Consider the following 57096-nt stretch of genomic DNA (forward strand, 5'->3'; position numbering starts at 1 on the left):
AGGACGAAGCGTTGGTTCCGAGCCTCTAAAGAACCCGGCACGAAACAAACCTCCTCCACGACTGGTGGACCATGGCCAGCGAGAACCGGCGGGTATCGCTGAAGGACGCCGACACGGCCATCCGCCAAGCCCGCAAGGACATCGGCTGGTTGTCCGACCTTCCCGCCCAAGCTGCCCAAGCGGTGCTGAAGACGTACTTCCGGGCATGGGTGAACTGCTGGGAAGGACGCGCCGGGGAACCGACGTTCAAGGCGCGATTCCGCTCCCGGATGGGCATCGACGTCCCCCAGGGGCGCGACCTCGGCATCAGGAGGATCAGCCGCCGATGGGGCGTGGTGAAGGTTCCCAAGGTCGGTGTGATCCGGTTCCGGTGGACCAAAGATCTCCCGGTCGGCAAGTACGCCGACGTGCAGAACAGGGTGACCGGTGCCCGACTGGTGAAAGAGGCCGGCGGGTGGCATGTGGTGTTCCGCGTGCGCACCGAGGTGAAGGAACCGGCCCCGCATGTCGGCCCAGGGGTCGGTATCGACCGGGGAATCGCCAAACCGCTGGCGCTCTCAGACGGCAGCTTCCGCGAACACGATCCCTGGCTGAGCCGAGGTGAGACAGAGCGCCTGCGCCGGTTGGAGAAGAAGAAGGAACGCCAGCGGCGTTCCCGCGAGCCGGGCGAGACGACCTCGCACCGGCTCAAGCGGACCTATGACCAGATCGCAGGTGTGCGCGCGAGAGCCAAGCGACGCGCCCTGGATTGGCAGCACAAGACCACCACCGTACTCGCCGAGACCTTCGGCGTGATCGGGGCGGAAAACCTGAACATCACCAACTTGACCAGGTCAGCCAAGGGGACCGTGGATGGCCCGGGTACCAACGTCCGTCAGAAAGCCGGATTGAACCGGTCGATCAGCAAAGAGGCGTGGGGGCGAACGGTCGCCCTGCTGGAGTACAAGCTGTTCGACCGGGGCGGCCACCTGGTCAAGGTGCCCGCCCCCGATACCTCGCGCCGCTGCTCGGTATGCGGGTTCACCACCCCGGGCAACCGGGAGTCACAAGACCGGTTCGTGTGCAAGGCCCCCGGATGCGGGCACGCCGAGAACGCAGACACCAATGCCGCGCGCAACATCGGACACGCGGCAAAGCAGGAAGCGCCCCAGGATATTGCGGGTGTCAGGACGTGGAGCCTTCGGGGGTACCCGGGCGACGAAGCGTCAACCACCAGCGGCGGACATGGCCCGTTGGCTGGATTCTCCCGCCTTTAGGCGGGAGAGGATGTCAAAGGAACCGCAGCACCAGCATCGCCGTGTCGTCGGTGTGGCCGCCCGGGGCGAACTCCTCCAGTTCGCGGTCGATGCGGACGATGACCGCCTGGGCGGTCAGCCCGTTGCAGGCCGAGAAGATCTCGGTCAGCCCCTCGTCGCCCAGCATGCTGGTCTCGCTGCGGCGCTCGGTCACCCCGTCGGTGACCGCCAGCAGCACGTCCCCCGGGGTCACCTCCACCGTCTCGGTGAAGAAGTCCACGTCCTCGAACGCCCCCAGCAGCGGCTGGGAGGTGCCCACCGGCGTCACCTCGCCCTTGCGGTCCAGCTTGAGGGGCAGCGGGTGGCCCGCCGACACCAGGCGCAGGCGCATGCCCTCGCCCGGGCCGCCCGCCGGGGTCATCTCCCCGTAGAGCATCGTCAGGAACCGCGTCGAGGTGTTCTCGTCCAGGATCGCCAGGTTGAGCCGGTGCATGATGTGCGCCGGGGAATACCCCTCCCGGGCCAGCGCGCGCAGGGTGTGCCGGGCCAGGCCGGTCACCGCGGCCGCTTCCGGGCCGGTTCCGCACACGTCGCCGATGGCGAAGCACCACCGCCCGTCGGTGGCGAACACGTCGTAGAAGTCGCCGCCGACCACGGTCCGCTCGTCGGCCGGGCGGTAGAACACCGCGTGGTCGACGCCGGGGATCTCCGGCTCCTTCTCCTTGGCCGGCAGCAGGCTGCGCTGCAGCGCCTCGCTCATCTCGGTCTGCCCGGCGTACAGCCGCGCGTTCTCCATCGCCGAGGCGACCCGGCGCGCCAAGTCGTTGGCGACGTCCACGTCTTCGCGGGTGAAGTCGGCGTCGGCCGGCCGGCCCAGCGTCATCCGGCCGAGCTCGCGCCCGTGCGCCATCAGCGGGATGCTGATGGCCGGGCTCTCGGCCAGCTCCAGGCTCAGCTCGTCCTCCATCCCGGCGGCCGCGACCATCTCGCGGTTCCACAGCGGGCGCGGGCTGTGCTGCTCGGACGGGGGCAGCGTGGACAGCAGGGTGCGCAGCACGTCGTTGTAGTTCTCGTTGGTGTGCACCGCGTGCGCCAGGCGGGTCACCCCGAGGTCGTTGATGATGTGCACCGCGCACCAGTCGCCCAGCCGGGAGGTGGTGAGCTGGGCGGCGAGCGCGGCGGTCAGCGGCTCGTCCAGGGTGCCGGTGAGCAGGTCGCTGGCCTCGGCCAGGAAGCTCAGCGAGGCCCGGCGCTGCAGCTCCACCTCGGCCAGGCGGGCGCGCTCGACCGGCAGCGCCATCTTGTCGGCGCCCTCCTGCAGTCTCCGGGCGGCGGTGTCGCCGAAGTGCCGGATGCGCCGCGAGGCCACCCCGATCAGCCCGGTGATCCGCCCCTCCACGATCAGCGGGGCGGTCACCAGCGAGCGCATGCCCGCCTTGGCCAGCCGCCCGCGGTGCGCGCGGGCGATCATGAGGTCGTCGTTGATCACCGCTCCGGGCGCCGGGGCGGCCGAGGGGAAGGTCTCCTCGGTGCGGCTGCGGAACGGCCGCCACGGCGCGTCGGTCAGCCCGACCCCGGCGCGTACCTCCCACTCGGTCTCGTCGGTGGTGGCCAGGGAGATGTAGGCGGCGTCGCCGCCCAGCGCGGAGCGGGCGTACTCCACGGTGCGGTCGAGCAGGTCGGGCAGGGACAGGCGGGCGGAGAGCGCGGCGTCCAGCGCCGCCCACGGGCCGGGGCGCGGGGCCCGGCGGCGCGGCGGGTGCACCGGGTCGGGCGGGGCCAGCGGCGGTTCGGGGGCGTCCTCGGCGTCGAGCACCCGGAACCAGACGGCCTTGTCCTGCTTGCTGTAGGCCACGCCCCAGGAGGAGGCGATGGCCGCGGCCAGGGCCAGGCCGAGCCCGCCGTTGCGCGTATTGTCGGTGGAGGGGGTGGTGTCCACGCTCAGCGGGCCCGCCTGGGGGACCGCGCGCTCGGGGACCCGGTCGGCCACGACCACCTCGACGGCGCCCTGGAGCCGGCGGACGGTGACCTCCAGCGGGCTCTCGGCATGGATCACCGCGTTGGTGACCAGCTCGCTGGCGAGCAGCACCGCGTCGTCGGCGGACTGTCCGACCGCCCACTGGTCCAGCGTCTCCCGCACGAACACGCGGGCGTCTCCCGCCGCCTCCGGCACAGGGGGGAACTCCCTGTGGGCGACCCTCATCGTGTCATGTGGCATTGTGAAGCCGTACGGTTTCCTTCAGTGTCGGTTCAGGGCGGACGAGCCCCGTCGCCGCATCCGCATGATTCACCCATACCCCCATCTCGCCCGCTACCGGCCCCCGGCGGTGTCGAAAACGCGTCCGCGTGGGCACAGTAGGAGACAACGCAAGTCATCATGGCAGAACGGCCCTGTGCCGAGCAGCCCGGCCGCGCGGTGTGACCACCGAGGCCCCCGTGTGCCCGCACCCCCCGTGTTCCGCGGCGGTGCGGGCGGCGGCCGGAGGCCCCGCACGCAGCGCTTAGGAGGGGATCGATGCCCGAGGCGACCCGGGCGCCGGCGACGGAAGAGCACTTCGACGAGCTTCTCGGCGCCCTCTACAGTATGCGCGACGGCGATTTCAGCGTCCGGCTGAACCCCCGCGCCGACGGCAAGGCGGGCGAGATCGCCGCCGTCTTCAACGAGGTCCTCGACCACTGCGAGCAGCTCAGCAGCGAGCTGCAGCGGGTGGGCGACGTGGTGCGCGAGGAGGGGCGGCTGACCGAGCGGGTCTCAGTGAGCCCCGCCCGCGGGGCCTGGGGCAAGAGCGTGCGCGCCCTCAACCACATGCTGGACGAGGTCAGCGAGCCGGTCACCGAGGTGGCGCGGATCCTGGACTCGGTCGCCGGCGGCGACCTGTCCCAGCGCGCCGAACTCACCAGCCGCCGCGGCGACCTGCACGGGGACCTGCGCCGCCTGGCGGTCTCGGTGAACCGCATGGCCGACCAGATGAGCAAGTTCACCACCGAGGTCACCCGGGTGGCCCGGGAGGTGGGCACCGAGGGCAAGCTCGGCGGCAGCGCGGAGGTGGAGGGCGTCTCCGGCGCCTGGCTGGACGTCACCGAGGCGGTCAACCAGATGGCCTCCCGGCTCACCGCGCAGGTGCGCGACATCTCCACGGTCACCACCGCGGTCGCCCGCGGCGACCTGAGCCGCCAGGTGACCGTGGACGTGCAGGGCGAGATGCTGCTGCTCAAGGAGACCGTGAACACCATGGTCGACCAGCTGTCCACGTTCGCCGACGAGGTGACGCGGGTGGCCCGGGAGGTGGGCACCGAGGGCAAGCTGGGCGGGCGCGCCAACGTCAAGGGCGTCTCCGGCACGTGGAAGGACCTGACGAACAACGTCAACTCCATGGCCGACAACCTCACCAACCAGGTGCGGGACATCTCCCAGGTGACGACCGCGGTCGCGCGGGGCGACCTCACCAAGAAGGTGACGGTGGACGTCCAGGGCGAGATGCTGCAGCTGAAGGACACCGTGAACACGATGGTGGACCAGCTGGACTCCTTCGCCGACGAGGTCACCCGCGTGGCCCGCGAGGTCGGCTCGGAGGGCAAGCTGGGCGGGCGCGCCAACGTCAAGGGCGTGTCGGGGGTCTGGAAGGACCTGACCGACAACGTGAACTCGATGGCGAACTCGCTGACCTACCAGGTCCGCAACATCTCGCAGGTGACCACGGCGGTGGCGCGCGGCGACCTGTCCAAGAAGATCACCGTGGACGCGCAGGGCGAGATGCTCGAGCTGAAGGACACCGTGAACACGATGGTGGACCAGCTGGACTCCTTCGCCGACGAGGTCACCCGCGTCGCGCGCGAGGTCGGCACCGAGGGCACGCTCGGCGGCCAGGCGCACGTCCGAGGGGTGTCGGGGGTCTGGAAGGACCTCACGGACAACGTGAACTCGATGGCGAACTCGCTCACCTACCAGGTGCGCAACATCTCCGAGGTCACCCGCGCCGTCGCCGGCGGCGACCTGACCAAGAAGGTCACGGTGAACGCCAAGGGCGAGATGCTGGAGCTGAAGGGCACCATCAACACCATGGTGGACCAGCTCTCGGCGTTCGCCGCCGAGGTCACCCGGGTGGCCCGCGAGGTGGGCACCGAGGGCCAGCTGGGCGGGCGCGCCGAGGTGCGCGGCGTGTCGGGCATCTGGAAGGACCTGACCGACAACGTCAACTCGATGACGCAGAGCCTGACCAACCAGGTGCGCGACATCTCCCAGGTGACCACGGCGGTGGCGCGCGGTGACCTCACCAAGAAGATCACCGTCGACGTCCAGGGCGAGATGCTGCAGCTGAAGGACACCGTGAACACCATGGTGGACCAGCTCTCGGCGTTCGCCATCGAGGTCACCCGGGTGGCGCACGAGGTGGGCTCGGAGGGCCAGCTGGGCGGCCAGGCCAAGGTCGACGGGGTCTCGGGCACCTGGAAGCAGCTCACCGACAGCGTGAACGAGCTGGCCTCCAACCTGACCACGCAGGTGCGGGCGATCGGCGAGGTGGCCGCGGCGGTCACCGCGGGCGACCTGACCCAGAACATCCACCTGGACGTGCGCGGGGAGATGCTGGAGCTGCGCGACAACATCAACCTGATGGTCGCCAACCTGCGCGAGACCACCGCCGCCCAGCGCGACGACGACTGGCTCAAGTCCAACCTGGCCCGCGTCTCCGCGCGCATCCAGGGCCACCGCGACCTCAACGAGCTGGCGCGGCTCATCATGACCGAGGTGACGCCGCTGGTCGACGCCCAGCACGGCGCCTGCTACCTGCCCGAGGACGAGGACGACGAGGGCGTGTACCGGCTCTACGCCGGCTTCGGCTTCCAGCCCGAGGAGGCCCGGCGCCGGGTGCGCGCCGGGGTGGGCCTGGCCGGCGAGGCGGTCGCCCAGAAGCGCGAGCAGATCGTCATCAACGTCCCGGCGGACTACGTGCGCGTGGAGTCGGGCCTGGGCGAGGCGCCGCCGCTGAGCCTGGCGATCCTGCCGATCGTCTCGGAGGACCGGGTCCTGGGCGTGGTGGAGTTCGGCTCCTTCGGCGAGTTCCGCGAGGTCCACCTCAACTTCCTGCGCGAGCTGGTCAACCTGCTGGGCACCACGATCAACACGGTGCTGGCCAACTCCAAGACCGAGTACCTGCTGGCCCAGTCCCGCCAGCTGACGATCGCCCTGCAGGAGCGCTCCAACGAGCTGCAGCGCCAGCAGGAGGAGCTGCGCCGCAAGAACGCCGAGCTGCACAGCAAGGCCGGGCAGCTGGCCAGCCAGAACCGCGCCATCGAGCTGCAGAACCGGCAGATCGAGCGGGCGCGGCGCTCCCTGGAGGACCGGGCGCACCAGCTGCAGGTCTCCTCCAAGTACAAGTCCGAGTTCCTGGCGAACATGTCGCACGAGCTGCGCACGCCGCTGAACAGCCTGCTCATCCTGGCCCGGCTGCTGGCCGACAACACCGAGCAGAACCTGACCTCCAAGCAGGTGGAGTTCGCCCAGACCATCCACAAGGCCGGCAGCGACCTGCTGGAGCTCATCGACGAGATCCTGGACCTGGCCAAGGTGGAGTCGGGCCGGGTGGAGGTGCAGCCGGCCGACGTGGCCATCGGCCAGCTGGTGGACTACGTCGAGGCCACCTTCCGGCCGCTGACCAGCGACCGGGGCCTGGCGTTCGGCGTGGAGGTGTCCCCGGACATCCCCAACTACCTGTGGACCGACGAGCAGCGGCTCCAGCAGATCCTGCGCAACCTGCTCTCCAACGCGGTCAAGTTCACCTCCTCGGGCGAGGTGCGGCTGCTGATCCGCCCGGCCTGGGCGCTCGACGACGCCGACCTGGACCTGTTCGGGGAGAACGAGGAGGTCATCGCCTTCTCGGTGGCCGACACCGGAATCGGTATCCCCGAGGACAAGCTGCAGGTCATCTTCGAGGCGTTCCACCAGGGCGACGGCGGGACCTCGCGCCGCTTCGGCGGCACCGGCCTGGGGCTGTCCATCAGCCGCAACTTCGCCCGGCTGCTGGGCGGGGAGATTCGGGTGGAGAGCACCGTCGGCCAGGGCAGCAGCTTCACGCTGCTGCTCCCGGTGCGCCTGCCCGAGGGCGTGGAGGAGCGGATGGCCGACGGGCTGGAGGCGGTCCCGCCGCTGGAGGCGACGGACTCGGCCGAGATCGAGCCGCTGACCACCGGGGTGGCCATGCCCGAGGCGCCCGACAGCCCGGCCGACCTGACCGTCCTGCCCGACCTGGAGCCCGACCCCGAGCCGGACCAGCAGCCCGAGGCGGTCCCGGTGCTGCGCGGGACCGAGGCCGAGGACGCCGAGGACGGCGAGGAGGCGCCGGACGTGGAGCACCGCGAGGTCCTGCAGGGCCGCACGGTGCTCATCGTCGACGACGACATCCGCAACGTGTTCGCCCTGGCGAGCGCGCTGGAGGCGCAGGGGCTCACCGTGCTCTTCGCCGACAACGGCCGCACCGGCATCGAGAAGCTGGAGGCCAACGAGGACGTCGAGGTCGTCCTGATGGACATCATGATGCCCGAGCTGGACGGCAATGCGACGACGCGCGCCATCCGGGAGATGCCCCAGTTCGCCGACCTGCCGATCATCTCGCTGACCGCGAAGGCGATGCAGGGCGACCGGGACCGCAGCCTGGAGGCGGGCGCGTCGGACTACGTCACCAAGCCGGTGGACCTGGACCACCTGCTCGACGTGATTCAGAAGTGGCTGGAGCCCGGCTCCGGCGAGGACGGCCCCGAAGAGCAGGAGTAGTGGACGTGGCGCAGAAGGCCAACATCCTCCTCGTGGACGACCGCGATGAGAACCTCACGGCCCTGGAGGCCATCCTGGCCTCACTGGACCAGAACCTGGTGCGCGCCAGTTCCGGCGAGGGTGCGCTCAAGGCGCTGCTGGAGGAGGACTTCGCGGTCATCCTGCTGGACGTGATGATGCCGGGGATGGACGGGTTCGAGACCGCCACCCACATCAAGCAGCGGGAGAAGACCCGCGACGTGCCGATCATCTTCCTGACCGGGGTGGGCGTCGACCGGCACCAGGTCTTCCGCGGGTACGCCTCGCGCTCCATCGACTACCTGACCAAGCCCTTCGACCCGTGGGTGCTGCGGTCGAAGGTGGAGGTCTTCGTGGAGCTGTTCCAGACCAAGCGGCGGCTGCAGGACCAGGCCCGGCTGCTGCGGCGGCAGCTGGGCGACGAGACCGGGGCCGAGACCGAGTCGCTGACCGGGCGGCTGTCGCGGCGCATGGCCGAGGTCAACACCAGCCTGGAGCAGCTGCGGGAGCTGATCGTCACCGCGGAGCGGGACCCGGACCCGCGCACGGTGGAGGCGGTGCGCGCGCTGGACCGCTCGATGGCGCAGCTGTCCACGATGGTGGAGTCGCTGCACGGCGCGGAGTAGGGGCCGGGCGGGCAGCGGCCGCGCTCGGTGCAGCCCGCCCATCACCCTGAGTAGGAATGACCTGGGTGGCCGGATCCGGCCACCCAGGTCATTCGCATATGGGGTCCACGATCCGTCGGCCGTGTCATGACGGAACGTGTTCGAACGGCCGATCGGGCGGGGGCGGTCGGCGCAGGTGGGCGGTGTCGGCCCGATCCGGTTCCCCCGATCACCCGGCCGCCCGGTGTGACGTGTGGCACATGAAGGGGGGTCGGGGGGCGGCGGTGCCCTCATGTTCCGCCGCTGTCCAGGCGGGCTCCCCGTTGCTAGCGTTCAGCCCATCGCAGGGAGCGCCGCCGAAGGCCGCGCGGCCGGTGCCGCCGCCCCGGTGCTCCCCGATGCGGGCCCGATCCTGTCCCTGCCGGCGCCCCGCCGCGATCGGTGCACCGCCCCCTCCCACATCCCCGGTGCGCGAAGCATTCCCCTATCCCGATCCGAATCGGAGCAAGAACGTGTCGCGTACTCCACAGCGCCTGGCCGCGGGTTTCGCGGTCTTCGGTTTCGCCGCCCTGGGCAGCGCCCTGTCCGCGCATGCGGAGCCCGAGCCGATCACCAAGGCCTTCGACTACGACTGCACCTCCCAGCAGGGCTGGGAGGAGAGCGGGCAGATCGAATGGACGTTCGGCGTCACCAACGGTGACTCCTTCGACCCGGGCGAACAGGTCCGGTCCCTCGGCAACTCGCAGTGGCGCTACGCCTACCCCGAGGGCGCCGGCAACGTCGAGCGCGTGACCGTCCGCCACGAGGTCGACCTGTCCGGCGGCGCCGCCACCGACGAGAAGGTCACCTTCAAGAGCCGCTGGACCGGGAGCGCGCCGGCGGAGGCCTTCCAGGAGGGCACCGAGGAAGGCGACTGGCAGTACCCGAGCCAGGAGGCGGGCACCCGGGCCGGAGACGGCAGCAACCTGGTGTTCAGCGGCGGGGACGTCGTCGCCAGCGTGCTCTTCGAGAGCGGCGAGCACTGGGTCACCTCGTGCACGCCGGCCGGCGACTCCGAGATCACCCGCGTGGCGGTGTCCGGCAAGCCGGACCCCGAGGAGCCGGAGGACCCGGACGACGGTGACGACGGCGACGGTGAGGACCCCGGTGGTGACGACGGAGACGGCGGGGACGGCGGCGACGGCCAGAACCCGGGCGGCGACGACGGTGACGACGGTGACGGCGAGGACCCCGGTGGTGACGACGGGGACGGGGACGGTGGCGACGGCCAGAACCCCGGTGGTGACCAGGGTGACGGCGATGAGGGCGACAAGGGCGGTGACAAGGGTGATGACAAGCCTGCGCCCGGTGACGGCTCGGCCGGCGGTGACGACGGCGGGAGCCTGCCGGTGACCGGTGCGGCGCTGGGAGGCATGGTGGCCGCGGCTGTGGCCGCGGTCGGCGGTGGAGGTGCGGCGATGTACTTCTCCCGCAAGAAGAAGGCCGCGGCGTCCGGTGACGCGGAGGTCTGACCCGGTCTGTGAGTGGCCGGTGACCGTTCGATGACCCGGGTCCACGCAGGGCCCGGCTGAACGGCCGACCGACGAGAGGGCGGCGGGGCGACCCCGCCGCCCTTGTTTTCGGTCGGTGGTGCCTTCGACGAGCGGCTGGCCGAATCCGGCCAACGGTGAGGGGCCATGTGAACCTTGTGCCGAAAGCGAGGGATTCGTCGCCGCACGTGGCGTCGCGGGGCGTAGTGGGACTTCATTCACCTGCGGAGACGTCGGCCGAGGGGAGTGGGAGGCCGTTCGGGGGCCTGGAGCGGGGGCGTATCGATCCGGTCTCGTGCAGCAGAGCGCGACGGTGCTTGAAGTCCTAAAACGCGCGCATCGCTACGCTTGTCATGTTTTCAGTCGCCCTCGTGGCGGCGCGCCCGCTCACGCGCCATGAGGCCGGCCTCCGCAAGCGGAGGGCGTCCTGTTCCCTCGCCTTTCCCAGAGCCCTCGCCCCAGGGGTGCTCCGGAGGCCGCAGCGGTGAGCGATCCCCCGATGATTTGGAGCGATCGACGTTGTCCCGTACGACCAGACGCATGACCGCCGGTTTCGCCGTCTTCGCCTTCGCCGCCCTGGGCGCGGCCCCCGCCCTGGCGGATGAGGCTCCCGAGGCGAAGCAGGACGCCGGCCTTGAGACCCCTCAGACGATGGACGCCCCCTCTGAGCAGTCCTTCGCCGAGGTCGCCTACACCTGCACCAGCGAGTGGGGTGACGAGGAGGCCGTCACGGTGGGGTGGTTCTTCGAGACCAGTGCCGTCGACGGTGAGGCCGAGGTCGGCAGCACCCTGATGCACGGCGGGTACTTCGGCGGGTTCACCTACTGGACCGTCGAAGAGGGCGGTCCGGTCACCTCCCTGTCCCTCCGGGGGCGGGTCCGCTCCGAGGGCGATGGCGCGGCGGGCCCCGAGGAGCACCTCACGGCGAACTGGTCGGGCAGCGCCGAGGACCCGTTCGAGGAGACGGAGGGCTGGGACGACGAGGGCATGTTGGGCGAGCGCGAGCTCACCCGCCCCGGTTCCATCACCTACCGGCCCTCCGGTATCACCGTCATCGCGGAGCAGGAGGACGGCACCAGCACGACCACCACCTGCGCCCCCGACGCGACCCCCACCCCGGTCCTGACGGAGGTCACCGTCACCGGCGGGGACGACGGCGGCGACGACGGCGAAGACCAGAACCCCGGCGGTGACGACGGGGACGGCGGGGATGACGGCGACGGCCAGAACCCGGGTGGCGACGACGGTGACGACGGCGACGGCCAGGGCCCCGGCGGTGACGACGGGGACGGGGACGGTGGCGACGGCCAGAACCCCGGTGGTGACCAGGGTGACGGCGATGAGGGTGACAAGGGTGATGACAAGCCTGCGCCCGGTGACGGCTCGGCCGGCGGTGACGACGGCGGGAGCCTGCCGGTGACCGGTGCGGCGCTGGGCGGCATGGTGGCCGCGGCTGTGGCCGCGGTCGGCGGTGGCGGTGCGGCGATGTACTTCTCCCGCAGGAAGAAGGCCGCCGCGTCCGAGACCGATGCCTGAGGTGTCCGACGACGTGAGCTGAAGTCCCGCGCGGGCGCCCGGCGATGACCCGGGCCCCGCGCGGACCGGACGGGCGACGGGGAACCGTCGCCCGTCGTGCTTCCCGCTCGGACGGCCCGCCTCCCACCGAACAGAGGAGGGAAGTCGTTCACGCCTCCGAACCGTCACCATCCGGCAGGGCGGCCGCTGCGACGGCCGCGGTGCTCGCGGGGGCGACCGTGGCGCGGTGATGTACACCACCCGTGGGAAGAAGGGCGCCCTCTCCACCGGCTCCGGTGCCTCGGACGAGGGGAGCGCCCTGGCCGGGGAAGCCGCCGCTCCCCGGGGCAGTGCATCGTACGGGTCCCTCGCACCCGTCCTGCGGGCGGCATAGGATCGGATGCGGAGCGAAGGAACACGCCTCTCAACCGCCCCTACACCCCCTACATCCCCCATCATGACTGGAGCGTGGGCCCGTGTCCCCCCGTATCGCAACCGGTCTCGCCGCACTAGCGGCGTTCGTCGCTGCCGGATCCGCCCCTGCCTGGGCCGACGCGCCGGAAGCGGAACCGTCCGCGTCCGCATCCGCCTCTCCCACGGCCGAACGGTCCCCCGTCGGCCCGTCGGCATCCCCCTCGCCCTCGCCTTCCCCCTCGCCCGACGCCTCCCCCTCCACGGAGCGGCCCGGGGACGACGACGGCGCGGACGCCCAGGAGCCCTCGCCGGACATGGAGGCGTCTCAGGACGGGGACGAAGCCTCGCCCGACGGAGATGAGGGGGACGACGGGACGGACGATAGGGACGGCGACCCCGATGACGACGGTGCCGATCCCCTTGAGCTGGAAGGACCGGACCCCGAGGAGTTCGGGGACCACGTCGCCGAACTCGACTACGTCTGTACCCTGCCGAACGACCGCGGGACCACGGAGCAGAAGTTCCTGTGGAGCGCCTGGGCGGTGCCCGAGGACCCGACGGAAGGCCAGAGGGTCCAGGTCGGCGCCGTCTTCGCCGGCGACTACTCCTGGCTGGTCGATGAGGACGGCGGGATCATCGAGGCGGACGCCGTGACCGAGACGGGGACGGTGGAGCTCGGCGGCAGGGCCGCGCCCCAGGAGACGATGGACTTCACGGTGCGCGCGACGCGCGGCGACGGGCCGTTCGGGCTCGAGTGGGACTTCGACGGCTCGTCCGCGGAGACCACCCCGGAGCGTGCCGGGTCCCTCACGTTCACGCCCGGTGCGGTGCAGATGGTCGTGGAGGCCGAGGGGGACAAGTCCGTCACCGAGTGCGCCCCGGCGAAGTCGGTCGACCCGCTGCTCGAACTCACGGTCGCCGAGGACGGCGCGAGCGGCGGTGACGGCGGCGGTTCCGGTGGCGGCGACGACCGGGCGGCCGGGGGGAACGGCCGCTCGATCTCCACGCCGCTGGGCGACCTGCCGGTGACGGGCCCGGCGCTCCTGGGCCTGGCGGGTGCCGGTGCGGTGTCCTTGGGGGCGGGGAGCACGGCCATGTACCTGGCCAGAAAGCGGCCGGGCGCGGACGACTGACCGGGTCGTGACCGACCGGATTCCAAGGAGGCGGGCGCGGTGAGGCGCCCGCCTTCCTCGTGGGCCCGGATCCGTCGCCGCGATCCCCTGCCGGCGGCTCAGGACAGGATCTCGACGTGGCCGTCCGTTCCGTTCACCCGGATCCGCTGCCCGTCCCGGATCAGCGCGGTGGCGTTCTCCACCCCCACGACGGCCGGCAGGCCGTACTCCCGGGCGACCACCGCGCCGTGCGTCATCATGCCCCCGACCTCCGTCACCAGCCCTTCGAGCGTGACGAACAGGGGCGACCAGCTGGGGTCGGTGAAAGCTGTGACCAGGATGTCTCCCGCCTCCAGGTCGGCCTCCTCCATGTCCAGGACGACCCGGGCGTGCCCCTCGACGGTCCCGGAGGACACCGGCAGGCCCGCCAGCGCCCCGTCCGGCACGTCCCGGCGCCGGTAGGACCCGGTGACGGCCTCGCCCTCGGAGGTGAGCACCCGGGGCGGCGTGAGCGCCTCGAAGCCCGTGAACTCCTCCCGGCGGCGGCGGATGAGCCCGTCGTCCGCCCACCCGGTGCGCACGGCGTCGCGGAACTCCTCGAAGGTGAGGAAGAAGGCGTCCTCCCGGTCGCGGAGCACCCCGGCCCGCACCAGCCCGTCCGCCTCCGCCAGCAGAGCCCGCTTGTAGACGAGGTAGCGGCTGATCATGAAGTACTTCGGGTACTCGCGGTAGCCGATGAAGGTGCGGACGAGACCGATCCTGCGCTCGACCTCCTCGGCCCTGCCCTCGCCGTCCGGGAGCGCCCGCAGGCGCTCCAGCACCTCGCGCTCCTTTTTCCGCGCCTCCTGAAGCCCCTGCTCGAAGCGGCGTGCCCCGGCCCCCGGCTCGAAGTTGTCGATGTGGCTCAGGAGTACGGGCACGAGCGTGGCGGGGCGCTCGCTCCAGCGCGGGCGCGTGATGTCGATCTCCCCGACGCAGCGCATGCCGTAGTCGTCCAGGTAGGCCTGGATCGCGTCGCGCGCCTGCCGGCCGCCGGGCAGGCCGGTCAGCCCCTCCAGGAGGTCCTCGGCTCCGGCGTCTCCGACGGTGCGCAGGTGGGCGACGACCTCCGGGTGCGGGCGGACCGCGTCGGCCACGTCCAGCAGCGCGAGCCCCATCTGCGAGGTCACGTTGCCGGGGGCGGACTGCGTGAGCGCTTCGGCGGCGTTCTGCTCGCCCAGCCACGCGGACAGCTTGTCGTTGAGCCACGCCGACGCCTCCATCGCCGCCATGATCACCCGTGTGGAGTGCGGGTCGAACATGAGCCGCTTCAGTTCGGCGAGGTCCTCGACGATGACGTCGAACAGCTCCGGGCCGGACGCGGCCCCGACGGCGCGTTCGGCGGCGGCGGTCGACTCCCGGCCGCGCGCGACCAGCTCGGCGACGACGGCCGGGTCGGCGTCGACCTCGCCCGGTGCGCCGCCGGAGGGAGGCGCCGCGGGTGCCGCCCCGTCCTCGGCCGGCGGGATGAGGCCGCCGCGGTCGAGGACGGTCCGGAGCGCGTCCCCGATCAGCGGATCGGACCGGTCGAAGACCTCCAGGTACGCTGCGCGGCTCGCCGGCGCCGCCAGGGCCGCGGTGACGTCGACGAACAGCCTCCCGCCGGCCTCGGCCATCGGGCGCGGCGTCGTCATCTGCCAGAACGACAGGCCCAAGGGCTTCAACGGGTCGGTCATCATCTGCTGGTGGCCGACGGAGATGTAGACGCGGTTCCCCCGGGCCCCGTCCCCGTCCCCGCCCCGGGCCTCGGGGACGGGGAACAGCGTGGTGACCGGTCGGCTCTGCACGATCCGGAAGCCGCCGTCGGCCAGGCACCACTCGATGTCCTGCGGGCGGCCGAAGTACGCCTCGATCCGCCGGCCGAGCTCTGCGAGCCGCACCGCCTGCTCATCGGTGAGCACCTGCCGCTCCTGCTCATCGCCCCCGATCGGCCGCTCCCGCGTCCCGCCGCCCGGGACGGGGTCCAGGGCCGACCGCTTGGCCGCGACCTCCTTCCCGACGACCGCGCCGTCGCGGACCCTGTGGACGTCGGCGTTGACCCGGCCGGAGACCAGGGCCTCGCCCAGGCCGAACACGGACTCCACGGCGGACACCCTCCGGTTCCCGGTGACGGGGTCGGCCGTGAACAGGGTGCCGGAGGCCTCCGAGGCGACCATGCGCTGCACGAGCACGGCCATGGCGGCCTTGCGGTGGTCGAAGCCGTTCTGCAGGCGGTAGGCGGTCGCCCGCTCGGTGAAGAGCGACGCCCAGCACAGGCGGACGTGTTCGAGGACCGAGGCGGGCCCCACGACGTTCAGGTAGGTGTCCTGCTGTCCGGCGAAGGAGGCCGCCGGCAGGTCCTCGGCGGTCGCGCTGGAGCGGACGGCGTAGGCCGCGTCCTCGCCGAGCCGGGCGAGCGGCCGCGTGACGGCCGCCGCCAGGTCGTCGGGGACCGGGCACTCCTCGATGGCGCGGCGGACCTGCGCGCTGAGGGTGCGGATCTCGTCCCGGTCGCCGGGCGCCGCGGCCGCGAGCCGGTCGAGCAGGCCGCCGATCTCCGGTACGCCGGCGACGACCCGCCGGAAGGCGGCGGTCGTCACGCAGTAGCCGTCGGGGACGCTGACGCCGTCGATCCGCGAGAGCTCACCGAGGTGCGCGCCCTTCCCGCCGACGTCCGCGATCCGGTCCCGGCCGGCCTCCCGCAGGTCCAGCACATAGGAATCGTGCCGGACGGATTCCTCCGTACCGCCATTGGTCTCGAGCATGCGCCACTTCCCCCGTACGTCGGTTCTGACCTGCAGGATTCTGCACGACGCCCGGGGTCTTGCCGCAAGCCCCGGGGGCTGCTATACATTGAAAGTGGCAGGGAGGAACTTTTCTCCCCGCCTTTTTTGTTTCCGGGGCCGATTCGCGGCCGAACGGGGGCCGACGGGCGTATCGGGCGGGATTCCCCAGGGGGAGCACCCCTCGCGCCGCCGGACCGGGACGAGATCGCCGCCCGCCGGGAACGCCCGTCCGCGGCCTCCGTCCGCGACCCCGGCAGGTCCCGGCAGGTCCCGGCAGGCCACGGCCGCGTCGGTCGGAGCGGCGCAGCGTGCCCCTGTCCAGGTCGTCACGGCTGCTGCGCGAACCGACGCACATCGACCGCCGGGCGCGGCGACCAGAGCGCGTGCCACCGTCGGGGCCGACGCCCGCCCGGCGTAAGGCGGCCACGATCACACGGCGAAACATGACGACACAGCGAGACCGGACGCGATCGGCGGGCGAGCGAGGCGGCATCGAAGAGAGGCGGTCGGCCCCGGTCCGGTCAGCTCGTCGGACGGGGCGGCAGAGCGAGGCCGATGTGCTCGCCGATCTCCTCGATCAGACCCAGGTCGGCCAGGCGGAACGCCCCCCGGTTGCTGCGCCGGATCAGGGTCAGCGCGCCGCGCACGCCGCGGCTGCTCACCAGGGGAACGCTCAGCAGGGACCCCGCGCCCAGCACGCTCAGCAGCGGCGCCCCGTCGGCGGCGGCTCCCAGCGCGGTCTCGTCCTCGATCTGCTGGTCCAGCACCGACGTCCCGGTCGCCAGCACCTGCCCCGGCACCTCGGTGGCACCCGGGTCGCGGCCCTCCAGCAGCTCCCGGTGGCCGTGGGCCTCCGGGGCGGCCACCACGGCGCGCCGCGCCCGCGAAGGGTCTCCCGGCAGGTCGCACACGTCCACCAGCACCCAGTCGGCGTAGGAGTCGGCGAGCAGCGCCGCCGCCTCGTCCAGGGCCAGCGGCCGCCCGGCGCCGCCGGGGCCGGCCGAGGCCAGCAGCAGCCGCGTCATCCGGGTCAGCACGTCCAGGCGGCGCGCGGCCAGCACCACCACCTGGTCCTCCACCTCCGGCTCCAGCGGCGCGGGACCCTCGTCGCCGCCCCCGTCGGCCGCCGGCGAGACCACCGCCAGTACCAGGGGGTTGGCCTCGGTGGTCACGTCGAGCCGGGTGAGGGTCAGGTGCACGTCCTCGGCCCAGCCGCGCTGGGCCAGGCGGGACTCGAAGGAGGCGGTCTCCCCGCCGCGCAGCACGGCGGCCAGCCACGACCGCATCGGGGCGCGCCGCCGCAGGTCCACGAAGTTGGAGAACGGCTTGCCGGTCAGGTAGCCGGGGGCGCTGCCCAGCCGCTCGGCGGCCAGGGTGTTGATGCGCCGGATGTAGCCCTCGTGGTCCAGGAGCAGCACCGGCACGGTGAGTTCGTTGAAGGCCGCGCGCAGCACCGCCTTCTCGTCGTCGCCGGAGGGCGCCCGGCGCGGTCCGGTGTCGGCGGCGTCCGCGGCGAGCCGCTCGCCGCAGTCCCGCAGCAGCGTTCCGGCGTAGGACAGCTCGGCCAGCGCGGCCTCGGCGGTGCCCGCGGCGTCGTCCGGATACATGCCCAGGGTGGTGCGCAGCGCGTCCGCCCGCTCGTTCAGCTCCGCGATCTCCCGCTGTAGATCGGCGAGGTTCTCCGGCACGCTCTCGGACTCCAGCCCCTGTTCTGTGAAAATGCATGATCATGCGGGTCGGCGGCGGGTGCGCGCCGCCGGGCCCCTACCGACGCTAACGCATGCGCGGCCCCCCGGGTTCTGCGGTTACCGTGGAGTCGGCGAACGGCCGGAAGGGGGCGGCAGGTGAGCGACGCGGCGACACCCGCGTGGGTGGAGCGGCTCGCGCGCGAGATCGGCGCCCTGGGGCAGGCCGAGGGCAGTGGGCCCGAGCGTGCGATGGACCGGATGAGCGCGGCCGCCGCGCGCGGCGTGCCCGGCTGCTCGGCGGCGCTCGTGGTGATCTGGCGGGGGGTCCGCCCCGGCGACGAGGACGGGGCCGGCGGGGAGCGCTGCGCGGCCGGCAGCCACGTCGTGGTCGACTACGGCGCCTCCCACTCGGACCTGGCGACCGCGCTGGAGCGCCAGTACGCCGTCGACCAGGGGCCCGCGGTGGAGGCGGTGCGGGAGATGCGCGCGGTCACCGTCGGCGACGTCCTGCGCGAGGACCGCTGGCCGGACTACCTGAGCGCGGCGGTGCAGTGCGGGGACCGGTCCTCGGTGACCTTCCCGTGCCAGATGGAGGAGGAGGTCGTCACCTTCGGGGTGCACTCCGGGCGCGGCGACGCCTTCGACGTGGAGGCGGTGGCGCCGCTGGTGGCGCTGCTGGCCGAGCACGCGGCGATGGCGCTGCACAGCGCGGGCAGGTACGTGGACGCCGCACGCGAGGCGGCCCACATGCGCAGGGCGATGTCCGCCCGCGCCGTCATCGACCAGGCCAAGGGGATTCTGATGCACGCCCGCGGGTGCGGCGCCGCCGAGGCGTTCGAGGAGCTGCGCCGGGTGGCGCAGCGCAACCGGATCAAGGTCGCCGACGTGGCGCGGCGCCTGGTGGAGGAGAACGCCGAGGCGACCGTGCGGGCGCGGTGAGGGGTTGCGGAGGGCGACGCGGTGTATCGGTGTGGTGACGGTGGACGGCCGTACCTGTCTCGCCGTTCGGGCGGGCGCTAGTGTGGGCGGGTGGAGTCCACGACAGGCGCGAGCGAGGAGTGTGGGCGTGCCGTCTCAGATCCCGGTCAGCAGGGACGGTGACGCGGTGGTCGTCGCCCCCGAGGGGGACATGGACGCCGTCACCTCTCCGGCCCTGGCGGAGGTCCTCGACGGCCTCCTGACCGCCGAGGTGCCGCCGCGGGGGATCGTCATCGACTTCGCCAAGGTGAGCTTCTGCGACTCCCGCTGCATCGGCGTGCTGGTCCAGTCCTACCGGCAGGCGCGCGACCGGGGCATCGGCCTCGCGGTGGCGGCCCCGCAGCGGGCGGTGCACCGCCTGTTCGTGATCGCCGGCATCGACCAGGTGATCACCATCGAGGACGACCCGGGGGACGCCCGAGAGGCGGTCCTGGCCGGCACCTGAGCCGGTCGGCAAAGGTCCGCGGCCTGATCCGCCGACCGTCGTCGGGCCGGGCGGGGGGCTAAATCCGGAAGTGGGCCCGCATCCGCGTGCCGTCCGGGCCGGGCAGGACTTCCAGGAAGTCGCAGACCTGCCGGGTGATCCACAGGCCGTAGCCCCGGCCGCCGAGGCCGTCGGCGGGGCGGAAGCCCACCAGCGGGTCGTCCAGCGCGGCCGAGCCGTCCAGGACCTCGCACACCAGGCGGCCCCCTTCGCGCCACAAGGTCACCGTTCCCTTGCCCGCGCCGTGCTCCAGCACGTTCGCCGCCAGCTCGTTGACCGCCACGAGCAGGTCGGACCGGCGCCCCTGCGGCAGGCCCGCGGCCTCGGCCAGGCCCACCGCCTCCTCGCGCACCGACGGCAGGTCCGGGCGGATGTCCATGGTCAGCACCGGGTCGGCGGGCGGCGGGACCGGCGGTGCGGCGGCGCCCGCGGCCTCCTCGGCGGTCCGGTGGGACGGGTTGGGGCGCACGCCCCCCTGCGCCAGCAGCAGCGGGTGCGCCTCCAGCGCGCCCCGCAGCGCCGCGGGGTCCAGCGCGGAGGTGTCGTGCAGGCACAGCACCGCCAGCCGGTCCCCGGCCAGCGCCCGGTGCACGGCCGCCTCCATGCGCCGCCACTGGTCGCGCTCCAGCCGCGTCCCCGACGGCGGCGCCGGTTCACCGACGAACAGCGCCCCCGCGCCGCCCGCCTCCACGGCCAGCCGGTGCAGCGCCCCGACCGTGCGTCCCGGGGCGTCGTAGTACTCCGCGCGGTCGGCGAAGCGCACCCGGCGCAGCAGGGGCTCGGGCAGGCGGGCGCGCAGGGCCTCCCGCAGGGCCTCCCGCAGCCGGTCGCCGACCGCGACGGTCACGCGCCGCCCGCCCTCGGCGCCCGCCGCGATGCGGGGCAGCACGGGGGCGCACAGCCCGGCGCCGGACCCGCCGAACACCGCGGCGTGCTCCACGGCTGCGGCCCCGCCGTCCGGGGGCGCGGCGTGCGACGTCATGGCATCACCCCGGACGGTCCTCCCGGTCGCGTCGGGAACGTGGCGGCGCAGGCGCAGGCCCCCCATCACGGGGCCGTCTCCGGACTAGTGTGCATCATCGCCCGCGGCCAGCGGGAGGCCGTCCGCGCCCGGAAGGGCGGTGCGGTAGACCCGCTCGGTCTCGGCGGCGACCCGCTGCCAAGTGAACCGCGAGCGCGCCCGGTCGGCGCCGGCGATGCCGTGCGCGGAGCGGGTGGTGGCCTCGTTCATCATCCCGCGCACCGCGCGGGCCAGGGTGTCGGGGCGGGCCGAGCGCAGCAGCATCCCGGTGGTGCGGTCCAGCACCGCGCCGGTGGGACCGCCGGCCGCCCGGGCGATCACCGGGAGCCCGCAGGCCATCGCCTCCAGCACGGCGCCGCCGTAGGGGTCGTAGCGGTCGGCCGAGGCGAAGATGTCGGCCGACCGGAGCAGCCGGGGCAGCTCCTTGCGCTCCACCGGGCCCATCAGGTGCACCCGGTCGTCCACCCCCGCCTCCTTGGCGCGCAGCTCCAGGCGGCGGGCGTCCTCGTCCAGCGCCACCTCCAGCGGCGCGGCGGCCACCACCAGCAGCTCGGCGTCGGGCAGCCGCACCATCGTGTCGATGAGCCGGTCCGGGCCGCCCGAGGCCGGTCCGGAGACGGTGATCACCCGGGTGCGGTCCTGGCGGCGCTGGCTCCACGGCTCGGCGGCGGCCCCGCCCTCGACGCTGAAGTGGTCGGTGTCCACGCCGAACGGCACCACGGCCACCCGGTGCCGCGGCAGCCCCATGCGGGCGAGCTCGAACCGCAGGTCGGCGGAGCTGACCGCGACCGCGTCGGCCCGGCCGGCGATGGCGGCCTCCAGGCGCACCCGCTCGGGGCGCTCGGGCAGGCCGGCCCGCTGCTCGGTCGCGTTGAGGGAGTGGAACGTCTGCACCACCGGCACGTCGCCCAGGCCCCCGGCGCCGTGCACGGCGGACAGTGCGGCCAGGCCGCTTGTCCAGCCGAGCGCGTGGACCACGTCGGGGGCGTCGTCCTTCAGGGAGGCGGTCAGCGCCGTGGCGAACGCGCCGGTGTGGTCGGCCTCCTCGTGCTCCTGCAGGGGGCGCTCGGGGCCGGCGCCGAGGATCTCGGCGTGCACGCCGCGCCCCATCCGGGAGCGGCCCACCGGGTCGGAGGTGCTCTTGCGGGCGTAGACGGTCACCCGGTGGCCGAGTTTGGCCAGGTGGCGGGAGAGCGAGGCGACGTGGACGCTGTCACCGCAGGTGGGCTCGCCCCTGTGTGCTGCGAGGGGGGCGGTGTGCTCGGCGATCAGGGCGATCTTCACGGAGTGCTCCTCGTGGCGATGGAGTCGGAAGGGCGTGCTCCGCGAGCGGGGGGCGGAGCACAGGGGGGCAGGGGCCCGGGAGCGTGTGGGGGCACGGAGGCCGGGCCGCATGGTGACGGAGACGGAGAACGGACGGGTGTCCGGAGAACGGTGAGAGAGAAATGGGGACGCATGGAATCACACCTAACGGGTTCCTGAGGAAACACGTGTAGCGCCCGCCTCAGCACCGGGAGTGAACCCCGGGAGGGAGCGCTCAGAGGAGGTGTGTCTGCGTCTTAGACACCCAGCGGACCCCATTCTGCCAGAGCGGTTCGAGGGCCGACAACGCGCCTCCGGCGTGCGGGAACGCGGTCGCGGGGCGGGTCGCGGGCGGTGCCGGGCGTTTGCAGTGCAAGGACTCGGGCACGGTGGCGGCGACGGAGCCCCGGCAGGACGGAGGACAGGGGTATGGGGTTCACGGATCCCCTCCCCGACTATCGGGGGGCGGGGCGACTGGCCGGACGGCGCGCACTGGTCGCCGGAGACTTCGAGGAGGACGGGCCCGGTGCGGTGGCGGCCGCGCTGGCCAAGGAGGGCGCGGCGGTGGCGGCCGCCGGGGACGCGGGACGGCCGGGGGTCGTCGCCGGCCCCCTCCCCGTCGTCCCCGGACCGGAGTCCGGCGGCCGGGCGGGCGGTGCGCCGAGCGGAGTGGAACGGGCGGCGCGGGACGCCGCCCGGCTGGGGGCGTGGGCGCTGGCGCTGCACTGCCCCATGGGGAGCGAGACGGCCTGCCGTGCGGCGGTGGCGCACGCCGCGCTGGAGTTCGGGGCCCTGGACGTGCTGGTGGCGGCGGCGCCCGTGGGGCCCGGGGCCCCACGGGAGGCGGTGGCGTGGCTGGTCCGCGCCGCCCGCGACTTCATGCCGGCGGGGTCGTCGGTGGTGCTGGTGGGCGGCGCGTGGGCGGTCGACCCGGTGGGGTGGGCGCGGTCGCTGGGCGGGCCGCTGCGGAGCCGGGGCATCCGGGTGGAGACGGCGGGGGCGGGGCCCGCCGCGGGCCCGGAGGAGCGGGCCCGGTCGTGCGTGGCGGCGGCCGCCCGGAACGGGGTGCCCTCGCCCATGGCGCGCGGCTGATCCCGGAACTGCGGCGCCGGGCGATTTCCGCCATGATGGACGCGGACTTTGGCCACGGACAACGGTCCCCCGATACGGTTACAAGATCAACGCGCCCCGGCCCACCGTCCGGCGGGGCGCCGCGCAGACGCGTACGGCAGTCGCTGCCGTTGTGAACGGGAGGTAGGGCGCATGGGTGTCGCTGGTGGGGAAGTCACGGTCACTGCCCTGACGCACCGGGGCGCTGTCCGGCCGGCGAACGAAGACGCCGTGGTCATGGGGGCCCTCACCGTCGCCAGCGCGAACATGAACGTTCCCGTGCGCTGCGTCCTGTCGCTGACCGAGCCGGTGGTCCTGGCGGTCGCCGACGGCCTGGGCGGCCACGCGGCCGGGGAGATCGCCTCCGAGCACGCGGTCCACCGGATGGCGGAGATGAGCCCGCTCATGACCGGCCCGGACGACGTGGCGATGCTGCTGAAGAACATCGACGAGGAGATCAAGGACCACGCCACCCAGCACGCCGAGTTCTCCGGCATGGGGACCACGGTGGCGGGGATGCTCCTCAACACCGACGGCAACTTCTGGTTCAACGTGGGCGACTCGCGCACCTACCGGCTGGAGGGCAACCGGCTGCGCCAGCTCTCCCAGGACGACTCCCCGCCGCTGCCGCCGTCGGAGGACGGCAAGCCGGTCACGACGAACTTCATCACCCAGTCGCTGGGGGGCAGCGGCAGCACGGCGATGGTGCCGCATGTGGACCGCGACGCCGAGCCCGACCCGAGCGCGTGGCTGATGTGCAGCGACGGCCTGAGCGACCTGGTCGCCCAGGACGAGATGGAGCGCATCATCGCCGAGGCGTCCGACGACGAGGGCGCCGTCCACGCCCTGTGGCGCGCCGCGATGCACGCCTCGGGGCGCGACAACATCAGCATCCTTCTCGCCCGCCGCATGTAGGTCGTCCGAGGGCCGCCCTCCCGCGTTCGAGCTCCGGGACCGGGGCGAGGCGGGGGCGAGGCAGGGCAGGGCGGGTCATGAAGGCGGGCCCGCCGGCGCCGGTATCCGAAGGAGCGGTCGGCGCCCGCGGAGGCGGGATGGAGCACCGAAGCCGGAAGATCCGATGTTCGGCTCTGTGCGCAGGGACGATCATCGCTCTTCGGCGTGGACGGTACTCCCGGTCAGGGGCGCGAAGCACCTGCTGATCGTTGGTTCGTCGGCGTTTCCTGTCCGTAGAGGCAAAGGCAGCGGCAGAAGCGGGGGCGTCGGGCGGGGCAAGAGAGCCGCCCCCCAGGGGCGGGGCCTCCCGGCCCGGTCACCGGCGGATTCGACCCGCTGCGCGTCCGGATCGACCGGGCCCCCGCCTCCTTCGTCGCCGCTCTTCACCCGGCACTCTGCCGCCCCGCCGCCCGGGTGGAGCCCACGAGCGGGGTACCTGCCGTTCCGTCGCCGCATGGTCTTCGGACCATGGTGGAACCGACAGCCCTTCGACGGCAGGGAGCGGCGGGACCGGCTTCGTTCGGGACGACGAGAGCCCCGGGCCCACCACGAGGTGGGTCCGGGGCTCATCGGCGGTTCGGCGCGGACCGGTCAGTCGCCGCCGCCGCGCCTGCGCAGGCGGATGATCGCGATCACGACCAGCGCCAGCAGCGCGATGCCGATGATCGCTCCGCCCACCGGCCCGAAGAGGGACACCGGGTCGCTGGACGGCGGGGCGTCCTCCTGGGTCCGGGCCTCGTCGGTCGCACCGTCGTCCTCCGGGGTGGGGGACGACTCCTCGCCGCCCTCCTCGGACGCGGCCTCCTGCTCGTCGGCGACGGCCTCGTCGGAGACGGTGAACTCGACGGTGTCCTCGATGACGTGCCCGTCGGAGGAGACCATCCGGTAAGCGATCGTGTAGTCGCCCGCCTCGGTCAGCGGCTCCATCCCGATCTCGGCGTCGGGCCCGTCGATGGTGATGCCGCCCGTGGCGTGGTCGTCCCCGTCGGGCCCGTTGACGGCGATCGCGTTGCCGCCGTCGCCGATGTCGGCGCTGAACGTCAGCTCGACCGTCTCCGGCGCGGTGTCCAGCGTGTCCCCCTCCTCCGGGGTGGAGGACAGCAGGACGTCGTGCGCGCTCGCCGCCGGGGCGGTGGCCAGCCCCAGCGCGGTCGCGGCGGCCAGCGCTCCGGCGAGCGCGGCGGCGCGGCGGGTGCCGCACCCGCCCCCTGCTCCCGGCACGGCGGGGGAGGCGGGGGCGGTGTTCGTGATGGACGCAATGGTCATGGTGGTCGGCCCTTTCGGCCCGTTCGCGGTCAGGGACTCCTCGGTCACGATCGCAGGGGCGGGCCGCGCGGGCGGATTCCGGAGCGCGGCGCGTACCGGACCCCGCGCTCCGGCGCCCCCGGCGCGGTGCGGGCCGCCGGGGGAGCGGGCACGGCCGCCGGCGCGATCAGCGGGGGCAGCGCCCAGGTGAGCATCCCCAGCAGCCCCCACAGCGCGTCCTCCCCCCGGGAGAGCAGGGCGGCGCCGGCCAGCGCGGCCCACAGGTGTCCGGCGAGCATGCCCGGGGTGTACCCGAAGAGGGAAGGGCCTCCGTGCGCGGCGTGCGCCCCGTGCACCGCGGGGGCGCCGAGCGCCGCCTCCGGCGCGGGGTGCGCGGAGCCCGCCGCCAGGAACAGCAGGTGCACCGGCAGCTGGGCCGCGGCCAGCACCGCGAAGATCTCGCCGAACCCGCGCCGCCCGCGCGTGAACCGGGCCAGCGGCCCCGCCAGCAGCGCCGCCGCGCTGAGGGGCGCCCATGCCGGTACGGGGGCACCGCCCCACACCGCGTGTCCGGCCCACGCCACGGCGGTGCACGATGCCGCGAGCAGGGCCGTGCGCAGGGCCTGGAGCGGCCCGTGGCCGACGGTCTCCACGGTCATCGAACCTAACCCAGGCGTCGGGCACGGGAAAGCGGCGGGCGCCCGGCCTCCACACCGGGCGCCCGCCGACGGGGCGCGCCTCAGCTCGCCGCCGGTACCAGTTCGCGGCGCATGTAGCGGCGTTCCTCGGGCGTGGTGCCGCCCCATACGCCGTCGGCCTCCCCGGCCCTCAGCGCCCACCGCAGGCATTCTCGGCGAACAGGGCAGCTGCGGCAGACGGCCTTGGCGAGTTCGACGGTCTGGTGACCGGGGCCGGAGGAGCTGACGGGGAAGAAGAGCTCAGGGTCGTACTGCCGGCAGGCTCCGTGCCGGACCCAGTCTTCGCTCTCGTGGTACAGGCGATTCACCGGGTGCCTCCGTTCCCGTTCTCGATCCGCGACGCCGGTCGGCGACGGAGCTGGGGCGCGCGGAGGCGGATGTCGCCACCGCACGTAGTACTACATTGAGTCGTACTACGCGCAGTCTGCTAAAGATCGGCGCCGGGTTCAAGCCCCCGGGGGTGAGCGGCGATGTGCTGCGCGTCATGCCGCCGCAATGGGGTCGCAACCCTCGCTTAACCACTCTGACCTGCACAGATGAAGATCTTTGGGCGTCGGGTGCGCCGATCGGGAACACTGGGCCTGGTCTGTCGCGGGCTTTCACCCGAATTCGTGTGACTTAGCCCACCCTTAAGATTCGCTGCGGTTGGCGTATGTTTACCCGGTGAGGGCGGGGAGCGGCCGCCGCGTCCCTCCGCCCCGGCGCCCCGGGCCGCCCCCCGTGAGCGGCCCGAAACCCCAGGTGAGTCGGGAGCGATCCGCACCTCGGGGGCCCAGGCGCACCCCCCGTGCGATGTCGACGCACGGTGACGGCGGGCGCTAAATAGACAAGCCCTACCCGGTGCAACGGCACCGAAACATTTCCGGCGAATCGGCCGGAAACGCTGCTCAGGAACGTTCGCTAAGTTTCTTCGACGTGCCACATCAACGCAGCGACGACGCAGAGACCGCCCGGACCGCGACGGGGGATCACCCCTCCGTGACCGGACAGGCGACCGGCCGGACCGCCGAGGGCGGGCCGGACGACGGACTGCGCATGTCCGCACCGGAGCCCGCCGACGGCCCGGAGCTGTGGCGCCTTGCCCGCGACTGCGGACTGGACCTCAACTCGCCCTACGCCTACACGCTCTGGTGCCGCGACTTCGCCCGGACCACGGTCATCGCCCGCGAGGCCGACGGACGCGCCGTCGGATTCGTCACAGGATTCATGCGACCCGACGATCGGGGTACGTACTTCCTGTGGCAGGTGGGCGTGCACCCCCGGATGCAGGGCCGCCGCCTCGCCCGCCGGATGCTCGACCACCTCGCGGAGCGGTTCGGCTCCCTGGAGGCGAGCTACCTGGAGGCGACGGTCACCCCGGACAACGCGGCCTCACGAGCGCTGTTCGGATCCTTCGCCCGAGCGTGGGGGGTGGAGGCCGTGTGGACCCCGCTGTTCGCCGCGGCGCACTTCCCCGAGCCGGGGGAGGCCGGCGACGAGCACGAGCCCGAGGACCTGGTCCGGATCGGTCCGCTGGTCCGGCCGCCCGCCGGCCGCTGACCGCGGCCCGCCCGGCGCCGCCGGGAGGAGGCGAGAACGAACGATGCGACCCCCGATGACGTCCTGAAAAACCCCGATCAGTCGAGCCGAGAGCCCACGAACCTGGGGAAAGGAACCAAGGAACTCACGATGGAGATCTTCGACCGCCTCGAGTCCGAAGTCCGCAGCTACTGCCGTGGCTGGCCGGTCGTCTTCAACGAGGCGCGGGGCAGCTACGTCTACGACGAATCGGGGCGCCCCTACCTCGACTTCTTCGCCGGGGCGGGCTCGCTCAACTACGGGCACAACCACCCCGAACTCAAATCCGTGCTGCTCGATTACCTGATCGGCGACTCGATCGTCCACAGCCTCGACGCCTACAGCACGGCCAAACGGGACTTCCTGCAGGCCGTGGGCGACGTGCTGCTGGAGCCGCGCGGGCTGGACTACAAGGTCCAGTTCCCCGGCCCCGCGGGCAACAACGCCGTCGAGGCGGCCCTCAAACTCGCCCGCAAGTACACCGGGCGCGAGACGATCATCAGCTTCACCAACGGGTTCCACGGCATGACGCTGGGCGCCCTGGCGGTGACCGGCAACTCGATGAAGCGCGGCGGCGCCGGCGTCCCGCTGGGCCACGCCGCCACCATGCCCTTCGACAACTACATGGACGGCCAGACCCCGGACTTCCTGTGGCTGCGCAGCCTGCTGGAGGACAGCGGCAGCGGCCTGGACAAGCCCGCGGCCGTCATCGTGGAGACCGTGCAGGGCGAGGGCGGCATCAATGCCGCCAGCGCCGAGTGGCTCCGCGGCCTGGAGGCGCTGTGCCGCGAGTACGGCATGCTCCTCATCGTCGACGACATCCAGATGGGGTGCGGCCGCACCGGCGCCTTCTTCAGCTTCGAAGAGGCCGGGATCACCCCGGACATCGTCACCCTGTCCAAGTCGATCAGCGGCTACGGGATCCCGCTGGCGCTGACCATGTTCAAGCGCGAGCTGGACGTGTGGGACCCGGGCGAGCACAACGGCACCTTCCGCGGCCCCAACCCCGCCTTCGCCACCGGCACGGCGGCACTGCGCACCTTCTGGGCCGACAAGGACCTGGAGCGCTCGACCCTGGACAAGGGCGCGCTGATCGAGCGGCGGCTGGGCGAGATCGCCGCGGAGTACACCGACGCCGGGGCGCACGTGCGCGGCCGGGGCATGGCCCGCGGCCTGGCCTTCGAGCAGGAGGGCGCGGCCAAGGCGATCTCCGCCGAGGCCTTCAAGCGCGGCCTGCTGCTGGAGACCTCCGGTCCCGAGGACGAGGTCGCCAAGCTGCTGCCGCCGCTCACCACCACCGTGGAGGACCTGGAGCGCGGGCTGGACATCATCGCCGAATCGGCCCGTGTGGCCGTGAAGGCTCCCCAGCCGGCCTAGTCCCCTGATAGACCGGGTTGCATCATCCGGAACGGTCCGCGGGTCCTCTAACGGGACCCGCGGGCCCTGCAGCGAAGAACGTGTAGTGAGGGAGCAGCCACAGTGAAGGTGCGCAGCCTGAAGGACGTCGACGGCACCGACGCGGACATCCAGACCGAGACGTGGCGGAGCCGCCGGATCGTCCTCGCCAAGGACGGCGTGGGCTTCTCGTTCCACGAGACCGTGCTGTACGCGGGCACGGAGACCAGCATGTGGTACGCCAACCACATCGAGCTGGTGCACTGCATCGAGGGTGAGGCCGAGGTCACCAACGACGAGACCGGCGAGACCCACCTCATCACGCCCGGCACGCTGTACCTGCTCGACGGCCACGAGAAGCACACCGTGCGCCCGAAGACCGACTTCCGCGTGCTGTGCGTCTTCAACCCCCCGGTCACCGGCCGCGAGGTGCACGACGAGAACGGCGTGTACCCGCTCATCACCGAGGCCTGAGCCGGGCGGCTGCCCCCCGGGGCGGGGCCGCCCGCGCGGCCCCGCCCCACCGCCCGAACCGAACCACCGCCCCGGCTCCCTGGGCCGGGGCCCCGCAACCGCTTGGGAAGAAAGCGACGCCGATTGAGGAGTTAGGAGCGAGACCCCTCGGGGCAACGCCATGACTGCGTTGATGGACATCCAGCAGAAGACCATGGACGAGTACCCGACCCGCAAGGACAGCACCCCAGCGCTGCTGTACCGGACGTGCCCCGTCGTGTGGGAGTCCGGTGACGGCGGCCCTCACGACGGCCCTTACACGGCCGACGAGCTCGCCTCCTACGAGGCCAAGGGCTACGCACAGACCGAGGCGCTGCTCACCCCCGACGAGGTGGAGTCCTACAGCGCCGAGCTGCGGCGGCTCAGCCAGGACCAGGAGCTCAAGAAGGACGAGCGCGTGATCGTCGAGCGCTCCTCCGACGAGGTCCGGTCCGTCTTCGAGGTCCACAAGATCAGCAAGCTCTTCGCGGACCTGGTCAGCGACCCGCGCGTGGTCGGCCGCGCCCGCCAGATCCTGGGCGGCGACGTCTACGTGCACCAGAGCCGCGTCAACTACAAGCCGGGCTTCGGCGGAGGCGACTTCTGGTGGCACTCCGACTTCGAGACCTGGCACGCCGAGGACGGCATGCCCGCCCCGCGCGCCGCGAGCATCTCCATCGCGCTGACCGACAACTACGCGCACAACGGCGCCCTGATGATCATGCCGGGCTCGCACAAGACCTTCGTGTCCTGCGTCGGCGAGACCCCTGAGGACCACCACCGCTCCTCTCTCAAGAGCCAGGAGATCGGCGTCCCCGACAAGCACAGCCTGGCGGTGCTGGCCGACATGCACGGCATCGACGTGCTCACCGGCCCCGCCGGCGGGGCCACGGTGTTCGACTCCAACTGCATGCACGGCTCGGGCGGGAACATCACGCCCTTCCCGCGGTCGAACATCTTCATCGTGTTCAACAGCGTGGAGAACACCTGCACGGAGCCCTTCGCCGCGCCGAAGCCGCGGCCGGAATTCCTGGGTGCCCGCGACTTCACACCGGTGAAATGACGACGCCCCCCTGTGAACAATGCGTTTCACAGGGTCACCGAATTGCGCGACCCGATCGTTACGGGGCCGGAGTCGGCCACCCCGGCCGATAACCAGTGCATAACGCCGCATTCCCGACCCGTTAGGGCGCGCCGAACAATGGGGACGTGAGTCCGCAGCGCACGGCATGGGCCCCCCGGGGCCCTGCCGCGTCGTGCGAGATCGGACTCCGGTGCTCGACGGGCACGCATCCGCCCTTCGGGCGCCCATTCCCCGAACACCGCACGGCGCCCCGTCCCGCGTCTCCCCTCGACGCGGGGCGGGGCGCCGTTCGCATCCCTCACAGCCCCCGAAAAAGGAGATGGCAATGACCGACCACGAATCCCGCAGAAGCGCCGCCCGCGGCGCGTCCGGGCGTCGCGACGTCCTCCGTGCGGGCGCGATCGGGGCGGCGGCCGTCGTCGCCGCCGCGTCGCTCTCCGCGTGCTCCCGCGCGGACGAGGGCCCGGTGACGCTGGAGGAGATGCAGGAGCGCGGGTACATCACCGCCGCCATCAACAACGAGCCGCCCTTCGGGTACATCGACGACGACGGCTCGGTCACCGGCGCAGCGCCCGAGCTGCTCGAGGCGATGGCCGCGGAGCTGGGCGTGGACGAGGTCCGCGCCGAGTCGGTGGACTGGGACGCCCTCATCCCCGGCCTGAAGTCCGGGCGCTTCGACGTGGTCGCGGCCGGCATGTACATCACCCCGGAGCGCTGCGAGGAAGTGTCCTTCATGGAGCCCGACTACCGGGTCCAGGAGGCGTTCATGGTGCCCAAGGGCAACCCGGAGGAGCTGGACTCCTACGAGAGCGTCGCCGAGAACGAGGACGTCACCATCGCGGTCCTCAACGCCTCGGTCGAGCAGGGCTACGCCGAGACGGCCGGGGTCCCGGAGGGCCAGATGGAGACCGTCGGCGGCGCCGCCGACGCCATCGAGCTGCTGCAGAACGACCGGGTGGACGCGGTCGCGCTGAGCACCTTCTCGCTCAACTACCAGCTCGAGGAGCGCGAGCTGGGCGAGGACTTCGAGGTCACCGAGGGCTTCATCCCGGTCGACGAGAACGGCGAGGAGGTCAGCCCCGCCGGCGGGTTCGCGTTCCCCAAGGAGAACACCGAGGTGCGCGACGAGTTCAACGGGGTGCTGAGCACGTTCAAGGAGGACGGCACGCTCCGGGAGACGGTCGAGCCCTTCGGGTTCGACGAGTCCTCGGACCCGGGCGACCTCACCACCGAGCAGCTCTGCGCGGAATAGCGTCGAGGTGACACCACCACAGTGGATTTCGTAATCAACGCGCTCCCCCAGTACTGGGAGGGAGCGCTGCTCACCATTCGGCTGACGGTCCTCGGTGCCGTGCTCGCGTTCGTCCTCGCGGTCGTCGTGGGCACCATGGGGACCCTGCGGAACCCGATCGCGCGGGCCGTCGCCACCGTCTATACCGAGGTCTTCCGCGGAGTCGCGGCGATCGTGCTGCTGTTCTGGTTCGGGTACTCCTTCGTGGAGATCACCGGGTTCCGCCTGACCACCGATTTCGCCGCGATCCTGGCGCTGGGCCTCAACGTCGGCGCCTACGGCGCCGAGGTGGTCCGGTCCTCCATCAACGCGGTCCCCCGGGCGCAGACCGAGGCCGCCGTCGCGCTGAACATGTCGTGGTGGCGGCGGACCTCGCGGGTCATCTTCCCGCAGGCCTGGGCGCAGATGCTGCCCACCTTCGGCAACCTCGTCATCGAGCTGATGAAGGCGACCGCCATCGTCTCGATCCTCGGATTGACCGACCTGACCAAGGTCGCCGACGACTTCCGGGCCTCTGCGGTCGCGGACACCTTCACCGTCTACACGGTGGCCCTGGTGGCGTACTTCCTGTTCGCGCAGGTGCTCATCGTGCTCGTGCGGCTGCTCGAGCGGCGTGCCAACCGGCGGCTGGGGCGGCCGACCGACGACAGCCTGCTCGGACTGCTGCGGCCGCCGTCCATCGGAACGACGACGGGGGGTGCCCGCTGATGGTGTGGGACGTGGAGTTCACACGCCTGCTCATCCCGGCCCTGCTCGAGGGGCTGTGGGTGACCGTGCAGGCCACGGTGCTCGGGTACGCGCTCGCGCTGGTTCTGGGCCTGGTCGTGGCGCTCGTGCGCCGCATACGGGTCGTCGGCGGAATCGTCTTCGTGCTCACCGAGTTCATCCGCACCACACCGGTGCTGGTGCAACTCGTGTTCATCTTCTCGCTCAGCGCCCTGTCCGATGTCCCGGCGCTGACCATCGGCATCGTCGTGTTGGGCGTGCACTACGCGACTTACACCGCCGAGGTGTACCGCTCCGGCATCGAGGGGGTGGCCAAAGGGCAGTGGGAGGCCTGCCGCGCGCTGAGCCTTCCCCCGCACCGGGTGTGGGGCGGGGTGGTTCTGCCGCAGGCGATCCGCAAGGTGATCCCCGCCCTCGGGAACTACCTGATCGCCCTGTTCAAGGACACGCCCCTGCTGTTCGCGATCAGCGTGCCCGAGATGCTCTCGGTCGCCAAGGGCCTGGGCGGCGACCACTTCCGTTCGTTCGAGGCCTTCACCCTGGTCGGGATCGCGTTCCTCATCGTGAGCGTGCCGTCCGCGGTGGTGATCCGCCGCTTGGAGCGCCGATATGCAGCAGTCTGACCCGAGGGGAGAGGCCCCCGAGATGGAATCCCAGAACGAGCCGCTGATCAGGTTCGACGACGTCGTCAAGCGGTTCGGCGACAACGTCGTGCTGGACGGGCTGAACGTGGACGTCAACGCCGGTGAGCGTGTGACCCTCATCGGGCCCAGCGGCTCAGGGAAGACGACCATCCTGCGGCTGCTGATGACGCTGGAGTACGTCAACGGCGGAACGATCTGGGTGGGCGGCGAGCCGTTCAGCCACATGTACAAGGGCGGCAAGCTCGTCCCCGCCTCCGAGAAGTACCTGCGGGCGCGGAGGAAGACCATCGGGATGGTCTTCCAGCAGTTCAACCTGTTCCCGAACATGAGCGTCCTGCAGAACGTCACCGAGGGGCCGGTGCACAGCCTGGGCATCTCCAAGGACGAGGCCTCCGAGCGCGCGGTCGAGCTCCTGGAGATGGTCGGCCTGCAGGACAAGATCAACGCACATCCGACCCAGCTGTCGGGCGGTCAGCAGCAGCGCGTGGCGATCGCCCGCGCGCTGGCCATGCGCCCGGAGATCCTCCTGCTGGACGAGGTCACCTCGGCTCTGGACCCGGAGCTGGTGGCCGGCGTGCTGGACGTGCTGCGCGAGATCGCGCGCGAGACCGACATCACGATGCTGTGCGTGACCCACGAGATGGGGTTCGCGCGCGACGTGTCGGACCGGGTGTTCATGTTCGACGCCGGCAGGATCGCCGAGTCCGGCCCGCCCGAGCAGATCTTCGGCGACCCCCAGGAGGACCGTACGAAGAGCTTCCTGAAGGCGGTCCTGGAGCAGGGCTGATCAGTCGTCCTGGCGACGAGGGCGGCGCGGCCGTAGGGCCGCGCCGCTTCTTCATGTTCTTCCGTCCTCGCCCTCCGGCGCCTCCGGGGCGTCCGCCCCGGTCCGGTAGTCGTTCTGGTCGTCGGTGGGGCGCCCCTTGGGGGGACGGCCGCGGCGGGGGAGGGAGCCCGCGCTCTTGGGCATGCGGCCGTGGTCGGCCAGGGCCTTGCGGAGGACGAACTCGATCTGGGCGTTGGTGCTGCGGAGCTCGTCGTTCGCCCACCGCGCGAGCGCATCGTGCACGGCGGGGTCCAGGCGCAGGAGGAGCTTCTTGCGCTCGGCCAAGGTGATCGTGCCGTCCTCTGGTGTCCCGAATATCGCGAGTGGTCGCCGAAACTACTGGTAGAGCGATCCCGTATTGACGACCGGACTGGTCGGGCGGTCGGCGCACAGGACCACCAGCAGGTTGCTCACCATCGCCGCCTTGCGCTCCTCGTCCAACTCGACGACGTCCTCCTCGGCGAGGCGCTGCAGGGCCATGTCCACCATCCCCACGGCGTTGTCGACGATCATCCGGCGGGCGGCGACGATCGCGCCGGCCTGCTGGCGCTGCAGCATGGCCTGGGCGATCTCCTGAGCGTAGGCCAGGTGGGTGAAGCGCGACTCCACGATGCGCACACCGGCGGCGTTGACCCGGTCCGCGAGCTCCTTGGAGAGCTGCTCGGTGATCACCTCGGCGTTGTCCCGCAGGGACTGCACGTCCTCGCTGTGGGAGTCGTAGGGGTAGCGGTTGGCGATGTGCCGCACGCCCGCCTCGGTCTGGGTGGAGACGAACTCGGCGAAGTCGTCCACCTCGAACACCGCCCGGGCGGTGTCCTCGACCTGCCAGACCACCACGGCCGCGATGTCGATCGGGTTGCCCTCGGCGTCGTTCACCTTCATCACCGAGGTCTCGTGGTTGCGGATGCGGGTGGACACCGCCTGGCGTGTGGTCAGCGGGTTCACCCAGCGCAGCCCGTCGCGGCGCACCGTGCCGGTGTAGCGGCCCAGGAAGAGCAGCACCCGGGCCTCGTTCGGGGCGACGACGGTGAGGCCGACCCCCAGCACGGCGGCGGCCAGGACCGCCACGGCACCGGCGCCGATCAGGGGGATGTCGCCGTCGCCCAGGCCCACCAGGACCAGCGCCGCCCCGGCGACCAGCAGGGCCACGGCCGCGGCCGCCATGGGGATGCCGGGCAGGGTGAAGGCCGCCCGTTCGCGGTAGACGGGCTCGGGCAGCTCGACCCCCGGTGCGGGGGAGGCGGTGTCGGTCATCGGCGCTCCTTCCGGTTCCAGATTACGTGATTGCCGTAGACTAGCATTGTGATATCACTTTATTGAAGGCGTCGGACCGGACGGCGCCGTCTGCCGCGCAGGCGACCATCTCGGGAGGCCCACATGACCACGGAGCACGGCACACTCACCGCGGGCGCCGGCACGCCGGTGCGGCTGCGCCCGCCACGGCACCGGGTCGCGGCTCGGGCCATCGCGCTGTGGACGCTGCGCTGGGCGGCGTTCTGGCTGCCCGCGACGCTGGTGGCCGCGGCCGCCGCGATCGCCGCCGACCTGACCGGCCTCCTCCCGGAGGCGACGGTGCCGCTGTGGGCCCTGACCGCCGCCGTCGGCGCCCTGGGGGTGCTGCTGGTCCTGGTCGTGCCGCAGTGGCGCTACCGGGTGCACCGCTGGGAGGTCACCGGCGAAGCCGTCTACACCGCCTCGGGCTGGCTCTGGCAGGAGTGGCGGGTGGCGCCGATGGCGCGCATCCAGACCGTGGACACCGAGCGGGGGCCGCTGCAGCGCGCGCTCGGCCTGTCCACGCTCACCGTGACGACGGCCTCGGCGGCAGGAGCGCTGCGCATCGACGGACTGGAGTCCGAGCGGGCCTCCGACCTGGCGCAGCAGCTGACCGAGGTCACCCAGGCGGTACCGGGGGACGGGACATGAGCGGCACGGGCGGACGCGACGACCGGACGGACACCGGAGAGAGGGCGGACGCGATGGACGGGACCGTGGACGAGAGCGCCGCGGGGACCACAGGGCCGACCTCGGCCCCGGGCGCGCGCGGCGAGGACTGGCTGCTGCTGAGCCCGCTGACGGTGTGGGCCGGCGCGGCGGTCATGGGCTCGGCCATCGGCCTGCCCGTCGCCGTCACCGCCGTGATCCTGGCGGTGGCGGGCGTCCCGGCGGTGTGGGTGCTGCTCACCGTGGTCGGAGGCCTGGCGGTCGTCGGCCTGGCCGTCGGTGCCGACGTGCTCCGCTACCGCCGCACGCGCTACCGGGTGACGGAGGAGCGCTTCGAGGCGGCCTCCGGGGTGATCGCGCGCAGCCACAAGTCGCTGCCGCGCGACCGGATCCGCAGCGTCGACATCGCGATTCCGCTGTGGGCGCGGCCGTTCGGCCTGTGCCGGGTGGAGATCGGCACGGGGGAGAGCGCCGGCGCGGGTGAGGCGATGGACCTCGTGCTGGTGCCGGTGGCCGAGGGGGAGCGGCTGCGTCGTGTGCTCCTGGACCGGGGCGGGGCGACCGGCGGCGCCGACGTCGTCGACGGCGGGACGGCACCGCTGGTCCGGATGGCGCCGCGCTGGTACGGGTACGGGCTCTTCGCGTGGGGCCCGGCCGCCGTGGGGTACGGCGGTCTGGCGGCACTGCTGGGGTCGTTCACCGAGCTGATCATCAGGGTGGCGCTGCCGTGGGTCCTCGGCCGCACCGAAGGGGCGTCGGCCGTGGCGCTGACCCTGTGGGCGGTCGGGGCGCTCGCGGTCTTCGTGGCGGTGGCCTCGGCCGTGGCGCTGGCCCTGCACACCGAGTCGTGGTGGGACTACGAGCTCACCCGCGAATCCGACGGCACCCTGCGGGTGCGGCGGGGACTGCTCACCCGGACGTCGGTCTCCATCGAGGAGCGCCGCCTTCGCGGTGTGGAGCTGGTGGAGCGGCTGCCGCTCCGCTGGATGGGCGTCGCCTCGGCGGCGGCGGTGGCCTCCGGGCTCGACCAGGCCCAGGAGGGGCAGGGCAGCAAGGGCGGCTTGGTGCCGAAGCGCGCGCTGACGCCGGAGATGCCCCGGAAGGGGGCGCGGAACGCGGCGGAGGCGGCGGTCCGGGCCCGGAGCGGGATCGCCTTCGACGGCCTGAGGGCCCACCCGTGGGCGGCCTTGCGGCGGCGGATCGTGCGCGCGCTTGCCTGCGCGGCGGTGGTGGCTTCGGTGGTCGGCGGGGGACTGTGGACGCTCGCCGCTGTGACACCGCTGGACATCGGGGGCGGGGCCGTGGGCGCGGCCCTCTTCGGCACGGCCCTCCTCACGCTGCTCGTCGGCATCCCCTACGCGGTCGGCTGCTTCCGGGGGCTGGGGCACGGTCTCGACGGCCGCTTCCTGCTGCTGCGCAAGGGGATGGCGGCGCGTTCCACGGTCGCCCTGAAGCGGGAGTCGGTCATCGGCTGGACGGTGCGGCGGTCGCCGTTCCAGCGATGGTCGGGCCTGGCGACCCTGGGCGCGACGGTCGCGGCGGGGCGAGGGGTGCACGACGCCCCGGACGTCGATTGCGGGGAAGGACTGGCCTTCGCGGAGGAGGCGGTTCCGGGGCTGCTCGCGCCGTTCCTTGAGCGCGACTGAGCCTCACCTGGGAACCTCGACCTGGGAACCCCGGGGACCCGCCACGAGGACGGCGTGGCGGGCCCCGGCCGTTTCGGAGGCCATGACGGACCGGGCTTGGAGCGCTGTGCCAGGCTGTGGGCATGGCACGCCTGCTGATCGTCCACCACACGCCTTCACCCGGGATGCAGGACCTCTTCGAGTCCGTGTGCTCGGGGGCCGAGAACGACGAGATCGAAGGGGTCGAGGTCACCGCGCGCGCGGCACTGGCGGCGACGGCCTCCGATGTGCTGGCCGCCGACGCGGTCCTCCTGGGGACCCCGGCGAACATCGGCTACATGTCCGGCGCGCTCAAGCACTTCTTCGACGGTGTGTATTACCCGTGCCTGAACGACACCACCGGGCTGCCTTACGGGCTGTACGTCCATGGCAACAACGACACGGCCGGGGCGGTGCGGGCGGTCGAGCAGATCACCAAGGGCATGGGCTGGGAGCGTGTCCGCCCGCCGGCAGAGATCATTGGCGAGGTCGGTCGAGATGCCAGGGACGCGTGCTGGGAGCTGGGCGCGTTCATGGCACTGGCGGCACTGGGAGAGACCTGACCGGCAAGAAGAGGTTCCGAGACTCCTCTGTCGGCCACGGGGTGCCGAGAACAAGAGCTTGTTCACGCTAACGTAGCTGCTCAGAGAGCCTGCTCCCCGCACGAGCGAGGAGGGCCGGACGCTGAACTCCTCACTGACGAATACCTCGAAGGCGTTCACCGTGCGCCGCACACGGGATCGTGAGCGCACCCAGAGGTCGGCCCCGCACCCGCGATGGTGTTCCCGGCGACGGCGACCAGGGCGGTGGACACGGCGCTCTGGAGAGCGGTGCGCCACACGCGGGGACGGGCGCCGGCTCGGGTTCCCACGGTGCACGTGGGGCCTCCTGCGAGCATGTGAAAGCCCCGGCCATTGGTCGGCCGGGGCTTTCGGCGGGGTGGACGAGGTTTACTCGGCGGGGAAGAACACTCCCGGGCGGCGGGCGGAGGCGGTCGCGCGCTTGGTGACCTCGATCGGGCTGACGCCGTTCAGTACCTCGCAGAACGCGCGCATGGCGGCATCCAGCGTCTCCGGGGAGTAGCGGGCGTTGTCGGGCGACGCGGTGTCGTCCACGGTCACTTCCAGCCACCCCTCGTACATCTCGGGCATGGTCATGGCGTACCGGTAGGGGGCGCCGACATGGACGTCGTACTCGGTCTCGGTGGCGTCGCTCATTGTGTGACTTTCCCTCTTCTGTCTTGCTCTCTCAGGCTTTACCTGAGGTGTGGGTGTAACGTCCCCGGGGCCTGGGCGGTCATGATCCGGGCGGGGCCCGGCCGGTGATCCGGTCGCTGAATCCTGCCTGGAGCCCTGGGACTTGCGCGCGGTCAGTATGGCGGCCGCCGTCTCGCCGCCGTAGTCCCCGTCCGACCGGTACATGGGGGCGGGAACCCGGCCTTCATGAGGATGACCTGCAGATACTTGATGCGCTCGCCGGTGTCGCCGTGGCCGAGTCCGGCCAGGTCGTCGTCTCCGGTTTCACCTCGTTGATCCGCCTTATGGTCGGTGTCCAGTAGCCGACCGTGCGGTTCCGCGAAACCGTTGCCGTCGAGGGCGCTGGCAGGGGCGGCTCCCATTCGCTGTGGGCAACGGCGTTCTCGCCGCTGATCTCGCTGGCCTGCGTTGTTGCGGTCAAGTTCTTCAGCCTCCGTGGAGTCGGCGGAGAAAAGCAGCGCTCGATACGGAATTTCCGTGATGGAGTAGACGGTTATCAAGGGGTTCGTTGCCGGCTTCGCCTCCGGAGTCGCCGCCTTCCTGGTTGTCGGAGGGACAACCACGGGATCATGACCCTCAGGGGCGACCCGTGGACCGGCACCGCCGCGAAGCGTCTCCTCGATCAAGGGTTCGCCGCCGGGTCCATCCACCTCCACGATCCCGACTGCGCACGCCCCTGCGATCCTGGAAAGCCCGGCCCGAACCGGATCCACCTGCCAGGCGCCCACGAGGCGCTTGCGGCACTCGACCTGTGGGGCTGCTCCCTGCACGCGCGGGGGCGGGCGCCCCTGGCGGCCTCGCCGGTCCGTACGGCCTGATGCGCTGCGGGGCGGCTCCTGCGACGGCCGAGAGGGGCGGTCGGTTGTCCTCGGGGCCTCTCTCGGTCAGAAGCGGCTGAATCGGCACGCTGTGCCACTTGTGTCGGTAGTGTCCCCAAGAGTTCCGTGGCGCCGTCTTCCGATGGTGTGCGGACGGCTCCGTTCGACGCGGTGTCGCGTCCGACGGCGGATGTTCCCGCTCCTCTGCTCCGACGTCCCCGTCGCCCGGAGCGCGCCCGATGCGCGCCATGCCCGCCGTGCGCACGTGTGCCGAACGCGGCGGCGCTTGCGCGTACCCCGTAAGCCGGCGCCGGAAGGTGTCGCGCAGCCGGTCGTGCCGGAAGGCCACTGGGCCGCCGGACACCCCCGCCTGCGTCAGGTCGCGCCCGACCCGTGCACACTTCTCCGGTCGCATCCCCCGACACGTCCAGGAGGACCCCGTCGTGGCCATGCAGAACAGTCAGCACCATGCCCCTCGGCACCGTGCCCAGCACGGTGCCGGGGACCACCCGTCCGAGCACATCAAGCGCCGCAACCCGGTCGGTGTGTGGATCGGCCTGCCCCTGATCACCATCGGCATCTACCTGCTCGTCTGGATCTACAAGATCCACGACGAGATGAGCCGGGCCACCCCCGAGCGGGAGATCAGCCCCGGGAGCCCGATGATCGCCGCGCTGATCGCTCCGCTGACCCTGTTCATCTGGCCCATCGTGGCCACCCACAAGGCCGGCGGCCACATCGCCGCCGCCCAGCGGGCCGCGGGCCAGGCGCCCTCCTGCAGCGGCGGGATGGGCGTGCTCCTGCTCTTCGTGTTCGGCCTGACGCCGCTCTACTACCAGATGGAGCTGAACAAGGTCGCCGGGGACCACTGAGCCGGGTACCGCTCCCGCCCCGCACATAGGGCGTGGTTCGGCGGCGGGGCGTGCACCCCGCCGCCCTTCTTCTTCGGGCTCCTTCGTCCGTCCCCGGGAAGGTCAAGGCGCGGTCGTCGGCCCACCACGCGGCCGGGCCGTTCTCCAAGCGTTCGCCATCGCCTGGTAATACGGTGCTCTCGCCCGCGAAAGCCCCACACGGGCACGCCCGAGGCCATTCGCTGCGAACATCGCCACTCACCGAGTCCGCGACATTCCGCACACGATCCGTCACAATGCGTGTTTCTCCGGTCAGACTGAAGGCTCTGACAGGGGGAGTGGGCACGTGGACGCAGGTCAAGGGCGCACCTTCCGAACCGGTGCCGCCGGGCTGGCGCTCGCCGGACTGGCCGTCGCCGGCGGGGCGCTGCTCGCGGCGGTCGGGATCGTCGGCGGTCCCGTCTCCCTGTCCGAGGTGACCTGGCACGGCTCCGAGGCGTTCTGGGGGGTCTGGCTCCCCGTGGCCGCGGGTGCGCTGCTGACCTGGCTGCTCGGCAGCCGAACCGGCCAGGGCGAGCTGGACCGGCGGGTGCGCGAGGCGATGGAGGGCCACCCGGTCCGGCTGGAGCTGGCCCTGCTGCTGGGCATGCTGCTCGGCTTCGCCGTGGGCACCGCCGGGCTCTACGCCCTGTTCCGCCTGGTGAGCGAGGAGCTCCCGGCCTCCGCCGCCCTTCCGGTGACGCGGCTGGTGTTCCTGTTCGTGCTGCCGGTGCTCTTCGTCGACCAGGGGGGCTTCAGCCTGAGCGGGCACGGCACCCGCATGCCCCGCCTGTCGATGGCGGTGCGCGAGCCGTGGCGGTGGCTGGGGCTGATCACCGTGGCCGCGGTCGGCGCCCCGGTGCTGGTCGGCCTGCACGCGGCGGAGGTGCCCACGCCCACCGCCGCACTCTTCGTCGTCCCGGCGGTGCTGGTGGGGGTCAGCACCATCGAGGAGATCTTCTTCCGGGGCATGGTGCAGACCCGCCTCGAGCTGGTCGCGGGCCGCCCAGCGGCGGTGGTGGTGACCGCGATCCTGTACGCCCTGGCCCACGCGGTGGGCAGCTACTACAACGCCTACGCCCCCCTCGACGGGGACGGGACGTCCGGGCAGGTGAGCGTGGCACTGGTCACCTACGGGGTGCAGGGCCTGCTGCTCGGCTACGTGTGGATCCGCTACCGGAACATGTGGGTCAACATCCTGCTGCACGGCGTTCCGCTGCTTCTGGTGCTCCTCCCGAGCCTCTCCGCCGGCGGCGTCGGGTGACGTCCGACCGCGGTCGCACATCCCCCGAAAGTCACGTAACCGTGTCGAACCGGTAAAATATTCGTCGGTGTGCGAGCGTACGCCCCGGTCACCGGACCGGACGCACGGCGAAGGCGGGGATCCCCATTCACGGCACGGCCCATGGCAGGACCGCGCCCGCCGCGGACCGCGCGCCGCGCGCGGCACGCGCCGTCGGCGGGGCCGCCGCCCTGGCGTTCGCCGCCTGCGCCGCCGTGTACGCCGCCGGGTCGCTCGCCGCCGGCGGGTTCGATCCCCGGGTCGCCCTGCTGTGGCCCTCGATCGCCCTGGCCATGGCGCTGATCCGGCTGCTCCCGCCCCGGGTGCCGGAGGCCCGGATGGCCGAACGGGTCCGGGAGCGCATGGCCGGGCGCTCGCTCGGCACCGAGGCGGCGCTGCTCGTCGGCTGCCTGGCCGCCTTCACGGTCGGCGACGCCCTGCTGTCGCCGGTCTTCGCTCTGATCGGCCCCGGCGCGCCGCCGCTGGCCTACTACGCCGCCAAGACGATCTTCCTGCTGCTCATCCCGCTGATGTTCACCGGCGGAAGCGGCGTCATGCGCCGTTCCAGCGGACCCGACCTGCTCCGCCTGTCCGCCGTGGTCCGCGAGCCCTGGCGCTGGGCGGCGGCGGTCCCGGCGGCGGTCTTCCCGCTGCTGCTGGCCCTGCCCTGGATCGCCCGCCCGGAGCTCCCCGGCGCCCTGCCCGCCGACTACGCGCTGGGCGCGGCGGCCGCGCTCTCCTTCGCCGGTGTCGCCGTGATCGACGTGCTGTTCTTCGCGGTGCTCCTGCAGACCCGGCTGGAGCCGCTGTTCGGCCGCCGGGCCGCGGTCGCGGCCACGGCGGTGCTCTACGGGCTCTCGTCGCTGGTCGGCGAGCCGCTCACCGGCGGCGCGCACGACCTGGCCTCGGCGGTCGCCGTCCAGGGGGCGTCGTTCCTGGTCTACGGGTACCTCTGGGCGCGGTACCGGAACCTGTGGGCGAGCCTGCTGCTGGCCGGGGGCGTCACCGCCCTGGCGGTGTTCCCGCCGACCGCCGCGTTCGTCTAGGGGGCTTTCGGGAGGGGGTCCCTTCCTTCCGGGCGGCGGGGTCCTCCCCGTGTCCCGCCGTCCGCGCCGAGGCGGGCGGCCGTTGATCGCTGATGCCCGTCGGCCGATTCCGAGGACCGTGGGGGACCGGAGGGTCCGACGGCGACGCGCCCCGGTGAACCCGTGTGCGGGGGCCGGTCTCGTGGTCCCCTGGGGGCGAGGATGCGGGCACCTGTCCTCCCTCCTAAATTCCGCCGATTCGACCTTCTACCGGGACAAAACGGTAGGGTCGCACGTCCGCGCCGGGCCCGGCCGAACGGCACCGCCGCGCGTCCCTGCGGTTGTCGCGGCCCGCGGGGGGCGGCGCGCCGCGCCCCCCTCCAGACGGGGGCGGAGCGGTGCAGGGCGGCCCCGCCTCGCGCGGGCCGGAAGGGCGATACGCCACAATCGATCGTGAGAGTTACGGTTCGCCGTTCGTTCACCGGAATGGGGCAGCGTGCGAACCATGGCAACGGAAGCGGTGTTCATGGGAGAAGAGGCGGGGAACCTCCCCGAGGGGCGGTTCATGGACCGGGAGGTCGACTGGCTCCGGTTCAACCAGCGGGTCCTGGAGCTGGCGGAGGACGCCGCGATGCCGCTGCTGGAACGCGTCCGCTTCCTGGCCATCTTCGCGAGCAACCTGGACGAGTTCTTCATGGTGCGGGTCGCCGGGCTCAAGCGCCGCCTGGCCACCGGGGTCGCGGTGCCCGGCCCCAGCGGCCACCACCCCCGCGAGCTGCTCACCCGCGTCGCGGAGGTCAGCCACGACCTGATGCGCCGGCACGCGCGCTGCTACCACGACTCGGTCGCCCCCGCCCTGGCGGACGCGGGCATCCGCATTCTGCGCTGGGACGACCTGAGCGAGGAGGACCGGCGCCGGATGCACCGGTTCTTCCGCGGCTCGGTCTACCCGGTGCTCACCCCCTTCGCGGTGGACCCCGCCCACCCCTTCCCCTACATCTCCGGGCGCTCGCTCAACCTGGCGGTGACCGTGCGCGACCCGCGCACCGGCCGCACCGCCTTCGCCCGGATCAAGGTGCCCTCGGCGCTGCCGCGCTTCATCCGGCTGGAGGGCGAGTGCTTCGTCCCGGTCGAGGACGTCATCGCCGGGCACCTGCCCCAGCTCTTCGCCGGCATGGAGGTGCTGGAGCACCACGCCTTCCGGGTGACCCGCAACGCCGACCTGGAGGTCGACGAGGACGAGACCGACGACCTGGTGCAGTCCCTGGAGAAGGAGCTGCTCCGGCGCCGGTTCGGCCCGCTGGTCCGGCTGGAGGTGGAGGAGGACATCTCCCCGGAGGTGCTGCGCATCCTCAAGCGCGAGCTGGGCGCCGAGGACGAGGAGGTCATCGCGGCGGCCGGCCCGCTCAACCTGGCCGGCCTGCACCAGATCGCCGACCTGGACCGCCCCGAGCTGAGCTTCTCCCCGATGGTCCCGGCCGAGCCCCCGGGCCTGGACCGCGAGGACCTGTTCGCCGCCATCCGCGGCCGCGAGCTGCTGGTGCACCACCCCTACGAGTCGTTCGCGACCACCACCGAGCGGTTCATCGCCATGGCCGCGACCGATCCCAGCGTGGTCGCGATCAAGCAGACGCTCTACCGCACCAGCGGCGACTCGCCCATCGTCGAGTCGCTCATCGAGGCCGCCCGATCCGGCAAGGAGGTCGTCGTCCTCGTCGAGATCAAGGCCCGCTTCGACGAGCAGAGCAACATCGCCTGGGCGCGCAAGCTGGAGGAGGCCGGCTGCCACGTGGTGTACGGCGTGGTGGGCCTCAAGACGCACTGCAAGCTGTCCCTGGTGGTGCGCCGGGAGGAGGACGGCTCGCTGCGCCGCTACTGCCACGTGGGAACCGGCAACTACAACCCCAGCACCGCCCGGGTCTACGAGGACTTCGGCCTGTTCAGCGCCGCCCCCGAGGTCGGCGAGGACCTCAGCGACCTGTTCAACCGGCTCACCGGCTTCTCCCGCACCACCAGCTACCGGCGGCTGCTGGCGGCCCCGGACGGGCTGCGGTCCGGGCTCACCGACCGGATCGACGCCGAGGTGCGCGCGCACGCCGAGGGGCGCCCGGCGCACATCCGGATCAAGGTCAACTCGCTGGTGGACGAGGAGATCATCGACGCCCTGTACCGGGCCTCCCAGGCGGGCGTCCCGGTCGACCTGTGGGTGCGCGGCAGCTGCGTGCTGCGCCCGGGCCTGGAAGGGGTCTCGGAGACGGTCCGGGTGCGCAGCATCCTGGGGCGCTTCCTGGAGCACTCGCGGGTGTTCGTGTTCGAGAACGGCGGCGACCCGCAGGTGTGGCTGGGCAGCGCCGACCTGATGCCGCGCAACCTGGACCGCCGGGTGGAGGCGCTGATCCGGGTGTCCGACCCCGAGCACCGCGCGCGGCTGGTGGAATTGATGGACACGGCGATGGACGAGGGGACCTCCTCCTGGCACCTGGGGCCGGACGGGGAGTGGACCCGCCACACCCGCGACGCCGAAGGGGCGCCCCTGCGCGACCTGCAGAGCGCCCTGCGCCGCGACCGGCATGTGAGGGCGATGGATGGCTGACGACTACCCGTTCGACGAAGCCGAGATCACGAGCGCCTGGCCGCCCCGGGACACCGCGCCCGGCGGCTACATGGAGCCGATCCGGGCCGCGGGCGCGGTGCTCTGGCGGCAGGGGGAGTCCGGGCGCGAGGCGGTGCTGGTGCACCGCCCGGACCGGGACGACTGGACGCTGCCCAAGGGCAAGGTGAAGAACGGCGAGCACCTGGTCACCGCCGCGGCCCGGGAGGTGGCCGAGGAGACGGGGCTGCGGCCGGTCCTCGGCCGGCGCCTGCCCCCGCAGCGCTACCTGCGCGGGGGCTGGCCCAAGCTGGTCGACTGGTGGGCGGCCGAGGCCGGTCCGGGGGCCTCGGAGTTCACCCCCAACGAGGAGATCGACCGGGTGGAGTGGGTCCCGCTGGCCGAGGCGCGCGACCGGCTCACCTACGACCACGACGTCTCCGTGCTGGACAACTTCGTTTCGGGGCCGCTGGAGACCTTCCCGCTGGTGCTGCTGCGGCACGCCCCGGCGGGGGAGAAGCGCGCGTGGGAAGGGGACGACCTGCTGCGCCCGCTGGACGAGACCGGGCGGGAGACGGCCGGGGAGCTGGCGCGGGTGCTGGAGCCCTACGGCCCGATGCGGGTGGTGTCCTCGGCGGCGGCGCGCTGCACCGAGACCGTGCTGCCGTACTCGGCGGCCACGGGCGCCGAGGTGCGCACGGTGCCGGCGTTCACCGCCGGCGTGCACCCCGGCGGCGGCGGTGTGGACACCGCGGCGGCGCGCCGGGCCTTCGCGACCCTGGTGGAGGAGGGGCGCCCGACCCTGGTGTGCATCCACGGCGAGCTGGTGGCCGACCTGATGAAGGAGGCGCTGGCCCGGCTCGGTGCCCCGGTGACGCAGCAGATCTCGTTGCGCAAGGGCACGTTCTGGGTGCTGCACATCACGTCCGGGCAGGAGCGCTCCCTGGCGGCGGTCGAGAGGCACGAGGCGACCCGGTAGCGGCCCCGGTGCGCCGGGGGGACGGGGCACTGAGAGGATTCCGGCATGGCGCAGCACAGAGTGGCGCGGAGCGTCGTGGTCGACGCCCCCGCGGAGAAGGTGTTCGAGGTCCTCGCCTCGCCCCGCAGGCACGCGGAGTTCGACGGTTCGGGCACGGTTCGCGAGGCGGTGCACGGGCCGGAGCGGCTCGGCCTCGGCGACGAGTTCGGTATGGACATGCGGATGGGCCTGCCCTACCGGATGTCCAACCGGGTCGTGGAGTACCAGGAGGGGCGGCTGATCGCCTGGCGGCACTTCGGCGTCCACCGGTGGCGGTTCGAGACCGAGCCGCTGTCCGACGGGACCTGCCGGGTGACCGAGACCTTCGACTACTCGACGGGGGGTCCGCTGCTGAGGTTCGGCTACATCCTCACCGGCTGGCCGGCGCGCAACGGCCGTTCCATCGAGCAGACCCTGGTCCGCCTCAAGGAGCTCGTCGAGGGCTGACGCCGCGGGCGCCGGCGCGAGGCCCGGCGGCGGGCGGCGGTGGTCAGGAGGACGGCGTCTCGTCGAGCTCGACCGAGTACTCGAGGTTGCCGTCCTGGACCCCGGTGACCGTGACCGTGGCGTCATAGGTCTGTTCACCGGCGGTCACCTCGCACTCGATCGCCGCACCGTCCTCGGCGTCGAGACTGCCGCCCGGGCACTCCACCGAGTCGGGGACGCGGCCGAGCTCGGACTCCAGCTGCGAGGCGATCTCCTCCTCCAGGCGCTCACCGTCGATGGCGCCCTCGCATCCCGTGGCGGCGAACGCCGCCGCCAGGGCGGTGCCGGCCAGGACCGGGGCGAGCCGTCGACCGGACCGTCGGTGAGGCCTCTGCGACCTCTGCGACCTCTGCGGCAGGGGTGCCGTCATCCTCATCGCTCCTTCGGGCGTCGTGGCCGCCGTCTCTGGGAACGAGCCTACGTCGGACGGCGGTGAACGCCAGGGGGCGGGGCCGGGGCCTCCCGGGGCCGGCGGTGAACCGGGTCCGGGAGGCCGACACGCCGTTCAGGCACTCGGGAGGGCGCCTCGGTCGTCGCCGGCGCGCCCGGCGGCATCCTTAGTAGCCGTACCCGTCGTACCCGCCGCCGCCCATGCCGCCGTCGTCGTACCCGTCGTACCCGTCGTAGCCGTGCCCCATGAGCAGCGTCTCCGCGGCGCCGACGCGGTAGCCGTCGTATCCGTCGTAGCCGTCGCCGCTGCCTGCGGCCGAGGCGGGCCCGGCCGAGGCGGCGATGGCGGCTCCGGCGGCGGCGGTGACGGCGGCCGCGGCGAGCGTGCGCGTGAGTGACATGATCGAGCCTTCCTTTGCGTGATCAATCCGTGACTGACGGTGACCAGCCTAGGCGGGTCGAGCGCCGATCACCAGCACGTCAGGCCGGGTAGCAGTGCACTTCGGCCGCCTTGACCGACGCCCACACCCGGGCGCCCGGCGCCAGGTCCAGCTCGGCCAGCGCCGCCGGGGTGACGTCGGCGCCCACCTCCAGGGCGCCGCCCAGCCGGACCCGCACCTGGTCGCCGAAGCGCTCGACCCCCGTCACCTCCAGAGGCCACACATTGCGCGGGGTGCCCGACGGCGGGTCGGGGTACAGGGCGACCGCGCGCGGGGGGAAGGCCGCGAAGACCGGGCCCGCGCCCGGGGACGGCGCCTCGATCCGGGCACCGCCCGGTACCTGCACCGTCGTCCCCTCCTGGTGCCCCCGGTACAGGTTGAGCCCGACCAGGCGGGCCACGTACTCGGTGCGCGGGCGCAGGGCGACCTCCGCCGGAGGGCCGTCCTGCACCACCGCGCCCTCCTCCAGCACGGTGATGCGGTCGGCGAGCACCATCGCCTCCAGCGGATCGTGGGTGACCAGCACGGTGGCGCCGTCGAAGGCGTGCAGGCGGGCCCGCAGGCCGGCGCGGACCTCCTCGCGGGTGTGGGCGTCCAGGGCCGACAGCGGCTCGTCGAGCAGCAGCAGGCGCGGTCCCGCCGCCAGCGCCCGGGCCAGCGCCACGCGCTGGGCCTGGCCGCCGGAGAGCGCCCCCGGCCGGGACCGGGCGCGGTCGGCGAGTCCCATCTCCTCCAGCAGCCCGGCGGCGCGGGCGCGCGCGGCGGCCTTGGACTCGCCCCGGCAGCGCGGGCCGAAGGCCACGTTGTCCAGCGCGGACATGTGGCGGAAGAGCAGGTAGTCCTGGAACACCACCCCGATGGGGCGCCGCTCGGGCGGCAGCGCGGTGATGTCGCGCCCCTCCAGCACCACCGAGCCGCCGGCCAGGGGCTGGAGCCCGGCCAGGGCGCGCAGGGCCGTCGACTTGCCCGCCCCGTTCGGCCCCAGCAGCGCCACCACCTCGCCGCGGTCGGCGGTGATGGAGGCGTCCAGCAGGAAGCCGCCCCGCTGCGCCCGCATCCGGGCCTGCAGCGCGCTCACGCCGTCGTCCACCGGTCGCGCAGGGCCGCCAGCACGGCGACCGAGACCAGGAGCAGGATCAGGCTGAGCACCACGGCGGCCTCCGGGCTCTGCTGCATCGCCAGGTAGACGGCGAGCGGCATGGTCTGCGTGCGGCCGGGCAGGTTCCCGGCGAAGGTGATCGTGGCGCCGAACTCGCCGAGCGCCCGGGCCCAGGCCAGCACCGCGCCGGCCAGCACCCCCGGGGCGGCCATGGGCAGGGTGATGCGGCGGAACGCGGTCCAGCGGGTGGCGCCCAGCGTGGCGGCGGCCTCCTCGTAGCGGCGGTCGGCCCCGCGCAGCGCGCCCTCCACGCTGATCACCAGGAACGGCATGGCCACGAACACCTGGGCGACGACCACCGCGGCGGGGGTGAAGGGCAGCGAGAGGCCGGACCATTCGTACAGGTGCCGTCCGAGGAGCCCGTTGCGGCCCAGCACCAGTAGCAGCGCGACGCCGCCGACCACCGGGGGGATCACGAGGGGGACGGCGACCAGGGCGCGCACGGCCCGGCGCCCGGGGAACTCGGTGCGGGCCAGCAGCCACGCCAGCGGAACCCCGAGCAGGAGGGAAACGGCCGTGGCGGCGGTGGCGGTGGACAGCGACAGCCACAGGGCGCCCCGTACCCCGGGTGAGGCGGCGAGGGGGACGAGGTCGCCCCAGGGCGCGCCGATGAGCAGCCCGGCGAAGGGCAGGACGAGGAACCCGAGCCCGAGCAGCGCGGGGACCACCAGGAGCCAGGGAATCCGCCCGCGCGGGGGCCGGGCCTTCCTCCCGCCGCTCAGCACGCCCGCTCCGCCCCGGCACCCCGCGTTGATCTCGGGGAAGTCGGCCTTGAAAGGGCGCTCTCAAGGCCGACTTCCCCGAGATCAACGCGGGGTCGGCCGCCCGCCCCGCCTCCCGGGCTGAAGCCGGCGTCGGCCAGCGCCCGCCGCCCCTGGTCGGACAGGACCAGGTCGACCCACTCCTGCGCCGCCTCGGGGGCCTGGGCCCCCTTCACGACCGTGATCGGGTAGTCGTTGGCGGCCTCCTCGGCGCCGTCGACGTCGATGCCCTCGACGTCGCCCCCGGCCGACCGCACGTCGGTCGCATAGACCAGCGCCGCGTCCGCCTCGCCGAGGCGGGCCCGGGTCAGGGCCGCCTTGACGTCCTCCTCCTCGGACGCACCCGCCACCCGCACCCCGTGAGCGTCCAGCAGGTCCCGGGCGGCCGCGCCGCACGGGACCTCCGGGGCGCACAGGGCGACCCGGACGTTCGGGCCGGACAGGTCCTCCAGGCCGGTGATCCCGGCCGGGTTGCCCGGGGGGACCGCGATCCGCAGCTCGTTGCGGGCGAACACCCGCGCCTGGCCCCGGGCCGCCCCCGCGTCGGCGACGTCGTCCATCGTTCGGGTGTCGGCCGAGGCGAACACGTCCGCGGGCGCGCCGTCGGCGATCTGCAGGGCCAGGTCGGAGCTGCCGGCGAAGGAGAAGTCGACCGGCACGCCCGTCTCGGCCTCGAACTCCTCGCCCAGCCCGGTGAAGACCTCGGTCAGCGAGGCCGCGGCGAACACGGTCAGCCGGTCCCCGCCCGAGGCGCCGCCCGCGCACCCCGCGGCGGCCAGTAGCAGGGCCCCGGCCGCCGCGGCCGCGCGCCGCCCCCGCCGGCGAACGGCCGGCTCAGTCATGGCGCGCTCCCCGGTCGGCCCCGCTCTCCACGATCACGTTGGTCGACTTCACCACCGCGGTGGCCACCGCCCCGGGCTCCAGGCCCAGCTCGTCGGCGGCCTCCCGGCTCATCAGCGACACCAGCCGGTGCGGCCCCGCCTGGATCTCCACCTGCGCCATCACGTCCCCGCGCCGCACGCCGGTCACCAGCCCGCGCAGCCGGTTGCGGGCCGAGGAGCGGCCCAGGCCGGGGTCGGCGTCGGGGGAGCGGAGGAAGGCGGCCAGCGCGGCGCCGTCGACCAGGCGGCGGCCGGCGGCGTCGCGCTCGGCGGGCAGCCGCCCCGAGTCGACCCAGCGGCGGACGGTGTCCGGGCTGACCCCGGCGAGCTCGGCGACCTCGCTGATCCGGAACGTCGGCATGTCCGGCACACTACAGCTCGCATCTGCGATGAGAAAGGGGGATTCATCCAGCAGATGCGAGGGGGTGGGCCGGGCGGTTCGGAGGATCCTCTGAACCTCGGGGCGTGCTGCCACTACCCCTCTCCACGTGGCAGCGCCATGGCGCACCCCGGCCGCGCGACCATAGGTTCCATGGTGAGGGGCGGATACGACGGCGGGAGGCCGGGAGCGATGGCGAGCGGAGATGCGGCCGCGGCCGCACGCGCCCTTCGGCCGGGATGGGCCGAGCGGCTCCTCGCCCTGCTGCACCTGCTCACCTCGCTGGTGCTGTCGGTGCTGTACCTGGTCCCCGGCGCGCTCCTGCTGGTCGCCGCGACCGCCGTGTCGTTCGAGACCTACTACTTCCTCGCCGGCACCCCCTACGGCGCCCAGGGGCCGATGGACGTCGCCCGCCAGGCCGGCCTGGTCGCCGGGCTGGCCGTGCTGGGCATGCTGACCGCCCGCCTGTGCTGCGCCCTGCAGCGGCGCTGGCTCGGCGACGCCTTCGGGGTCGTCGAGACCCGCCCGCCCGACCCCGACGTCCCCTCCTCCCGCCCCGGCCGCGTGCTGAACCACCTGTTCGGCGCCGAGGCCTGGGGCAACCTGCTCTACTGCACGGTCGCCGGCCTCCAGGGGCTGCTGGCCGGCGGCCTGGTGCTGGCCCTGGTGGCCTTCGGCATCGGCGGCGCCGCGGCCGCCCTCATCGTGGCCGGCTTCGTCGCCCTCGGCGGCCAGGCCTACCTGGGCGAGCTGTCGGTCAACCTCGCCATCGCCGCGCTCGGCGTGCCGCTGGCCCTGTGGCTGGCGCCGTTCGCGGTGCGCCTGGAGTACGCGGTCGCCCGCACGATGCTCTTCGACGCCCCCGAGGTGCGGGTGCGCCGCCGCCTCATGCACGTCCAGGACAGCAGGTCCCGGATGGTGGACGCGGCCGAGGCCGAGCGCCGCCGGATCGAGCGCGACCTGCACGACGGCGCCCAGCAGCGGCTGCTCGCGGTCACCCTCACCCTCAGCCGGGCCCGTTCCCGCTTCGACCGCGACCCCGAGGGCGCCCGCGGGCTGCTGGAGGAGGCGCAGGCCGAGGCGAAGGAGGTCATGGAGGAGCTGCGGGAGGTCGCCCGCGGCCTGCACCCCCGGGTGCTCACCGACCACGGGCTGGAGGCGGCCCTGCCGGTGGCCGCCGGGCGCGCGCCGGTGCCGGTCAAGGTCGACGTGGACCTGGACGGGCGCCCGTCGCCGCGCGCCGAGGGCGTGGCCTACTACGTCGCCAGCGAGGCGCTCACCAACGTCGCCAAGCACGCCCGCGCCACCGCGGCGCGGATCACCGTCCGCCGGGTCCCCGGCCGCGGCGGCGACCTGCTGCGGATCAGCGTGGGCGACGACGGGGTCGGAGGCGCCGACCCCGAGGGCGGCACCGGGCTGTACGGACTGTGGGACCGGGTGGACGCCGTGGACGGGCGCCTGCACATCGCCGGCCCCGAGGGCGGAGGGACCGTCCTGACCGCGGAGATCCCATGGGAGGCATAGCGATGCGGGTGATCATCGCCGAGGACTCGGTGCTGCTGCGCAGCGGCATGGCCCGGCTCCTGGAGGACGAGGGGGTGGAGGTGCTCGCCCAGGCGGGCGACGCCGAGGCGCTGATGCGGGCCGTCGCCGCCCACCCGGAGGCCGACCTGTGCCTGGTCGACATCCGCATGCCCCCCGGCTACTCCGAGGAGGGCATGGACGCGGCCATCCGCATCCGCAGCGAGCACCCGGGGGTGGCGGTGCTGCTGCTCTCCCAGCACGTGGTGAGCCGCTACGCCGGAGAGCTCCTCGGCGGCGGCGCGTCGAAGGTGGGGTACCTGCTCAAGGACCGGGTCGCCGACATCGACGAGTTCATGGAGGCGCTGCGGCGGGTCGCCGGCGGCGGTGCGGCCATCGACCCCGAGGTCGTCTCCCAGCTGCTCAGCCGGCGCGCCGACAGCTCCCTGGAGCGGCTCAGCCCGCGCGAGGGGGAGGTGCTGGCGGCGATGGCCGAAGGGCTGAACAACGCCGGCATCGCCGAGCGCCTGGTGATCACCGAGCGGGCGGTGGAGAAGCACATCCGCTCCATCTTCACCAAGCTCGACCTGGGCCAGGACGACCACGACCACCGGCGCGTGCGCGCCGTACTGGAGTACCTCCGCGGCGTGGAGGCCGCGGCCCCCGAAGGGAGGAAGCCATGACGTTCAATGCGCGGGGCCTCTACGCCTCGTCGAGCAAGGTCCCGCGGCAGCGGAGGTTCCGCTGGATGTGGCTGGGGATCGTGGCGGCGGTCGCCGCCGTGCTCTTCGGCGCGGCGGTGGCGCTGGGCGCGGTCCCGGTCGGCAGCGAGGAGCGCGCCCCCCAGAGCTTCGAGGGCGCCGAGCGGGTGGTGGTCGAGAACCGGACGCCGGGCGGGGTGACGGTCACCGGGGCGGAGACCGGGGCGGTGGAGGTCCGCACCGAGCTGCGGCGGTCCCTGCTGTTCGAGCCGGAGGAGAGCCTGGACGAGCGGGGCGGGGTGGTCCGCGCCGAGGCCGGGTGCCGGGCCGCACTGATGTCGGTGTGCGCGGTCGACTACGAGGTGACGGTCCCCCTGGGCACCGAGGTCGAGGTGCGCACCGCCTCCGGCGAGGTCGAGGTGGTCGGCGTCGACGGCGCGGTGCGGGCCGAGTCGGTGTCCGGCCCGATCGAGGTCGAGGACCTGGGCGGCGGCGCGGTCCTGGAGACGGTCTCCGGGATGATCGAGGTGGACGGGGCGGACGGGTCGGTGGAGGCCCGCTCGGTCTCCGGCGAGATGGAGATGGAGGGCCTGGACGTCGACCGGCTGTCCGCCGAGAGCACCTCGGGCGTGATCGAGGTCGAGGGCGCGTTCTCCGCGGCGGAGCTGGAGAGCACCTCCGGCATGGTCGAGGTCCTCACGCGCGAGCGCTTCGACTCGCTGCGCGCCGAGACCACCTCCGGGGAGGTCGAGCTGACGGTCCCTGACGGCGCCTACGACGTGCAGGCCGAGTCCACCAGTGGCGCCGTCGACGTCGGGGTCGAGGACGACGGCGGCTCGGACAGCAGCATCCGGGCCTCTTCCACCAGCGGCGCGGTCGAGGTCCGCTCCGACGACTGAGGCCCGTCGGCGCCGGGCGGGGCCGCCCCGGCCCCGCGATCAGCGCCGCCGCGGCTTCCGCGGTGCGGCCGATGGCCTACCCTCCCCTTCAGGTGCGGGGCCCACGCCCCGTGCGGACGGCCGGGGACGACCGGCCGCCGACCACCACCGAGCGAGGACGGGAAAGCGCGCCATGGAGGGAACCTCCTTCGAGGATGTCGTGTCCGAGGTCTTCTCGACCCAGACGGCGCCGCCGTGGTGGCTCGTCGTCGCCACCGGGGTGGTCGCACTGGCGCTGGTGTCCACCTCAGGGCCCTGGCGACTGGCGCGCAACGCGGTGACCATCGCCCACGAGGGCGGGCACGCGCTGGTGGCGCTGCTCAGCGGGCGCCGGCTCACCGGGATCCGGCTGCACTCGGACACCTCGGGGGTCACCGTCTCCCGGGGCCGGCCGGAGGGGATCGGGATGGTCCTCACCGTGTTCGCCGGCTACGTCACCCCGTCGCTGGTCGGCCTGATCGGGGTGGTGTTCCTGCTGGGCAACCGCATCACCGCGCTGCTGTGGCTCTCGGTGCTGGTGCTGGCGGCCCTGCTGGTGATGATCCGCAACCTGTACGGCGTGGTGTCGGTGGTGGGGACGGGCGCCCTGGTGTTCGGCGTCTCCTGGTTTACCCCCGCCGAGGTGCAGGCCGGCTTCGCCTACTTCTTCACCTGGTTCATGCTGGTCGCCGGGGTGCGGCCGGTGCTGGAGCTGCAGTCCCAGCGGCGGCGCCAGCCCTCCCCGCACTCCGACGCCGACCAGCTGCACCGGCTCACCGGGATGCCCGGAACCGCGTGGGTCGTGGTGTTCGGCGCGGTCAACCTCTGTGTCCTGGCGCTGGGCGTGTGGCTGCTGTGGACCTCTGCGGGCCACGCGGCGTGAGGGACGGGGCCGGGGCCGGTGTGGCCGGAACCGGCCACACCGGGCACACCGGCCGGCGGACTCAGGGGCTGGGCGCGTTGAGCGGGGCGGCCAGCGCCGCGGCGACGTCGGGCATGACCGGCACCCGGGTGTCGATCGCGGTGACCCGCAGGATCTGGGCGACGCGCTCGTTCGGCGCGGCGACCATCACCGCCGCGTAGTGCTCCTTGGCCAGCTTGTGGGCCTGGATGAGCACGCGCAGCCCGCTGGAGTCGATGAAGTCGAGGCGGGAGAAGTCGAGCACCACCCGTCCGTGCGGCATGGACTCGACGGCCTCGCGCGCGGCGGTGTGGAACCGCCGCTCGGTGGCCAGGTCGACCTCGCCCTCGAAGGTGAGGACCAGGCCCTCGTCGTGGGCGTGGCTGGTGATCGTCAGGGCGGGCATGGCGGCTCCGGGAGTTCCGGGTCGGGCGCCCTCGGCGCCCCCGGCCCGGGCAGCGGTCCGCGGGGCGCCCTGCTCCGGGCGGGCGCCGAACGCGTGTGCTCGCGCGTGAGCGGGCGCATGGTCGCGGCGGGACTGCTGACTCATCGTGATGGCTCTACCCCTCATGCCGGGCCCCTGGCGGGACCGGCATCTGCGTGGTCTTCGTCGTCGGCGATCGCTCGACTCCGGGGCGGGCGGCCGGGTTGCGGGTGGCCGGGCCGGACGCGGCGGCCTGCGGGGCGACCCGTGGGCTGGAACTCTCACACGCCCGCTGGATGCTAAGGAGCTTAGAACAAGCCTCCGCCCCGGACGATACCACACGGCTGTGGCCTATTCGTGACATGAGTGAAGCGCGAGCGTGCTCATGAACGGGGTGCGGTGTTAGCCTCACCACACCAAGCAACTGCTTGCTTCATGGGGAGGCGTCCCGGCATGGCCATCGAGTTCACCAAGGCGACCGCGCGCGTCGGCGCCTACGTCACCGGCCTGGACCTGAGCCAGGACCTGTCCGGCGAAGAGGTCGGCACCGTCCACCGCGGCCTGCTCGACCACGGAGTGCTCTTCTTCCGAGGCCAGGACATCACCGACGAGCAGCACGTCCGCTTCGCGCTCCGGTTCGGCGAGCGCAACACGCCGCCGATGAAGGCCGCGGAGCCCTCCGGCGACCCGGTCGCCGACGCGATGCACGTGCTGAACCAGACCAGTCCCAAGGGCGAGGGCGGCGACAGCTGGCACGCCGACAACACCTTCATGCCGAACCCGCCGCACGCATCGATCCTGCGCGCCGTCGTGCTGCCCGAGGTCGGCGGCGACACCCTGTGGGCCAGCGCCTGCGCCGCCTACGACGGCCTCTCGCCCCAGGTCCGCACGCTCGCCGACTCCCTGACCGCCGTGCACGACATCACCCCGGGCGTCCGCAAGGCCGTGTCCAAGGGCCACCCGCTCGACCTCGCCGACCTGCAGCGCCGCTTCCCGCCGCGGGAGCACCCCGTGGTGCGCGTGCACCCCGAGACCGGCCGCCGGCTGCTGTACGTGCACCGCAGCTCGGTCACCCGGATCACCGGCCTGGACGAGTGGGAGAACGAGGCGCTCCTGCCGATGCTGTGCGACCGGATCCGCCGCCCCGAGTACCAGGTCCGGCTGCACTGGGAGGTGGGCACCATCGCCTTCTGGGACAACCGTGCGGTGCAGCACTACGCGGTGCCCGACTACACCGAGCGGCGCGAGATGCACCGGGTCACGGTGGACTTCCCGAAGGGCTTCGAGGACTGAGCCGCGCGCCCGGCCCGTCGCACCGCAGCACCCAGGTGGCCGCCGACAGCGTCAGCGGCACCGCCACCGTCAGCGCCAGCGCCGGGATGGCGATCCCCGAGTCGTTGGCGGCGAAGCCCACCAGCGCCGTCACCAGTGACCCGGTCAGTCCGGCGCGCAGCGTGGGCGCGCGCTCGTAGGCCCGCTGCAGCACCCCCATCCGCCAGTCGGTCGGCTTGTTGAGCACCGCGAACAGGAAGAGCAGCGCACAGCCGGCCAGCAGCGTCAGCTGCCAGTTGCCCAGGGTGCCCAGCATCGCGGTCAGCTTGCGGGCCACCACCGGCCACGCGCCGCCCTCCAGCACCTGGGAGGCGAACAGCCCGAAGTGGCTGCGCTGCGAGGGCGGGCGCAGGTAGTCCCAGTAGGCGATCGCCGCCAGCACGGCGGCTCCGGCCGCGCAGACCAGCACCATCCGGGTGATCGTCACCGTGCGCCCGGCGATCATCAGGACCGTCACCGCCAGCCCCGGCACCAGGGCGAACAGCCCGCCGAAGTCGGTGCCCAGCCCCGGCCAGCCGACCACCAGCGCGGTCGCGCCCCCGATGGCCAGGGCGACGGCCACCGCCGCCCGGCGGTGCCCGGCCGCGATCAGGTAGTGGGCGAGTCCCGCGACCGTCATCAGCATGCCGGTGGCGAAGGTCGCGAAGGCGATGTTGCCGAGGCCGTAGAAGCGCCCGGCCACGATGGGCGTGTACCCCATGGGCGAGTTCATCTGCAGGGTCGCGCCGGTGCACATGTCGGTGAACAGCACCGCGGTGGTGATCCCGGCGACCACCGTCATCGGCCCCAGGATGTCCCGGCGCCAGGGGCCGGCCAGCGCCGCG

General features: G+C 72.9%; 52 protein-coding genes (1 of these 52 only partly in view). 32 read left to right on the plus strand and 20 right to left on the minus strand.

The window, feature by feature from the left end:
• Positions 1-71: 71 nt before the first annotated feature.
• Positions 72-1256 carry an RNA-guided endonuclease InsQ/TnpB family protein gene (locus tag C892_RS32305; protein ID WP_017558112.1) on the plus strand — a complete coding sequence of 395 codons (1185 nt, stop codon included), beginning with the start codon at positions 72-74 and terminating at the stop codon, positions 1254-1256.
• 13 nt (positions 1257-1269) lie between these two features.
• Here the strand turns inward: C892_RS32305 and C892_RS0116750 are convergent, their stop codons facing one another.
• Entirely contained in the window at positions 1270-3438 is a 2169-nt protein-coding gene (locus tag C892_RS0116750) for a SpoIIE family protein phosphatase (RefSeq protein ID WP_026124421.1), read from the minus strand.
• Positions 3439-3750: 312 nt separating this feature from the next.
• On the opposite strand from C892_RS0116750, the gene C892_RS0116755 reads away from it, so the two are divergent.
• The 5 genes from C892_RS0116755 to C892_RS30075 all read left to right on the plus strand — a co-directional run bounded on the left by C892_RS0116755 (position 3751) and on the right by C892_RS30075 (position 13218).
• On the plus strand, positions 3751-8004 hold the full coding sequence (locus C892_RS0116755; protein ID WP_017558114.1) for a HAMP domain-containing protein: 4254 nt from the start codon (positions 3751-3753) through the stop codon (positions 8002-8004).
• 5 nt (positions 8005-8009) lie between these two features.
• Positions 8010-8648, plus strand: coding sequence for a response regulator (locus tag C892_RS0116760; RefSeq protein WP_026124422.1), 639 nt, complete (start codon positions 8010-8012; stop codon positions 8646-8648).
• A 491-nt stretch (positions 8649-9139) separates the two neighbouring features.
• Positions 9140-10138: a hypothetical protein gene (locus tag C892_RS0116765; RefSeq protein ID WP_017558115.1), complete on the plus strand. Its 999-nt coding sequence runs from the start codon at positions 9140-9142 to the stop codon at positions 10136-10138.
• Between the two features lie 558 nt (positions 10139-10696).
• Positions 10697-11692, plus strand: a complete 996-nt coding sequence (locus C892_RS0116770; protein ID WP_017558116.1) for a hypothetical protein — start codon at positions 10697-10699, stop codon at positions 11690-11692.
• 707 nt (positions 11693-12399) lie between these two features.
• On the plus strand, positions 12400-13218 hold the full coding sequence (locus C892_RS30075) for a hypothetical protein (protein ID WP_026124424.1): 819 nt from the start codon (positions 12400-12402) through the stop codon (positions 13216-13218).
• Between the two features lie 98 nt (positions 13219-13316).
• Here C892_RS30075 and rph read toward each other — a convergent pair whose 3' ends face one another.
• Positions 13317-15980, minus strand: coding sequence for a rifamycin-inactivating phosphotransferase (rph, locus tag C892_RS0116780; RefSeq protein ID WP_017558117.1), 2664 nt, complete (start codon positions 15978-15980; stop codon positions 13317-13319).
• 542 nt (positions 15981-16522) lie between these two features.
• Complete coding sequence (locus tag C892_RS0116785) at positions 16523-17689, minus strand: GAF domain-containing protein (RefSeq protein WP_017538756.1); 1167 nt, start codon at positions 17687-17689, stop codon at positions 16523-16525.
• 156 nt (positions 17690-17845) lie between these two features.
• On the opposite strand from C892_RS0116785, the gene C892_RS0116790 reads away from it, so the two are divergent.
• The gene (locus C892_RS0116790) at positions 17846-18628 is read left to right on the plus strand and encodes a GAF and ANTAR domain-containing protein (RefSeq protein ID WP_017558118.1); all 783 of its coding nucleotides are present in this window, start codon (positions 17846-17848) and stop codon (positions 18626-18628) included.
• 127 nt (positions 18629-18755) lie between these two features.
• Positions 18756-19112, plus strand: a complete 357-nt coding sequence (locus C892_RS0116795; protein WP_017558119.1) for an STAS domain-containing protein — start codon at positions 18756-18758, stop codon at positions 19110-19112.
• 58 nt (positions 19113-19170) lie between these two features.
• Here the strand turns inward: C892_RS0116795 and C892_RS0116800 are convergent, their stop codons facing one another.
• The gene (locus tag C892_RS0116800) at positions 19171-20133 is read right to left on the minus strand and encodes an anti-sigma factor RsbA family regulatory protein (RefSeq protein WP_239647421.1); all 963 of its coding nucleotides are present in this window, start codon (positions 20131-20133) and stop codon (positions 19171-19173) included.
• 84 nt (positions 20134-20217) lie between these two features.
• On the minus strand, positions 20218-21456 hold the full coding sequence (locus C892_RS0116805) for a glycosyltransferase (protein WP_017538760.1): 1239 nt from the start codon (positions 21454-21456) through the stop codon (positions 20218-20220).
• Between the two features lie 447 nt (positions 21457-21903).
• Here C892_RS0116805 and C892_RS0116810 point away from each other — a divergent pair, with 447 nt between their 5' ends.
• Both C892_RS0116810 and C892_RS0116815 read left to right on the plus strand, forming a co-directional pair.
• Complete coding sequence (locus tag C892_RS0116810; RefSeq protein WP_017538761.1) at positions 21904-22566, plus strand: hypothetical protein; 663 nt, start codon at positions 21904-21906, stop codon at positions 22564-22566.
• Positions 22567-22737: 171 nt separating this feature from the next.
• Positions 22738-23499: a PP2C family protein-serine/threonine phosphatase gene (locus C892_RS0116815; protein WP_026124426.1), complete on the plus strand. Its 762-nt coding sequence runs from the start codon at positions 22738-22740 to the stop codon at positions 23497-23499.
• Between the two features lie 630 nt (positions 23500-24129).
• Here C892_RS0116815 and C892_RS0116820 read toward each other — a convergent pair.
• The 3 genes from C892_RS0116820 to C892_RS0116830 form a co-directional block, all read right to left on the minus strand.
• Positions 24130-24852 (minus strand): copper resistance CopC family protein, encoded by a 723-nt coding sequence (locus tag C892_RS0116820; protein ID WP_017558122.1) that lies wholly within the window; start codon positions 24850-24852, stop codon positions 24130-24132.
• Positions 24849-25442 carry a hypothetical protein gene (locus tag C892_RS0116825; protein ID WP_017558123.1) on the minus strand — a complete coding sequence of 198 codons (594 nt, stop codon included), beginning with the start codon at positions 25440-25442 and terminating at the stop codon, positions 24849-24851. The genes C892_RS0116820 and C892_RS0116825 overlap by 4 nt, the downstream gene beginning before the upstream one ends.
• Positions 25443-25522: 80 nt before the next feature.
• On the minus strand, positions 25523-25789 hold the full coding sequence (locus tag C892_RS0116830; RefSeq protein ID WP_017558124.1) for a WhiB family transcriptional regulator: 267 nt from the start codon (positions 25787-25789) through the stop codon (positions 25523-25525).
• 670 nt (positions 25790-26459) lie between these two features.
• On the opposite strand from C892_RS0116830, the gene ectA reads away from it, so the two are divergent.
• From ectA to ehuA, 8 genes are all read left to right on the plus strand, one after another.
• On the plus strand, positions 26460-27020 hold the full coding sequence (gene ectA / locus C892_RS0116835) for a diaminobutyrate acetyltransferase (RefSeq protein ID WP_017558125.1): 561 nt from the start codon (positions 26460-26462) through the stop codon (positions 27018-27020).
• Between the two features lie 129 nt (positions 27021-27149).
• On the plus strand, positions 27150-28415 hold the full coding sequence (gene ectB / locus C892_RS0116840) for a diaminobutyrate--2-oxoglutarate transaminase (protein WP_017558126.1): 1266 nt from the start codon (positions 27150-27152) through the stop codon (positions 28413-28415).
• Between the two features lie 102 nt (positions 28416-28517).
• Complete coding sequence (locus C892_RS0116845; RefSeq protein WP_017538768.1) at positions 28518-28907, plus strand: ectoine synthase; 390 nt, start codon at positions 28518-28520, stop codon at positions 28905-28907.
• Positions 28908-29079: 172 nt separating this feature from the next.
• Positions 29080-29988: an ectoine hydroxylase gene (gene thpD, locus C892_RS0116850; RefSeq protein ID WP_017558127.1), complete on the plus strand. Its 909-nt coding sequence runs from the start codon at positions 29080-29082 to the stop codon at positions 29986-29988.
• A gap of 346 nt (positions 29989-30334) precedes the next feature.
• A complete protein-coding gene (gene ehuB, locus C892_RS0116855; protein ID WP_017558128.1) occupies positions 30335-31261 on the plus strand; it encodes an ectoine/hydroxyectoine ABC transporter substrate-binding protein EhuB in 927 nt (308 codons plus the stop codon).
• Positions 31262-31282: 21 nt separating this feature from the next.
• Positions 31283-32008, plus strand: coding sequence for an amino acid ABC transporter permease (locus C892_RS0116860; protein ID WP_017558129.1), 726 nt, complete (start codon positions 31283-31285; stop codon positions 32006-32008).
• The gene (gene ehuD / locus C892_RS0116865) at positions 32008-32649 is read left to right on the plus strand and encodes an ectoine/hydroxyectoine ABC transporter permease subunit EhuD (protein WP_017538772.1); all 642 of its coding nucleotides are present in this window, start codon (positions 32008-32010) and stop codon (positions 32647-32649) included. The genes C892_RS0116860 and ehuD overlap by 1 nt, the downstream gene beginning before the upstream one ends.
• Before the next feature lie 22 nt (positions 32650-32671).
• Positions 32672-33457 (plus strand): ectoine/hydroxyectoine ABC transporter ATP-binding protein EhuA, encoded by a 786-nt coding sequence (gene ehuA, locus C892_RS0116870; RefSeq protein ID WP_017558130.1) that lies wholly within the window; start codon positions 32672-32674, stop codon positions 33455-33457.
• Between the two features lie 51 nt (positions 33458-33508).
• On the opposite strand, the gene C892_RS0116875 is transcribed toward ehuA, so the two are convergent.
• A complete protein-coding gene (locus C892_RS0116875) occupies positions 33509-33781 on the minus strand; it encodes a type II toxin-antitoxin system antitoxin (protein ID WP_017558131.1) in 273 nt (90 codons plus the stop codon).
• 51 nt (positions 33782-33832) lie between these two features.
• A complete protein-coding gene (locus tag C892_RS0116880; protein ID WP_017558132.1) occupies positions 33833-34750 on the minus strand; it encodes an SPFH domain-containing protein in 918 nt (305 codons plus the stop codon).
• A gap of 123 nt (positions 34751-34873) precedes the next feature.
• Between C892_RS0116880 and C892_RS0116885 the strand changes: the two genes are divergently transcribed.
• From C892_RS0116885 to C892_RS0116895, 3 genes are all read left to right on the plus strand, one after another.
• On the plus strand, positions 34874-35419 hold the full coding sequence (locus C892_RS0116885; protein WP_017558133.1) for a PH domain-containing protein: 546 nt from the start codon (positions 34874-34876) through the stop codon (positions 35417-35419).
• The gene (locus tag C892_RS0116890; RefSeq protein WP_017558134.1) at positions 35416-37083 is read left to right on the plus strand and encodes a PH domain-containing protein; all 1668 of its coding nucleotides are present in this window, start codon (positions 35416-35418) and stop codon (positions 37081-37083) included. The genes C892_RS0116885 and C892_RS0116890 overlap by 4 nt, the downstream gene beginning before the upstream one ends.
• A 122-nt stretch (positions 37084-37205) precedes the next feature.
• A complete protein-coding gene (locus tag C892_RS0116895) occupies positions 37206-37664 on the plus strand; it encodes a flavodoxin family protein (RefSeq protein ID WP_026124430.1) in 459 nt (152 codons plus the stop codon).
• Positions 37665-38051: 387 nt separating this feature from the next.
• On the opposite strand, the gene C892_RS0116900 is transcribed toward C892_RS0116895, so the two are convergent.
• Positions 38052-38318: a hypothetical protein gene (locus C892_RS0116900; RefSeq protein WP_017558136.1), complete on the minus strand. Its 267-nt coding sequence runs from the start codon at positions 38316-38318 to the stop codon at positions 38052-38054.
• 152 nt (positions 38319-38470) lie between these two features.
• Positions 38471-39013 (minus strand): hypothetical protein, encoded by a 543-nt coding sequence (locus C892_RS31400; protein WP_152513411.1) that lies wholly within the window; start codon positions 39011-39013, stop codon positions 38471-38473.
• 611 nt (positions 39014-39624) lie between these two features.
• On the opposite strand from C892_RS31400, the gene C892_RS0116905 reads away from it, so the two are divergent.
• The 6 genes from C892_RS0116905 (at position 39625) to C892_RS0116930 (ending at position 46427) form a co-directional block, all read left to right on the plus strand.
• Entirely contained in the window at positions 39625-40047 is a 423-nt protein-coding gene (locus C892_RS0116905) for a DUF4234 domain-containing protein (protein ID WP_239647431.1), read from the plus strand.
• 325 nt (positions 40048-40372) lie between these two features.
• Positions 40373-41329, plus strand: coding sequence for a CPBP family intramembrane glutamic endopeptidase (locus tag C892_RS0116910; RefSeq protein ID WP_017558138.1), 957 nt, complete (start codon positions 40373-40375; stop codon positions 41327-41329).
• A 233-nt stretch (positions 41330-41562) separates the two neighbouring features.
• Positions 41563-42393, plus strand: a complete 831-nt coding sequence (locus tag C892_RS0116915) for a CPBP family glutamic-type intramembrane protease (protein ID WP_017558139.1) — start codon at positions 41563-41565, stop codon at positions 42391-42393.
• 484 nt (positions 42394-42877) lie between these two features.
• On the plus strand, positions 42878-44965 hold the full coding sequence (locus C892_RS0116920; RefSeq protein WP_026124431.1) for an RNA degradosome polyphosphate kinase: 2088 nt from the start codon (positions 42878-42880) through the stop codon (positions 44963-44965).
• Positions 44958-45941, plus strand: coding sequence for an NUDIX hydrolase (locus C892_RS0116925; RefSeq protein ID WP_017558141.1), 984 nt, complete (start codon positions 44958-44960; stop codon positions 45939-45941). The genes C892_RS0116920 and C892_RS0116925 overlap by 8 nt, the downstream gene beginning before the upstream one ends.
• Positions 45942-45986: 45 nt before the next feature.
• The gene (locus C892_RS0116930) at positions 45987-46427 is read left to right on the plus strand and encodes an SRPBCC family protein (protein WP_017558142.1); all 441 of its coding nucleotides are present in this window, start codon (positions 45987-45989) and stop codon (positions 46425-46427) included.
• Positions 46428-46470: 43 nt separating this feature from the next.
• On the opposite strand, the gene C892_RS0116935 is transcribed toward C892_RS0116930, so the two are convergent.
• The 6 genes from C892_RS0116935 to C892_RS0116960 form a co-directional block, all read right to left on the minus strand.
• Positions 46471-46836 carry a DUF4333 domain-containing protein gene (locus tag C892_RS0116935; protein ID WP_017558143.1) on the minus strand — a complete coding sequence of 122 codons (366 nt, stop codon included), beginning with the start codon at positions 46834-46836 and terminating at the stop codon, positions 46471-46473.
• 187 nt (positions 46837-47023) lie between these two features.
• Entirely contained in the window at positions 47024-47257 is a 234-nt protein-coding gene (locus C892_RS0116940) for a hypothetical protein (RefSeq protein WP_017538793.1), read from the minus strand.
• Between the two features lie 79 nt (positions 47258-47336).
• Complete coding sequence (locus C892_RS0116945) at positions 47337-48386, minus strand: ABC transporter ATP-binding protein (RefSeq protein ID WP_017538794.1); 1050 nt, start codon at positions 48384-48386, stop codon at positions 47337-47339.
• On the minus strand, positions 48371-49180 hold the full coding sequence (locus C892_RS0116950) for an ABC transporter permease (RefSeq protein WP_017558144.1): 810 nt from the start codon (positions 49178-49180) through the stop codon (positions 48371-48373). The genes C892_RS0116945 and C892_RS0116950 overlap by 16 nt, the downstream gene beginning before the upstream one ends.
• A complete protein-coding gene (gene modA / locus C892_RS0116955; RefSeq protein ID WP_017558145.1) occupies positions 49174-50058 on the minus strand; it encodes a molybdate ABC transporter substrate-binding protein in 885 nt (294 codons plus the stop codon). Before modA ends, C892_RS0116950 begins: the two co-directional genes overlap by 7 nt.
• Entirely contained in the window at positions 50051-50458 is a 408-nt protein-coding gene (locus C892_RS0116960) for a TOBE domain-containing protein (RefSeq protein ID WP_026124432.1), read from the minus strand. Before C892_RS0116960 ends, modA begins: the two co-directional genes overlap by 8 nt.
• 210 nt (positions 50459-50668) lie before the next feature.
• Between C892_RS0116960 and C892_RS0116965 the strand changes: the two genes are divergently transcribed.
• The 4 genes from C892_RS0116965 (at position 50669) to C892_RS0116980 (ending at position 54498) form a co-directional block, all read left to right on the plus strand.
• Positions 50669-52000, plus strand: coding sequence for a sensor histidine kinase (locus C892_RS0116965; protein WP_017538798.1), 1332 nt, complete (start codon positions 50669-50671; stop codon positions 51998-52000).
• A gap of 2 nt (positions 52001-52002) precedes the next feature.
• Positions 52003-52680, plus strand: coding sequence for a response regulator transcription factor (locus C892_RS0116970; RefSeq protein WP_017538799.1), 678 nt, complete (start codon positions 52003-52005; stop codon positions 52678-52680).
• Positions 52677-53597: a DUF4097 family beta strand repeat-containing protein gene (locus C892_RS0116975; RefSeq protein ID WP_017558146.1), complete on the plus strand. Its 921-nt coding sequence runs from the start codon at positions 52677-52679 to the stop codon at positions 53595-53597. The genes C892_RS0116970 and C892_RS0116975 overlap by 4 nt, the downstream gene beginning before the upstream one ends.
• A gap of 172 nt (positions 53598-53769) precedes the next feature.
• Entirely contained in the window at positions 53770-54498 is a 729-nt protein-coding gene (locus tag C892_RS0116980; RefSeq protein ID WP_017558147.1) for a M50 family metallopeptidase, read from the plus strand.
• A 61-nt stretch (positions 54499-54559) separates the two neighbouring features.
• Here C892_RS0116980 and C892_RS0116985 read toward each other — a convergent pair whose 3' ends face one another.
• The gene (locus C892_RS0116985) at positions 54560-54922 is read right to left on the minus strand and encodes an STAS domain-containing protein (protein ID WP_017538802.1); all 363 of its coding nucleotides are present in this window, start codon (positions 54920-54922) and stop codon (positions 54560-54562) included.
• A 471-nt stretch (positions 54923-55393) separates the two neighbouring features.
• Between C892_RS0116985 and C892_RS0116990 the strand changes: the two genes are divergently transcribed.
• Complete coding sequence (locus C892_RS0116990; RefSeq protein WP_017558148.1) at positions 55394-56233, plus strand: TauD/TfdA dioxygenase family protein; 840 nt, start codon at positions 55394-55396, stop codon at positions 56231-56233.
• On the opposite strand, the gene C892_RS0116995 is transcribed toward C892_RS0116990, so the two are convergent.
• A protein-coding gene (locus tag C892_RS0116995; RefSeq protein WP_017558149.1) for a hypothetical protein crosses the window boundary here: on the minus strand, positions 56199-57096 show its 3' end. 1355 nt of this gene lie beyond the right edge of the window; 898 of the gene's 2253 nt are visible here — the last part of the coding sequence; its start codon lies beyond the right edge, outside the window; its stop codon occupies positions 56199-56201. The genes C892_RS0116990 and C892_RS0116995 overlap by 35 nt on opposite strands.

Origin of the sequence: Nocardiopsis baichengensis YIM 90130, from assembly GCF_000341205.1 — a bacterium.
GTDB lineage: Bacteria > Actinomycetota > Actinomycetes > Streptosporangiales > Streptosporangiaceae > Nocardiopsis_A > Nocardiopsis_A halophila.

What these genes read in the sequence shown, in the direction of transcription:
- C892_RS32305 (WP_017558112.1), top strand. Translation starts at nt 72, where the DNA reads ATGGCCAGCGAGAACCGGCGGGTATCGCTGAAGGACGCCGACACGGCC.
- C892_RS0116750 (WP_026124421.1), bottom strand. Translation starts at nt 3,438, where the DNA reads ATGAGGGTCGCCCACAGGGAGTTCCCCCCTGTGCCGGAGGCGGCGGGA.
- C892_RS0116755 (WP_017558114.1), top strand. Translation starts at nt 3,751, where the DNA reads ATGCCCGAGGCGACCCGGGCGCCGGCGACGGAAGAGCACTTCGACGAG.
- C892_RS0116770 (WP_017558116.1), top strand. Translation starts at nt 10,697, where the DNA reads ATGACCGCCGGTTTCGCCGTCTTCGCCTTCGCCGCCCTGGGCGCGGCC.
- C892_RS30075 (WP_026124424.1), top strand. Translation starts at nt 12,400, where the DNA reads ATGGAGGCGTCTCAGGACGGGGACGAAGCCTCGCCCGACGGAGATGAG.
- rph (WP_017558117.1), bottom strand. Translation starts at nt 15,980, where the DNA reads ATGCTCGAGACCAATGGCGGTACGGAGGAATCCGTCCGGCACGATTCC.
- C892_RS0116800 (WP_239647421.1), bottom strand. Translation starts at nt 20,133, where the DNA reads ATGACGTCGCACGCCGCGCCCCCGGACGGCGGGGCCGCAGCCGTGGAG.
- C892_RS0116810 (WP_017538761.1), top strand. Translation starts at nt 21,904, where the DNA reads ATGGGGTTCACGGATCCCCTCCCCGACTATCGGGGGGCGGGGCGACTG.
- C892_RS0116815 (WP_026124426.1), top strand. Translation starts at nt 22,738, where the DNA reads ATGGGTGTCGCTGGTGGGGAAGTCACGGTCACTGCCCTGACGCACCGG.
- C892_RS0116825 (WP_017558123.1), bottom strand. Translation starts at nt 25,442, where the DNA reads ATGACCGTGGAGACCGTCGGCCACGGGCCGCTCCAGGCCCTGCGCACG.
- ectB (WP_017558126.1), top strand. Translation starts at nt 27,150, where the DNA reads ATGGAGATCTTCGACCGCCTCGAGTCCGAAGTCCGCAGCTACTGCCGT.
- thpD (WP_017558127.1), top strand. Translation starts at nt 29,080, where the DNA reads ATGGACATCCAGCAGAAGACCATGGACGAGTACCCGACCCGCAAGGAC.
- ehuB (WP_017558128.1), top strand. Translation starts at nt 30,335, where the DNA reads ATGACCGACCACGAATCCCGCAGAAGCGCCGCCCGCGGCGCGTCCGGG.
- ehuD (WP_017538772.1), top strand. Translation starts at nt 32,008, where the DNA reads ATGGTGTGGGACGTGGAGTTCACACGCCTGCTCATCCCGGCCCTGCTC.
- ehuA (WP_017558130.1), top strand. Translation starts at nt 32,672, where the DNA reads ATGGAATCCCAGAACGAGCCGCTGATCAGGTTCGACGACGTCGTCAAG.
- C892_RS0116880 (WP_017558132.1), bottom strand. Translation starts at nt 34,750, where the DNA reads ATGACCGACACCGCCTCCCCCGCACCGGGGGTCGAGCTGCCCGAGCCC.
- C892_RS0116885 (WP_017558133.1), top strand. Translation starts at nt 34,874, where the DNA reads ATGACCACGGAGCACGGCACACTCACCGCGGGCGCCGGCACGCCGGTG.
- C892_RS0116890 (WP_017558134.1), top strand. Translation starts at nt 35,416, where the DNA reads ATGAGCGGCACGGGCGGACGCGACGACCGGACGGACACCGGAGAGAGG.
- C892_RS0116895 (WP_026124430.1), top strand. Translation starts at nt 37,206, where the DNA reads ATGGCACGCCTGCTGATCGTCCACCACACGCCTTCACCCGGGATGCAG.
- C892_RS0116900 (WP_017558136.1), bottom strand. Translation starts at nt 38,318, where the DNA reads ATGAGCGACGCCACCGAGACCGAGTACGACGTCCATGTCGGCGCCCCC.
- C892_RS0116905 (WP_239647431.1), top strand. Translation starts at nt 39,625, where the DNA reads ATGCAGAACAGTCAGCACCATGCCCCTCGGCACCGTGCCCAGCACGGT.
- C892_RS0116920 (WP_026124431.1), top strand. Translation starts at nt 42,878, where the DNA reads ATGGCAACGGAAGCGGTGTTCATGGGAGAAGAGGCGGGGAACCTCCCC.
- C892_RS0116925 (WP_017558141.1), top strand. Translation starts at nt 44,958, where the DNA reads ATGGCTGACGACTACCCGTTCGACGAAGCCGAGATCACGAGCGCCTGG.
- C892_RS0116930 (WP_017558142.1), top strand. Translation starts at nt 45,987, where the DNA reads ATGGCGCAGCACAGAGTGGCGCGGAGCGTCGTGGTCGACGCCCCCGCG.
- C892_RS0116935 (WP_017558143.1), bottom strand. Translation starts at nt 46,836, where the DNA reads ATGACGGCACCCCTGCCGCAGAGGTCGCAGAGGTCGCAGAGGCCTCAC.
- C892_RS0116940 (WP_017538793.1), bottom strand. Translation starts at nt 47,257, where the DNA reads ATGTCACTCACGCGCACGCTCGCCGCGGCCGCCGTCACCGCCGCCGCC.
- modA (WP_017558145.1), bottom strand. Translation starts at nt 50,058, where the DNA reads ATGACTGAGCCGGCCGTTCGCCGGCGGGGGCGGCGCGCGGCCGCGGCG.
- C892_RS0116960 (WP_026124432.1), bottom strand. Translation starts at nt 50,458, where the DNA reads ATGCCGACGTTCCGGATCAGCGAGGTCGCCGAGCTCGCCGGGGTCAGC.
- C892_RS0116965 (WP_017538798.1), top strand. Translation starts at nt 50,669, where the DNA reads ATGGCGAGCGGAGATGCGGCCGCGGCCGCACGCGCCCTTCGGCCGGGA.
- C892_RS0116970 (WP_017538799.1), top strand. Translation starts at nt 52,003, where the DNA reads ATGCGGGTGATCATCGCCGAGGACTCGGTGCTGCTGCGCAGCGGCATG.
- C892_RS0116975 (WP_017558146.1), top strand. Translation starts at nt 52,677, where the DNA reads ATGACGTTCAATGCGCGGGGCCTCTACGCCTCGTCGAGCAAGGTCCCG.
- C892_RS0116980 (WP_017558147.1), top strand. Translation starts at nt 53,770, where the DNA reads ATGGAGGGAACCTCCTTCGAGGATGTCGTGTCCGAGGTCTTCTCGACC.
- C892_RS0116985 (WP_017538802.1), bottom strand. Translation starts at nt 54,922, where the DNA reads ATGCCCGCCCTGACGATCACCAGCCACGCCCACGACGAGGGCCTGGTC.
- C892_RS0116990 (WP_017558148.1), top strand. Translation starts at nt 55,394, where the DNA reads ATGGCCATCGAGTTCACCAAGGCGACCGCGCGCGTCGGCGCCTACGTC.